Genomic DNA, 57,671 nt, shown 5'->3' on the forward strand with positions numbered 1-57,671 from the left:
GTTGGACGCTATCGACAATTTAAAAAATATGGCGTTTACTATAATTCAAACTGATGAGATAAATATTACACATCGAATTTGTAAATATTTTCATAAGCTAAACGAATTGAATAGATTAGCTTACTCTCTGTTTTATATAATGATTTTCTTATAAACAAAAACGCCGAACATAAGTTCGGCGTTTACAGTATTTCCAAGATAACTTTTAACTCAAGTTAACTTTCGAGCCAGCCTATACGCTAAATGATGCGCCACAACCACATGTTGTTGTTGCATTAGGGTTGTTTACAAAGAAACGTGCGCCTTCTAGGCCTTCAGTGTAATCAACCATGCCGCCCATTAAGTACTGTAGGCTCATAGGGTCAACAACTAGCGTTACACCGCTGTTTACAATCGTAGTGTCGCCATCATTTACTTTTTCATCAAATGTGAAGCCGTATTGGAAGCCACTACAACCACCACCTGTAATGTATACACGTAGTTTTAGTTCTGGGTTTTCTTCTTCAGCAATTAGCGTTTGTACGCGGGTAGCTGCTGCATCAGAAAAAGACAATGGGATATTTACTTCGCTCACGACAACCTCTCTTACCTGTGTCAAAAACAACATGATACAAATCTAATTCGAGACCATAGTTGTTGAGTATTTTCTTATATTCTGATGATTATCTAATACCTGACTGAAACGTTCAAGTATTCACCACCGGATCGGTCCTTTTACTGCTGTAAACTCGCTAATATCTAACAATTAAAACGTGTAACCACACAAAACAACCAGATTCGGGTGATTATCTGGGCGAAAGCATTCCTACTTGGATTGTGGATAGGTACAATGCGTGCCAATTGGTCCGACAGTCAAAAGAGGATATATCAATGACCAAATCAGCAGAGCTATACGAAAAAGCACAGCAAACTATTCCTGGTGGCGTAAACTCTCCAGTTCGTGCATTCAATGGCGTAGGTGGTTCTCCAATCTTCGTTGAACGCGCTGACGGCCCACTTATTTTTGATGCTGATGGTAAAGCGTATATCGACTACGTTGGCTCTTGGGGTCCAATGATCCTTGGTCACAACCACGCTGTTATTCGTGATGCTGTGATTGCAGCAGCTCAACGCGGCCTTAGCTTCGGTGCTCCAACCGAAACTGAAATCAAAATGGCTGAACTTGTATCTGAGATGGTTCCATCGATGGAACAGCTACGTATGGTGAGCTCAGGTACAGAAGCAACAATGAGCGCGATTCGTCTAGCTCGTGGCTTCACTGGTCGTGACAAAATTCTTAAGTTTGAAGGCTGCTACCACGGCCACGCAGACAGCCTACTTGTAAAAGCTGGTTCTGGCGCACTGACTTTAGGTCAACCAAGCTCTCCAGGCGTACCGGCTGATTTTGCGAAACTAACGCTAACAGCAACCTTCAACAATCTAGATTCAGTACGTGAAATCTTCGCAGCAAACAAAGGCGAGATCGCTTGTATCATCGTTGAGCCAGTAGCGGGTAACATGAACTGTATCCCTCCTGTAGAAGGCTTCCACGAAGGTCTACGTGAAATCTGTGATCAAGAAGGTGCATTGCTAATCTTTGATGAAGTAATGACAGGTTTCCGCGTTGCTGAAGGTTGTGCTCAGGCTTACTACAACATCAAGCCAGACCTAACGTGTCTTGGTAAAGTGATTGGCGGCGGCATGCCTGTCGGTGCTTTCGGTGGTCGTAAAGACGTGATGCAATACATCGCACCAACTGGCCCTGTTTACCAAGCGGGTACGCTTTCAGGTAACCCTGTGGCAATGGCTGCTGGCTACGCATGTTTGAACCTTCTACGAGAAGAAGGCAACGAAAAGCGTCTAGCTTCAAAAACTAAGCAGTTGGCAAAAGGCTTCAAGCAACTTGCTGACAAGCACGGCATCCCGATGCTAGTTCATCAAGTTGGCGGTATGTTTGGTTTCTTCTTCACAGATCAAGAAACTGTGACGTGCTACGAAGATGTAACTAAGTGTGATGTAGAACGCTTCAAGCGCTTCTTCCACCTAATGTTAGATCACGGTGTTTACCTTGCACCTTCAGCATTCGAAGCAAGCTTTACTTCTCTTGCTCATGGTTCAAAAGAACTTGATGCAACACTAGAAGCTGCTGACCGCTCTCTTGCGATCATTGCTGCTGAAAGCAAATAATCGAAAGCACTTAATAAGTCGCTAACCGATTGAATTTAGGGCTGCATTAAATGCAGCCCTTTTTTATATATCGCGCTCACCAGCCACAAATATGACAGCTTATTTAGCCGTCGACTAAGGCTAAAGCTGAACCAAAAGCATTAACGTTCCCAGAAAAGGAAAACCAACAACATCAAGGTACCAAGGAACATTCTGAACCAAGGGATCTCTTTTTTTGTTTGCTGTTCTTCGTCTTGGCATTTCTTATCTTTATTACAGCATCCCATTATCAAAACTCCTCATTGCTAACTCTCTGTTTTGCAGCCATTATAAACTCAGAACGCAAATATAGAGACCATTACCGTGTCAGAAAAACTCAAAATCAATTCCAGCCACTGGGTGATCATCATTGCCCTACTCGCGGCGGCTTATGCTTGTTACTTGCTTATCGAGCCATACGTTAACTCTATCGTGATGGCCTTTATCATTTCACTATTGATGTTCCCAATCCATGAGTGGCTTGAAAAAAAGCTCCCGAATAAAGAAAACATCGTCTCTCTGCTGTCTTGTATCATACTGACCTTCATTATTGTTATCCCTTTATTGGCAGTATTCGCAGCAATTGTTCAGCAAGGTTCTCTGTTCTCTCAGAATACTTACCAATGGGTGACCCACGGTGGCATTCAGACTCTGTTTGCTCATCCGTTAGTGGTCAAAGCGCTGTCATTTGTGAATAACTACCTGCCTTTCGACAACATTGAGCCCCAAGCCATCGCACAAAAAGTCGGTGAGTTTGCGACCAGCTTTGGTTCTAAGCTAGTTGGTATCAGTGCCAAAATCTTAGGTGACGCAACCAATTTCTTGATGGATTTCTTCTTGATGCTGTTCGTTTTGTTCTTCTTATTAAGAGATCATGACAAAATCATCAGTGTGGTTCGTCATATTCTGCCGCTGTCTCGTAGCCAAGAAGACAAACTTCTAACAGAGATAGAACAAGTATCTAAATCAGCAGTAATGGGCTCATTCTTAACCGCAATAGCGCAAGGTTTTGCCGGCGGTTTAGGTATGTGGATTGCCGGTTTCCCAGGTCTATTTTGGGGTACTATGATGGGCTTTGCCTCTTTCATCCCAGTTGTGGGTACCGCATTAATCTGGATTCCAGCAGCAACCTACTTGTTCCTAACTGGTGATACCACGTGGGCGATTTTCCTAACGGTTTACTGTGTAGCGATTGTTGGTTCAATTGATAACCTTCTGCGTCCGCTGCTAATGCAAGGCAGTGCAGGCATGAATACCCTGATGATCTTCTTCTCACTATTGGGTGGTATTCAACTGTTTGGCCTAATTGGTCTTATCTACGGACCATTGATTTTTGCGATTACCATTGTCCTATTCAACATCTACGATGAAGAGTTTAAGGACTTTTTAAACCAGCAAGACAAGAGTTAACAAACTTGATGTCAACTTGATTGGCGAACCCGTATTAAACACTTCAAGCTTTGGGCGGATTATGCGAAAATCCGCCCTCATTTTTTGCTAACGATTCAACAGAGTGTCCTATGTCAGCTTATATTGCACCAAGCCAGATTGCTCAACGCCAACTCGCCTACTTTGAAGGCAAACATGTTTTAGTTGCCGGTGAGGCAGAAGACTTGTTCCCTGTTGAGTTAGCGAAGCATTGTGAATCTGTCTCTGTGTTTACTTCTAATTACAGCTACTACCGTCAATTAGAAGGCTACAACACCATCCAACGTTTTTATGGTGCGGAGTTTACCGAAGAGACTAAAGCCGACTTAGTGATGTTGTACTGGCCAAAAGCCAAAGCGGAAGCGGAATTTTTGTTGGCGATGCTATTTGCCAAGCTAGGCAAAGATACCGAGATCGTCGTGGTTGGTGAAAACCGTTCAGGCGTGAAAAGCATCGAGAAGATGTTTGCTCCTTACGGCAAAGTTGTTAAATACGATTCAGCGCGTCGTTGCTCTTTCTACTGGGGTCAATGCTTCGAGCAACCACAAGCGTTCAACCTGCAAGACTGGTTTAAGACCTACACGGTTAACATTGGTGAGCAATCACTTACGGTAAAAAGCCTTCCTGGCGTCTTCAGTCACGGTCAATTCGATGTCGGTAGCCAACTTCTGTTGGATACTCTGCCAAAACTAAAAGGCAAGGTACTGGATTTTGGCTGTGGTGCAGGCGTATTGGGCGCGGTGATGGCATCTCGTAACCCAGATATCGAGCTAGAAATGTGCGACATCAGTGCATTTGCCGTGGCATCAAGCCAAGCAACGCTAGAAGCGAATGGTTTAACGGGTAAAGTCTTCGCATCCGATGTCTATTCTGATACTGCAGAAGACTATCAGTTCATCATCAGTAACCCACCATTCCATTCAGGTTTAGACACTAGCTACAGCGCGACTGAGACCTTACTTTCTCAGGCTCCTAAGCATTTGAAGCGTTCTGGTGAGATGATTATTGTTGCGAATAGTTTCTTAAAATACATTCCAATTATTGAACAAGCGTTTGGAAAATGCGCGACTCTAAATAAGACCACTAAATTCGCGATCTATCACGCAAACAAATAACCTCTCTAGCACAGCGCAGGGTCATTATCTGCGCTGTCTGTTCATATTTTTGTCAAAACTCTATAAAAATGAGCTTTTGCACACGCTTTAAATACCACTTACTTGTCAAAGTAAAAAAACTCGTTAATTTCGTTAAATTGGAACCCGTTAATTCTATTCTCTGTACTTGTTTTCGCCCCTTTTAGCAGTACATCAAAGGAAAGTAGTACCCAATTTATGTTTAGATTCTATCGTAAGCAGAAGTTTAAGCGCCTTCAAAATACCCTAATGCTGGCATTTCTTGTCCTCAGTATTACCCCTGTGACACTTATCGCGATATTTTTCCTCCAATCGCACAGTCAGGATCTCCAGGAACAAAGCACCTCACACCTTGTTTCGGTTCGTGATACTAAGCAGCAGCAAATTGTCGATTACCTACAAGCTCAAGAATCCCAAGTGATGGGCTTTGTTCGCTCAGAATTGGCCAATGCCAGTGGCGGGCGATTTTATGGTTTGATCAATGCATTTCAACGATTGGGGTTAGATATTGACGAGGCACGCAGTAATGCACAGCAGCGCTATATTCAAGGCTCTGGCGATCAAATCAAAACGTCGATCCTCCCTGAATCCAGCAGCTTTATTGGCAGCGAGCGTTATCGCCTGCTCCACAAGCGCTACCATAATGCTTACCTAGAACTGCTTAAACGCTCTGATTTTGACGATATTCTCTTAGTTGATATCAACGGTAACGTCGCTTATTCCGTCTTTAAAAATGACGATTACGGCACCAATCTGCTGACAGGAAAATACAAGGACTCCAACCTAGGTATTACCTTTCAACGACTAGCCAAAGACGTAACCGACCGACGCAAATCTAACGAAGATTACACGCCGGTTATCGTTTCTGACTTTAAAGACGAGAATGGCAAACAGACCGCATGGCTAGGCGCACCTATCGTTCAACAAGGCTACCTACACAGTTACGCGATGTTTAGGCTACCAATCAACGGCATTACTAAGTTGATTGCGGATCTCAACAAGAGTTCGAATATTCAAACGCTGCTTGTAGGTGATGATCACCTGCCGCGTAGCCTTGCTCATTCACAAGAATCTATCAACTTGAGCCTTGATGTTGTCGATAAAGCATTGGCTGGCGAAACAGCGGTTGGCACCTTCGACAACACCCTAGATCAAGCGATCATCGCGGCATATACGCCAATTGAACTGAAATACGCAACATGGGCTCTTGTCGTAGAGCTGCCAGAGAAAGAGGCGTTTGCCCGTATTCATCAGTTAGAAAAGATCTTCGTGATCGTGATGCTAACGGCGATCATTCTGGTAGTCGTTGCATCGCACTATCTGTCTAACTTCATCACATCCCCACTGCTTAAACTGACGTGGGCTGCCGAAAAAGTATCGGCGGGTGATCTCGATGAAACCATGATCAATACCGAGCGCAAAGATGAGATAGGCCGACTCGCGGTGAGCTTCGAAAGAATGCAGCGATCTATTCGTGAAAAAATGCAGCTCATCAAAAGCCAAAACGATGAGCTTGAGGACAACCTTAAGACCATTCAAAAGCAAAACGAAGAGTTACAACTGGCAAATAAACTCAAAGATGAGTTCTTAGCGACTACTTCACATGAATTGAGAACACCACTGCATGGCATGGTGGGTATCGCTGAAGCGTTGATATCTGGAGCTAACGGCCCTATTCCTGCTAATCAGAAATATCAGTTGGATATCATCATCAATAGCGGTCAGAGATTGGCGACCTTGGTTGATGATCTGCTTGATTATCACAAGATGCGCTATGGCAGCTTAGATATTAAGAAATCAGCCGTTGATTTGTCGGCAGCCACCAGCTTGGTCCTAGAGTTGTCTCATCACCTATTGGGCAATAAGCCAATCCGTATTATTAACCAAGTCCCAAGTGATTTAGGTCTGGTTTCATCGGATCCTCAACGACTTGAGCAAGTGATGTATAACTTGGTCGGCAATGCCATCAAGTACACCTCAGAAGGTAAAATTGTTATCTCTGCCAGCGTTATCGATGACAACATTCGTGTACAAGTTGTCGATACTGGCCAAGGTATACCGGCCGAGTACCTTGAGCACATCTTTGAGCCATTGATTCAAGCAGGCCAAGATGCGAGTAACTACCGCCAAGGTGCAGGGCTTGGATTATCAATCAGTCGTCAGTTGATCGAGCTAATGGGCGGTTCACTGTACGTTAGTAGCCAACCAATGCTCGGCACTACGTTTAGCTTTACCCTGCCCCTAGCTACTCAAGATGAGTTAGACAGTTACAACGAATCAGGTCACTACTCGCACTTCCAAGCGCCTGATTTAATTGATAACAGCCAACAAGAAAATAGTGTTATCAGTGAAAACCCAGATGGCCCGTTATTGGTTATCGCCGATGATGAGCCGGTTAACCTGCGAGTATTAGACAGCTTCTTGAAGTTAGAAGGTTATCGAGTACGTACTGCATGTGATGGCCCTGAAACCATTGAACTGATTGAGAAAGAGAAGCCAGAGCTGCTTCTACTCGACATCATGATGCCAGGAATGAGCGGCTATCAGGTTTGTGAAGCACTGCGTAAGCAATACGATCATGCTCAGTTGCCAATCATCATGCTAACGGCACTCAACCAAGCAGAAGACCGTGTTCGAGGTTTCGAAGCTGGCGCCAATGACTACTTGTCTAAACCGTTCAACAAACAAGAACTAGCGGCTCGAATTACAGCACATCTATCAGCAAGCAAAGCTGAACAAAGACGCCTTGAAAACGACCAACTGCAACTCGAGCTCAAACATAGAGCGATGGTTGAGGCTAACTTGTTAGAAACTCAAGGCCGCTTATTAGAGCAACTAGAATCGGCACCTGAAGCCATCATCTGTATTCGTGACGACCAACGTATTCGCTTTGCTAACGAAGCTGCGGCGAAGCTATTCAGACGCGGACAAGAACAACTTAAACGCTCAATGGCCGACGAGATCATTGCACCTAAATACCTTAAGGTAGAACAAGCCCACTACTGCGGTGATATTGATATCTATATAGACGATACACGTCAGCGCATACCAAGTGACATCCTTAAGCTGCCTGAAGGCTCAGGGCTCGACACCATGTATATCTTCAATGTAGGTGGTGGTGTTAACTCAAACCGAATCAATAACCTTGAAACGGCGGTTGAAGCTCTCTCTAGTTATGCCTTTGAAGGCGACAAAGATAAGTTGCAACAGTTGAAGGAGCTTGGCGGAGAATTTACTCGTCTTGCTGACAAGGCAACCGGTGAAGGTAAAAACAAGCAAGAGTTAATGCGCGAGGTACTGGTCGATGCGATGACTAATGCCATCATCTACTGGGAATCGGTGACTGGTGAAACCAAGTTCGCTTTCGCCGAGAAGAGTGGCTTGTGGCGCGTCTACTTAGACCGCAGTACGCTGCAAACTCGAACGCTAGACAAATACCTACGCGTAGAAACCCTACCGAAAACCCCTCGCTGGCGAACGGTACTGAGCTCAATCGAATTCATACTGGAACACTGTAAAGAACAGACGCCAGAAAGAACCCATATTGAGATGCTAAGAGATAAACTTCAGAAACTACTGACCAGTTAATCCCTGAACCAACATCACGATACTTTGAATAATGGAGCCCACCTAGCGTGGGCTTTTTTGTACGCCTAATAATCACAAAAAGTAGAATCCCAACGCTTGCAACGCACTTTTTTTACGCCTTTAAACAAGGGGAAATTCACGCTAATTACTCACAGTGCGTGCTGGTAACCGTCAGTACTTTTCGTTCTATTCTCAATCATATCTGACCGTTATCTGACTCTTTGTTGCAGTTTGAGAAGCGAGTCACAACAGAACGGCAGATTTAATTTTCTAGGGAAATTTAACGTAAAACTGGCAAGTGACCGAGATCTACAATTATACCAACGTAGGGTAAGGCATTATAATAAAAAGCCTTTAAAGTTAGTGGCCACTTACAACCTGCAAGAACCTCAAAACCAAATGCGAGTCACATCACTTTAACAATTGCGTACGAAAAACCACCAAAGCAACCTATTTTGACGTTAATGACGTGGGGTTGTGTGTTTTTAACATTTTTGACGGGAAACGAGTTTGATTAATTCATCGATAAGGTGTTTTCTTACTCCTGCCAAAGGCCTACAGGCCACTCTTACCACTTCTCAGAATCAACGATGAATCTGGAGCAACGAAGAAGAGGTAGGCCTTTAACCAGAGTGTGTATCTACTAAACAATTTAGCGACAGATAACATTCAATCCATTAGTGAAATGAAAGCAAATAGTAAGGAACAGCTATGCTTGCCAATATAAAAAAAACAGCAATAGCAACAGCAATTATTGCAACTGCTACAACAGGTTTTGCATCAGTAGCAACCGCTGCAGAACGCAGTGAACTGACCGTTCACCCGAAAGAGTACACTACATTCGTACGTAACTTTAACCCGTACCTTGGTGCTACTAACCTACATACTACAACTGACTTCATGTATGAGCCGCTAGTAGTATTTAACGAAATGCACGGTAACACTCCAGTGTTCCGTCTAGCTGAAAACTTCAAGATGTCAGATGATCTGATGAGCGTTGTTTTCGACATTCGTAAGGGTGTTAAATGGTCAGACGGAGAAACTTTCTCTGCTGATGATGTTGTTTTTTCTTTCAACCTTGTAAAAGAGAAGCCAGAGCTTGACCAATCTGGTATCAACTCTTGGGTAACTTCTGTAGAAAAACTGAACGACAACCAAGTTAAGTTCACACTAACAGAAGCAAACTCAAACGTACCTTACGAGATTGCTAAAGTACCTGTAGTACCTAAGCACATCTGGAAAGACGTTAAAGATCCATCAACGTTTACCAATGAGAACCCGGTAGGTTCTGGTCCATTTACAGAAATCGATACGTTTACAGCGCAGCTATACATCCAGTGTGCAAACCCGAACTACTGGGATGCAGACAACCTAGATGTTGACTGTCTACGTGTTCCACAAATTGCGAACAACGACCAATTCCTAGGTAAAGTTGTAAACAGTGAAATGGACTGGACGTCTTCTTTCGTTCCAGATATCGATCGTACATACGCAGCAGCTAGCCCTAAACACCACTACTGGTACCCGCCAGCAGGTACACAGGCATTCATCGTTAACTTCAAGCACCCTGATGCTGCGAAGCATGAAGCATTGAGCAACGTTGACTTCCGTCGTGCTTTCTCTATGGCTCTTGACCGTCAAACTATCATCGACATCGCATTCTACGGTGGCGGTACTGTAAACGATTTCGCATCGGGTCTTGGCTACGCGTTTGAAGCTTGGTCTGATGAAAAAACTCATGACAAGTACAAAGGCTTCAACACTTACAACGCTGAAGGCGCGAAGAAGCTTCTTGCTGACGCTGGCTTCAAAGATGTAAACAAAGATGGTTTTGTTGACACTCCATCAGGCAAGTCTTTCGAACTAATGATTCAATCGCCAAACGGCTGGACTGACTTCAACAACACAGTTCAACTAGCGGTAGAACAGCTAAACGAAATCGGTATTAAAGCAAAAGCTCGTACACCTGACTTCTCTGTTTACAACCAAGCAATGCTTGAAGGTACATACGACGTAGCATACACAAACTACTTCCACGGTGCGGATCCATACACGTACTGGAACAGTGCTTACAACTCATCACTACAATCTGGTGATGGTATGCCTCGTTTCGCAATGCACTTCTACAAAAACGACAAGCTAGATGGTCTTCTAAACAGCTTCTACAAAACAGCTGATAAGAACGAGCAGCTAGACATTGCACACGGTATCCAGCAAATCATCGCTGCAGACCAAGTGACAATCCCTGTGATGTCTGGTGCTTACATGTACCAATACAACACAACTCGCTTCACTGGTTGGTGGAACGAAGAAAATCCAAAAGGCCGTCCAAACATTTGGGCTGGTATTCCAGAGCGTCTACTTCATGTACTGGACCTAAAACCAGTTAAATAAGTAATCGTTCAATCCTTGCGGCGTAACCTCTTACGCCGCTTATAAAAATCCCCACACTCTCAATTGAAAGTATGGCGCTAGTCGTCAGGGGATTTTTCGTTCCAAATTTCGCTAGGAGCGACCTGAATCCAGAAACAGGGAAACAATCTGGGTGAGTAAGGTGTGAGTTATGGGTTATTTTTTAAGACGTTTGTCATTTTATTTTGTCGCGCTATTAGTTGCTGCGACGTTAAACTTTATTATTCCAAGAGCAATGCCTGGTGACCCAGTTACCATGATGTTTGCGAACGCTTCTGTACAAGTTACTCCAGAGCGTATTGCTGCAATGAAAGAACTATTAGGCTTCGTTGATGGTGGCTACTTAGTTCAATACGTGGCGTACATGAAGAACATTCTTAGCTGGGAACTTGGTACATCAATTCAATTCTACCCACTTTCTGTAAACACACTGTTGGGTGGAGCATTCGGTTGGTCGCTTTTCTTAGCCGGCACCGCAGTTATTCTTTCTTTCTCGATTGGTTCAATCCTAGGTATTTTCGCAGCGTGGAAACGCGGCAGTAAGTACGATGCCTTCGTAACGCCAGGGATGCTGATTCTACAAGCCGTTCCTCAAGTTGTTATCGCGATGATTGCACTATTTACCTTTGCAATTGGCTTGAAGTGGTTCCCAACAGGGTATGCCTACACCGCTGGTACTATACCTGATTGGACAAGCTGGGCATTCATTAAAGATGTCGCTTACCACGCCTTCTTACCACTGTTCTGTGCTTCTGTTGTTCAAATTGGTGGCTTCCTAGTAAACATGCGTAACAACATGATCAACCTACTAGCCGAAGACTACATCACCATGGCGAAAGGCAAAGGCCTGAGCGAAAACCGAGTGGTATTCAACTACGCAGCTCGTAACGCGATGCTACCTAGTGTGACAGCCCTTTCAATGTCGCTAGGTATGGCAATCGGTGGTCAGTTAATTATCGAAATCATCTTTAACTACCCGGGTCTTGGCAGCGTACTTTTCAACGCAATTAACGCTCGTGACTACCAAGTACTGCAAGGTCAGCTGCTTATCATGACGCTATTCATGCTGTTCTTTAACCTAGTTGCAGACATGCTTTACGTTGTTCTTGACCCTCGTCTTCGTAAGGGTGGTAAATAATCATGAAAGACTTTCTAAAACTCATTTGGCGTAACCCGATGGCCCTAACAGGCGTCATCATCCTAAGTATTTTTATTCTTGGCGCGATTGCAGCTCCATTAATCACCAAACATGTACCAGACAAGCGTACAGGTAACCCACACGAATATCCTGGTTTCGTGGTGAAGTCTGCACAAACTAACCCTGATGGCTGGGTTGCTCAAAATCTAGCAGACGACCGTCGTACATTGATCATGTCTAAAAAGGCAGACCACGTACTAGGTACAACTCGTATGGGTCGTGACGTTTGGTCTCAAGTGGTATACGGCGCACGCGTATCTCTTGCTGTAGGTTTTGGTGCGGGTCTAACCGTATGTTTACTCGCAACTGTTATTGGTGTTTCTGCAGGTTACTTCGGTGGCCGTGTCGATGACGTTCTAACAGCCGCAATGAACATCATGCTGGTAATCCCTCAATACCCATTACTGTTCGTAGTAGCAGCCTTTATCGGTGAGGCAGGGCCACTCACCATAACCTTGGTTATCGGCTTTATGTCCTGGGCTTGGGGCGCCCGTGTTGTTCGCTCCCAGACCTTAGCACTGCGTGAAAAAGAGTTTGTAAAAGCCGCTGAAGTTTTGGGTGAATCTTCATTCCGCATCATCTTCGTAGAGATTCTGCCAAACCTTATCTCTATCGTTGGCGCAAGCTTCATCGGTTCGGTGATGTACGCAATCATGATGGAAGCAACCATCTCGTTCCTAGGTCTTGGTGACCCGAACACAATCAGCTGGGGCATCATGCTTTACAACGTTCAAACCTCTTCATCAATGCTGATTGGCGCTTGGTGGGAACTGCTGGCTCCTTGTATCGCACTGACACTACTTGTAACTGGCCTTGCTCTACTTAACTTCGCGGTCGATGAAATTGCTAACCCGCAACTGCGTTCTCACAAAGGCATGAAGCGTTGGAAGAAACTAGCAGCACAAGACAAAGAAGAACGTGAACCAGAACTACCACCACAAAATGCACTTTGGAGCGGAGATAAATAATCATGTCTGAACCACTAATTTCTATCCGCAACTTATGCGTGGATTACATCACAGAGTCAGGCGATGTTCGTGCGTGTAACAACGTAAGTTTCGACATCGCTCCAGGTGAAGTCTTCGGCCTAGCTGGTGAATCTGGCTGTGGTAAATCAACGGTCGCTTTCTCTCTTATGCGTCTTCATAAGCCGCCCGCTTACATCAGTGGTGGTGAGGTTATCTTCAACGGTGAGAACATCCTTGAATACAGTGATGACCGTATGCAGTCGTTCCGTTGGAGTGAGATGTCGATGGTATTCCAGAGCGCGATGAACGCACTCAACCCAGTACTACCGATGGAAGAGCAGTTCTGTGACGTAATCATGCGTCACACCAACATGACTCGCGAGCAAGCTAAGCAGCGTGCTGAAGGTCTACTTGAAATCGTAGATATTCACCCGAGCCGATTGAGTGATTACCCTCACCAATTCTCTGGCGGCATGCGTCAGCGCTTAGTTATCGCTATCGCGTTAGCACTGAATCCAAAGCTGATCATTATGGATGAGCCGACAACCGCACTTGATGTGGTTGTGCAACGCGAAATCCTACAAAAGATCTATGCACTGAAAGAAGAGTTTGGCTTCTCGATTCTGTTCATCACCCATGACTTGTCATTGATGGTCGAGTTCTCTGACCGCATCGGCATCATGTACTCAGGTGAGCTAATCGAAGTAGCTAACTCTCAAGATATTCTAGAAAACCCTTACCACCCTTACACCAAAGGGTTGGGAAGTTCTTTCCCTCCACTGACAGGGCCAAAGACAAAGTTAGCAGGTATTCCGGGTAACCCTCTGAACCTGTTAGAGATCCCTGAAGGGTGTCGTTTCCAAGCTCGTTGTGACCGTGTACATGAAAAGTGTACCAAGGTGCCAACCAAGCTGCGTTCTATCGACCCGGGACATTTGTCTAACTGCCACCTGTACGGTGACCCAATAGTACAAAGGAAGCTATAGCTTGCGTGAATAACGAACAAGGCGGCTCGACCGCCTAAAAACAAGCAAAGCGAATAAGGATTCTGGAGACAATTATGAGCAAAGATTTCGGTCAATTATTGGTAGAAGGCAAGAATGTCGTAAAAGACTTCCCAATAAGCAGTACCACCATTCAAACCCCAATGATGCGTGCGATTAACGACGTGTCATTCAAGATGTACAAAAGCCGTGGCCTAGCAGTGGTTGGTGAGTCTGGTTCAGGCAAATCAACAACCGCAAAAATGATCGCAAAAATGTACGCACCTTCAGGCGGCACGATCGAATACAAAGGTCGTGATATCCAAGAGATCTCAAGCAGAAAAGATCTTATGCACTACCGTGAAGGCGTGCAGATGGTATGGCAAGACCCGTTTGGTTCATTGAACCCAACACACAATATCTTCCACCACATTGCTCGACCACTGTTGATCCACAAGAAGGTAACCCCGGGCAATAAGAGAGAACTAGAAGAACGTGTTTACGATCTTTTAGAGCAAGTGGGCCTGATCCCACCAAAAGAGACGGCGAAGAAGTACCCTCACCAACTGTCTGGCGGCCAACGTCAACGTGTCAACCTAGCCCGCAACATCGCGGTAGGTGCCGAAGTTGTACTAGCCGATGAGCCAACTTCAATGCTTGATGTATCGATTCGTGCCGGTGTTTTGAACCTGATGGAAGAGATGAAGTTCGAGAAGCAAATGTCTCTGCTTTACATCACTCACGATATCGCAACCGCTCGTTACATCGCTGAAGACCTTTCGGTGATGTACGTGGGACACATGGTGGAATGGGGCGATACCGATGACGTGATTGCTAACCCTCAGCACCCATACACCCAATTGCTTGTTTCGGCCGTTCCAGATCCTAAGAAGTCGATCCACGAGCAACTTGCAGGCAACAAAGGTGAGATTCCTCTGTGGACACCAGTATCAGCAGGCTGCCCATTTGCAGGCCGATGTACTCACGCAATGGATAAGTGCAAAGAGCAGCTACCAGGGGTTACGCAGCTCGCTGATAACCACTTTGTGCGCTGTTACCTACACGAAAGCTAAGCAATAAAACCCAAGTTAGGGTCTTCGGACCCTAACTATTTATATCCAAAACATTCAAGTACCTAGCCAATAGAAACTAGGACTGTCGGAGAATATTGATGCTGTTATTGACCAACCATATTGGCTATGAGTCCACAGGCCCGAAGCAAGCTATCCTACAAACTAAGAAAGCTCGCCTATCAAGCACTACGGCTCTACTCGTCTGTGCTGACAACCATATGACTGTCGGAAATTTTGATGTGGTTAAACAAGGCCGCGTAGCAAATTGGCATCAAGGGCAATTCTTCACTATTGATTTCAGTTCAGTCACTGAATCTGGTCGCTACTACCTACGTTTTGACAACCTGCGTTCAGAAGTATTTGAGATTGGTAGCAACCTATTAATGAACCACACGTTTTCTGATGTGCTTCATTACTTTAAGTCACAACGCTGTGGCGGGATTTTCGACAAAAAAGATCGACAAGCACAAATTCTAGGTACCGACCGATACGTCGATGTCCACGGTGGATGGTATGACGCATCAGGTGATGTCAGTAAATATTTTAGCCACCTGTCTTATGGTAACTACCTAAACCCACAACAAATTCCGATGGTCGTTTGGAACATGCTAAAAAGCGTACGCTTGACTAGCCATAACCCAGACTTCCCGAAATTCTCCATGACTCGTCTAACGGAAGAGGCTCTGTTCGGTGCCGACTTCTTAGTGCGTATGCAAGACGCTGACGGATACTTCTATATGACGGTATTCGACAAATGGAGCAAAGATATCAACCAACGCGATATCTGCGCTTATGCGACTCAAGAAGGTCATAAATCAACGGACTTACAAGCGGGCTACCGACAAGGTGCAGGTGTTGCTATCGCAGCATTAGCCGCAGCTTCTGAGCTTGAAATCTCTGGCAGCTACTCGAGCCACACATACCTTGAAATGGCGGTTAAGGGTTACTGGCATCTAAAAGAGTACAACCTCCAGTATCTAAACGATGGTGAAGAGAACATCATCGATGAGTATTGCGCCCTACTCGCAGCCAATGAGCTGTATCGCGTAACACAAGACCAGCAATACCTATCAGAAGCAAGAACTTGGGCGACTCGTTTAATCTCTCGTCAGCAATCCGATGATTCATTTGAGCACTTCTGGTCGGCAAACTCTGATGGCTCTCGTCCATACTTTCACGCAGCTGAAGCCGGTCTTCCTGTGATTGCACTATGTGAATACATCGACAATGAAACCGATGCTGAATTAAAAGAACAGGCGCGCACAGTTGTTGAACAAGCTTGTCAGTTCGAAATCAACATCACCGACAAAGTCACCAACCCATTTGGCTATCCAAGACAATACGTTAAATCTGTCGATGGTGATAAACGTGATGCCTTCTTCGTCGCTCAACAGAACGAAACCGGTTACTGGTGGCAAGGCGAGAACGCACGCCTTGGCTCACTCGCAACCATGGCTTACCTAGTTCAACCGCACATTAAAGATAGCGAACTTCAAGAGCGCTTAATCCAGCTTTCACAAAATAGCCTTGATTGGATCTTGGGCCTCAACCCATACCACATGTGCATGCTCGATGGTCATGGCCATAACAACCCAGACTACCTACCTCAGCTTGGGTTCTTCAATGCGAAAGGCGGTATCTGTAATGGCATCACAGCTGGTTTTGAAGATGAACAAGACATTGCGTTCAATCCACCAGCACAAAAAGATGACATGCTTCAAAACTGGCGCTGGGGTGAGCAATGGATCCCTCATGGTGCGTGGTTCTTATTAGCAACCGCTGCACAGTTCAACTTCTTAGCTCAGCGTAAGGAGCAATAATAATGACTCTTTACTACGTCGGTATTGATGGTGGTGGTACTTCTTGTCGTGCTCGTATTCGTGACGCTCAAGGCAAACTGATTGGTGAAGCGAAAAGTGGCAGTGGCAACATCCTTTTGGGTGTTGATGTTGCGATGAGCTCAATTATTGATGCCATCACAAAAGCGGCACAACAAGGGCAACTCAACTCAGACCATTTTTCAAATATGCATGTTGGCCTAGCGCTGGCTGGCGCTGAGCAAAAATCAGCATGGTTCGACTTCATGGCTCAACCACACCCTTTCGCAAGCATGACACTAAATACCGACGCTTATGGCGCTTGCATTGGTGCTCACAATGGCCAAGACGGCGCAATCATGATCGGTGGTACGGGTTCTTGCGGTATCTTCCTAAAAGACGGTGAGCAATATGTGGTTGGCGGTCGTGAATTTCCGATTTCAGATCAAGGCGGCGGCGCAGTCATGGGCTTACGTTTGATTCAACAAGTCTTGCTTGCAGAAGACGGTATTCGCAACAAAACCCCGCTGACTCTACATGTGATGAATCACTTTAATAATGATGTGGATGCCATTGTCGAATGGTCAAAAGGTGCTATTCCAAAGGATTACGGTCAATTCTCACCAGTTATTTTTCAACTCGCTAACGAAGGTGACGAACTGGCTATCGATATGCTCAAGCAAACCGCGGCTGATATCGAAATGTTTGTCTTAGCACTGCATCGAAAAGGCGCTGACAAGGTGTGCTTAATGGGAAGTATCGCTGAGCGTATTCTCAACTGGCTATCACCACCAGTACAACAATGGATCGTTAAACCTCAATTCGACGCTATTGAAGGCGCATTGATGTTTGCCGGAAAACCACAACACAACTTGTATCAACAGGCTTAGCAGGGAAGTTATATGAATTATCGCATCGACTTAGCTGTTCTTTCTGAACAAAAAAATAACTGCCGATTTGGCCTTACGGTACATAACTTAAGTGACCTCGACGTAAAAGATTGGTCTCTGCACTTTGCATTTGATCGTTTCATCCTTCCAGAGAGTTTATCGCAAGGAGAGCTGACTCAAGTTGGCAGCTTTTGCTCATTCACACCAAGTTCGTCAGTGTTAAAGGCCAACAACCATTACTACCTTGAATTCAGTATTCAAAGCGCACCATTCCGCTTCTATTCTGATGGCCTTAACGATGCCTTTATCCAGTCACATAATGATGGAGAAACATCGGTACTGCCTGTCGCGATATCACCCATAGTACTGGCTTCGCCATACCGTGAACGCAATCAAATACCTGAAGTTAACGCTGCTGAGATTGCATTGATTCCTCAGCCTAATCAGATCGAATTTCAGCAAGGTAGTTTCGCGCTAAGTAACTTCGCGCTAAATAACGACTGCAGAATTGAGGTTCAATCTCATCTTGCTGATAAGGCAGTCTCTTGGTTCCAGCAAGAGTTGCTCTCGACCTTTGAGCTGTCTCTTTCGACCGCGCTTTCAGCTGAACTTTCAAAAGACGAAAGCGGCAACATTCTATTTCGCAGCAACCCGACGTTAGATGAAGCCGAATACAAACTGACCATCACTGCACAACAGATTATTGCTGAATCAGGCAGCCAGTCGGGCTTTACACACGCTGTGGCAAGCTTGATTCAACTAGTTCAACAACTGGACGCAGAGAACTTCTCTCTACCATGTTGCAAGATAGCCGACCAACCGCGCTTTAAGTACCGCGGCATGATGTTGGACTGCGCTCGTCACTTCCACTCAGTAGAGCAAGTGAAGCGTTTAATCAATCAACTGGCGCACTACAAGTTCAACGTATTTCATTGGCACCTAACTGACGATGAAGGTTGGAGAATTGAGATAAAGAGCCTGCCACAGCTAACAGAAATTGGCGCTTGGCGTGGCCCTGATCATGCACTAGAGCCGCAATATACCCACATTGCGGAAAACTACGGCGGCTTCTACACGCAACAACAAATTCGTGAAGTCATTGAATATGCAGAGCAACGCAGCATCACGGTGATCCCAGAGATCGATATTCCGGGACACTGCCGTGCCGCAATCAAATCACTGCCTGACATGTTGGTAGAGCAAGCTGACACTACTCAATACAAAAGCATTCAGCACTACAACGACAACGTCCTAAACCCAGGTTTACCAGGCACTTACCAATTTCTAGATGCAGTTATTGAAGAAGTCGCAGAGCTGTTCCCGAGCGAATTAATTCACATGGGTGCAGACGAAGTGCCACCGGGAGTGTGGAGCAACAGCCCTGCTGCTCAAGCGTTGATGAAAGAACACCAGTACCAAGACAGCAAAGACCTACAAGGTCACCTATTCCGCTATGCCGAAAACAAGCTTAAGCAACTCGGCAAACGCATGGTCGGCTGGGAAGAAGCACAGCACGGCGACAAAGTGAGTAAAGAGACCATCATCTACTCATGGCTCAGTGAAGAAGCGGCTGTCAATTGCGCTCGCCAAGGCTTTGATGTGGTGTTGCAACCTGCACAGTTTACCTATCTCGACATGACCCAAGATTATGCACCGGAAGAACCGGGCGTAGATTGGGCTGCCGTTATCCCATTAGAACAAGCTTATACCTACGAAGCACTTGCTGAGATATCCGACACCGACCCAATTCGTAAGCGGATCCGCGGAATTCAGTGTGCTCTATGGTGTGAGATCGTCACCAACCAAAAGCGTATGGATTACATGGTATTCCCAAGAATTAGCGCTTTAGCTGAAGGATGTTGGACACATAAAAACAACCGAAACTGGCTAGATTACCTATCTCGCCTAAAGGGGCATCTGCCATTACTCGACAAACTCAATGTTGATTATCGCAACCCTTGGAAAGCTCAATAAAACAAACCAAAGCGACACTCATATCGAGTGGTTGCTGACTCAAATTAAGGTGCTCAGTTAGATACGACTCAGCATCACTATTTAAAAATTAGCTGCATAGATGCAGTTTGTTAAAAAGGAAATGACAATGAAATACGGCTATTTCGATAACGACAATCGCGAATACGTCATCACTCGCCCTGATGTACCAGCACCTTGGACAAACTACCTAGGTACTGAAAAGTTTTGTACCGTGATTTCGCACAATGCGGGCGGTTACTCGTTCTACAATTCTCCGGAATACAACCGTGTTACTAAGTTCCGTCCAAACGGCACCTTTGACCGCCCAGGACACTATGTTTACCTGCGTGATGATGAGACGGGTGATTACTGGTCTATCTCTTGGCAACCAGTGGCAAAGAGCCTAGATGAAGCGAACTACGAAGTTCGTCACGGCCTGTCATACTCAAAATTCAAATGTGAATACAGCGGCATTACCGCAACCAAGACGCTATTCGTACCTAAGGGTGAAGATGCAGAAGTTTGGGACGTTGTATTAAAGAACAACACTGACAAGCCACGTACTATCAGCACTTTCTCGTTTGTTGAGTTCTCTTTCAGCCACATCCAATCTGATAACCAGAACCATCAGATGTCTCTGTACTCTGCAGGCACGTCTTACCAAGAAGGTGTTCTGGAGTACGACCTGTACTACAACACTAACGACTTTGAAGGCTTCTACTACCTAGCTTCAACTTTCTCACCAGACAGCTACGATGGCCAACGTGACAACTTCCTAGGCATGTACCGTGATGAAGCAAATCCAATTGCGGTTGAAAACGGTAAGTGTTCTAACAGCGCTCAAACCTGTTACAACCACTGTGGTTCTCTGCACAAGCAATTTACGATTCAACCGGGTGAAGAAGTTCGCTTTGCTTATGTACTCGGTATCGGTAAAGGCAACGGTGAACGCCTACGTGAGAAATACCAAGATACAACAAACGTAGATGCGGCTTTCCAAGGTATCAAAGATCACTGGGACGAGCGTTGCAACAAATTCCAAGTTAAGTCGCCAAACGAAGGCTTAGACACAATGATCAACACGTGGACGCTATACCAAGCGGAAACCTGTGTGGTTTGGTCTCGCTTTGCTTCATTCATTGAAGTCGGTGGCCGTACTGGCCTTGGCTACCGTGATACTGCACAAGATGCTATTTCAGTACCTCATGCCAACCCACAAATGACCAAGAAACGTATTATCGACCTGCTTCGCGGCCAAGTGAACGCGGGCTACGGTCTACACTTGTTCGATCCTGATTGGTTCGATCCAGAGAAAGCTGACGTTGAACCTTCAAAATCGCCAACGGTTGTTCCAACACCGTCAGATGACGACAAGATCCACGGCATTGACGATACCTGTTCTGATGATCACTTATGGATCGTACCAACCATCATCAAGTACGTAATGGAAACGGGTGAACACGATTTCTTTGATGAAGTGATTCCATACGCAGACGGTGGCGAAGCAACGGTTTACGAGCACATGAAAGCCGCACTGAACTTCTCTGCAGAATACGTAGGTCAAACGGGTATCTGTAAGGGTCTTCGTGCAGACTGGAATGACTGTTTGAACCTAGGTGGTGGTGAATCTTCAATGGTTTCATTCCTACACTTCTGGGCGCTACAAGAATTCCTAGATCTTGCTAAGTTCCGTAATAACGATGCAGACGTTACTAAATACACTGAAATGGCAGCGAACGTTCGTGAAGCGTGTGAAACACACCTTTGGGATGACGAGGGTGGCTGGTACATCCGTGGTCTGACTAAAAATGGCGACAAGATCGGTACTGCTCAACAAGCTGAAGGTCGAGTTCACCTTGAGTCAAACACGCTAGCGGTTCTATCTGGCGCGGTATATCAAGAGCGTGGCGAGAAAGCGATGGACGCTGTCGATGAGAACCTTTTCTCTGAATACGGCCTACATCTAAACTCTCCTTCATTCGCAACACCAAACGACGATATCGGCTTTGTGACTCGTGTTTACCAAGGCGTTAAAGAGAATGGTGCAATCTTCTCTCACCCGAATCCATGGGCTTGGGTAGCAGAAGCGAAACTAGGTCGTGGTGACCGTGCGATGAAATTCTACGACGCACTGAACCCGTACAACCAAAACGACATGATTGAAACGCGTTACGCAGAACCATACTCGTACGTGCAGTTCATCATGGGTAAAGATCACCAAGACCATGGTCGTGCAAACCACCCTTGGTTAACAGGTACCTCTGGTTGGGCTTACTTCGCGGTAACCAACTTCATTCTTGGTGTTCGTACAGGCTTTGAAAGCTTAACAGTTGATCCATGTATCCCGACTGATTGGCCAGAGTTCGAGGTTACTCGTCAATGGCGTGGCGCGACTTACAACATCACAGTGCAGAACCCGAATGCGGTAAGCAAAGGTGTTGCCTCTATCACTATCAACGGTGAACAGGTTGAAGGTGCAATTCCAGTACAAGCGGAAGGCAGCGTGAACGAAGTTATCGTTGTACTCGGCTAATCACTTAATTTGATGAACAGCTCCTATCTCAAGTCTTTACTGGCTTGAGATAGTGAGACTAAAAGGATTTTCTAATGATTAAATTTGGTACTGGCGGCTGGCGCGCGTTTATTGGTGAAGAGTTCACTAGAGAAAACGTCCGCTTAGTGGCACAAGCACTCTCTAACATCATCAATAATGAAGATGCAGCGAAAAACGGCTTCGTTATCGGCTATGACCGCCGCTTCCTTTCAGATAAAGCCGCGTGCTGGTTTGCTGAAGTATTGGCAGCCAACAACATCAAAGTGAGCTTTATCGACAAGTTCGTTCCGACTCCTATCGTGATGTTCCAAGCGAAAGAGATGGGATGTATTTACTCTGCGTGTATTACCGCTTCTCACAACCCAGCGGACTATAACGGCATCAAGATCTTCATTGAAGGTGGCCGTGATGCTGATGAGATCATCACAGAAAAGATCGAACAACAGATTTCGACCCTAACCAGTGAAGATGTCGTCAGAGTCGATTTTGAACAAGCATTAAACGACAAAGAAATTGAGATCATCAATCCGATGAACGCCTTTGTTGACTCGATCATTAACGCTATTGATATCGAATCGATTAAACAAGCCAACCTAAGAGTCCTGATCGACCCAATGTTTGGCGTGGCAAAAAACGCACTGCAAACCGTGTTAATCAGCGCTCGCTGTGATGTCGACGTGATCAACGATGGTAAGAACCCAGATTTCGGTGGTCTCATGCCATCACCTAATGCAGCAACGCTCTACCGCTTGAAGCATTTGGTAGCAGCAGAAGGCTATGACATTGGTATTGGTACCGATGGCGATGCCGACCGTTTAGGCATCATCGATGAGAAAGGTCACTTCATTCACCCTAACGAAGTGTTACTGCTTCTTTACTACTATTTATTGGAATACAAAGGCTGGAAAGGCTCTGTCGTGCGTAACATCGCCACCACACATCTGCTCGACAAAGTAGCGGCAGATCATGGTGAGAAGAGCTTTGAGGTTCCTGTAGGCTTTAAGCATATCAGCTCTCAAATGGAAGCCGATGATTCACTGATTGGTGGTGAAAGCTCGGGCGGTTTAACCATTCGAGGTCACATCAAAGGTAAGGATGGCGTGTTCGCATCGAGCTTACTGGTTGAGATGATCAGTGTGACAGGTAAGAAACTCTCTGAGCTGCTTGATGAAATCTACTCTAAGTATGGCTATGCGTATACGGCAGAAGGCGATTGCAAGTTTAAACCTTCAGAGAAGGAAGCGCTCTACACCAAGATCTACGTCGAAAAACAACTGCCTGAATTTGAATACGAAATTGAAAAAGTCAGCTATGAAGATGGTGCCAAGGTGTACTTCAAGAATGGCGGCTGGGTGATTGCTCGTTTCTCAGGAACTGAGCCATTGCTACGAATCTTCGCTGAAATGGAAGATAAAGACACTGCAGAACATGTTCTTCAAAAAGTGAAAGACTTCCTCTCTCTATAGGCTTATAGAGCGCAGCAGTCTTGTATGGGACTTAACAAATCACTGCCTTGTTAACCCCTATAGATGAAGAGCTTTTGCCCAGTACTTTAGATTAAAGTGCTGGGCTTTTTTATGGTTTATCGAGAATTAGCGGTACTATGAGTTGTACCTAATTAGAACGCCAATACGCCTTTGGTATCCACTTTTACGTTAACCGGCATACCAACTTCAAGCGCTTCTGACGAGGTTGCCAATAACTTTTGACCATGTGCTTCAATAACATAACGACAGTGATCGCCCATAAATTGCTGCTCTAATACTGAAATAGCACTGTCTTGTTCGTAACTAGCTTGGATATGCTGTGGTCTTAAAAGAAGCTCACACGCACTGCCAAATTCAATCTCCGTTTGTGGTTTAGCTTCAACCACACCCAAGCTGGTTTCAAACTCCAGCTCTGAAATACGCTGTGCATCGAGGTAACTGCCGCCGCCCAAAAAGTCTGCAACGAACTTACTCGATGGATGGAAATAAAGCTCCGATGCCGAACCATACTGTTCAATCACACCATGGTTCATTACTGCCATCTTATCTGCAAACGCGAACGCCTCTTCACGACTGTGAGTCACAAAAATAGCTGTCACACCCTGCTTCTTAAATATTTTACGAATCTGAGAAATCAACTCATGGCGAACCTGAGTATCGATATTTGAGAAAGGTTCATCCAATAACAATAAATCTGGCTTGTATGCTAAAGAACGAGCAATCGCTACGCGCTGCTGTTGACCACCAGAAAGTTGATGTGGGTATCGGTCACCGAATTCATCTAAATGAACCAGCTCCAACATCTCTTGGACTTTCTCTTTCTTTTGCTGATCAGAGAGATCTTTAAGGCCAAAACCAACATTCTGGTTTACCGTCAGGTGCGGAAACAGGGCGTAATCTTGGAAAATCATACCGATGTTTCGTTGCTCTGGTGGCAACCAATTATCACCATCATCAATGGTTTGACAGTTCAAGCTCATGATTCCGCTACTTAATGGAAGCAGCCCTGCAACCGCCTTAAGCAAAGTCGTTTTTCCGCAGCCACTGGCACCAAGAAGACAAACAATTTCACCATGCTCAACTTCTAACGAGAGCGATTCCAAGATGGTTTGCGACTCATATTTACAAGTCAGATCTTTAATTGATAATGCACAACTCATTAGTGTTTCTGCTCCAAAGAACGGTTAACGATGATCAGAGGAATTAAACCCACCAACACCAATAATACAGCAGGCATCGCCGCCAATTCTAGGTGCTCATCTGAGGCATAGTTATAAACATAAGTCGCCAATGTCTCGAAGTTGAAAGGACGCAGCAGCAAGGCCGCATTCAACTCTTTCATTGATTCGATAAACACCAATAAGCCAGCGATCAATGCGCCACGTTTAATCAAAGGTAAATGAACACGGCGTAACATCTGATTGGTATTGCAACCCATGGTTTTTGAGGCCATATCCAATGAAGGGGATACTTTACTCAAGCTGCTTTCAATACTGCCAATTGCCACTGCAGAGAAACGTACGACCATGGCAAAAATTAGCGCAAACATGGAACCAGAGAAGATCAAACCAGGTCGTCCCCACTCCATCACTTTAGCGATGTCATTGACCAAGTGATCCATGAACAAAACAGGTACCATCACCCCAATCGCTAACACGGTGCCTGGAACGGCATAGCCCATCGAAGCGAGACGCATATAAGCCTGATTTTTCTTACTCGGACTAACGCGTTGATTAAAGTTAACAATCATCGCGATAATCACGCCAATAATCGCAGCAGCTACCGAAACGTAAAGGCTGTTGATGGCATATTCTCTGAATTCAGGGGTCCAGCTTTGAGCAAAATATTTGTAGGCGTAAATAATGAGCTGGCCAAGAGGGAATAAGAACGCAACGCAAACTAATCCCCAGCACCAGAATAGTGCCAGCCATTTTTTCCAACCAGAAAGGTCGTAACGAAAATCTTCGCGGCTGCTGAACTGATTCTGGAATAGCTTCTGCTTACGGCGACTGTATCGCTCTGAGCTCAACAGTAGGATCACGATAACCAGCATGATTGCCGATATTTTCGCAGCTGCCGTTAAGCTTGAGTAGCCTAGCCAAGTATCATAAACCGCAGTCGTTAAAGTATTTACCGCAAAGTAACTCACGGTACCAAAGTCACCGATGGTCTCCATAGCAACAAGCGATAAACCGACCGCCATTGATGGACGAACAAGTGGTAAGGAGATACGACGGAAGCTTTCCCAAGGCGAGCATTTTAGCAAACGAGCAGATTGTAATAAGGAGACGTTTTGCTCCATAAATGCCGCGCGGCACAGCAAATAAACATAAGGATAGAGAACGAGAGACAGAACAATAATAGCGCCGGATAAGGTTCTAATATCTGGGAACCAATACTCACCGGGTCCCCACCCAGTAAGATCTCGCAGTAGAACCTGAACAGGGCCGGCAAAGTCGAACCAATCGGTAAAGATATAGCCAACAATATAGCCTGGCATTGCTAATGGCAGGACGAGTGCCCACTGCAAAACACGCTCTCCCGGAACACGGCACATTGCCATAACCCAAGCCGACGGAATACCAAAAACTAAAGACAGGAACATGGTTCCTATGACTAAAACCACCGTATTGTAGGCATAGGTAGGCATCACTGTGGACATCAGATGAGAAAATAGCTCATCTGTTTCTCCAACAGCCGTCGTAAAAATCGCTAAGATCGGTAAGACCAGTAATACAGCAATAATGCCGCTACTGGTGTTCCATAAATAATTCTTTTCTTTCATCGCCTAACTACAACGAGGCTTAATGAAACACAAATGCATTTGCAAATACATCTCATATCCTTTTAATGGTGGGGTTATTTATACCCATATACTCTAATGACTTCAAGGTGAGATGCTAATAACTCAAGGGATCAACGGGGTGCTTTGTATCAAAAAGTGATTTTCCAATAACAAACAACCCCAAGTAGCCAAAATGGCGACTTGAGGTTGTCATTTTACTTAGGCCGAAGCCTACCGTAATAAATTATAGATCGAACTTAACTTCGTCTAATAGCTTGATTGCAGCCGCGTGGTGGTTTGCAATTTCGTCTAGAGAAATAGTATCCGCTTTGAACTCGCCCCATGAAGCAACAAGCTCAGAAGGTTTAACGTCTGCTTTCACTGGGTATTCGTAGTTCACTTCTGCGTACATGCTTTGTGCTGTGTCACCAGATAGGAATTCCATCAGCTTAACGGCATTCTCTTCATTTGGAGAGTATTTAGCCATTGCCATACCAGAGATGTTTACGTGAGTACCTGTAGTCTCTTGGTTAGGGAAGTTAATGTAAACAGAGTCAGCCCAAGCTTTTTGCTCTTTATCATTAACCATCTTACCTAGGTAGTAGCTGTTACCAAGAGCAACATCACATAGACCTTCTTTAATCGCTTTAACTTGCGCGCGGTCGTTACCTTGAGGCTTACGTGCTAGGTTTGCTTTTACGCCTTCTAGCCATTCTTTCGTTTCAGCTTCACCTTTGTGAGCAATCATCGAAGATACTAGAGAAACATTGTATGGGTGCTTACCACTACGAGTACAGATTTTGCCTTTAAATTCAGGCTTAGTTAGATCTTCGTAAGTGAACTCTTCACCTAGACGACCAACACGGTCACGTGAAGAATAAACGCTACGTGTACGAGTTGTTAGAGCGAACCACTCGTTATCTGTATCTTGGTATTGAGCTGGGATGTTCTTTTCAAGTACATCGCTTTCTACAGATTGAACCAGACCTTGTTTAGTTAGCTCAGATAGACGGCTGATATCTACAGTTAAGACAACGTCAGCTGGGCTGTATTCACCCTCTTGAGCTAACTTCTCTGCTAAACCTTTTTTAGCAAACTTAACGTTTACTTTAATACCAGTCTCTTTTGTGAACTCTTTGAACATTGGCTCAACAAGGAAAGGTTGACGGTAAGAGTATACGTTTACTTCTTCCGCAGCCATTGCTGTCGGGGCAATTACACCACACGCTAGAGCTGAAAGTGTTAGCAGTTTCTTCATTGTAAAATCCTTTATATCGAAATGATAATGTCTATCAGTTGCGTTATTATATTCATCATTAACATAATTACAATGACGACCAACAAAAAATCCGTCTACTCAGACCATTCAAACTCTCACTTTTGTAACAAACCATTTCAACTTTGTGTCTTGTCGTTCCCCTTAAACAATGAGCCTAACTTCAACGTTCGTGTTTATATATTGTGCAACCGTAAATACAACAAAGCCCCGCAACAAGAGTTGCGGGGCTTTCTTTGTCCAACCTAACCCATTCAGATTAGGCGACGACTGTTGATTATTTTACTGATACAAACTCAGGGTAAGCGCCGACACCACAATCGTGCATGTCCATACCTTCAAGTTCTTCATCTTCCGTTACTCGGATACCGATTGTTGCTTTAAGCACCGCCCATACTGCTAGGCTAGCACCGAATACCCATGCAAAGATGACTGCTGCACCCATTAGCTGAGCACCAAACGTTGCATCAGCGTTGCTTAGTGGCACAGCCATTAGACCGAAGAAACCACATACACCATGTACAGAGATAGCACCTACTGGATCATCAATCTTAGCTTTGTCTAGTGCGATGATGCTGAATACAACCAATGCACCAGATACCGAACCAATCGCTACAGCAAATAGAGGTGATGGTGATAGAGGGTCTGCAGTGATTGCTACTAGGCCAGCTAACGCGCCGTTAAGAATCATTGTTAGGTCTGCTTTACCCCAAGTTGTTTTACATACTAGTAGTGCTGCAATTGCGCCTGCTGCTGCTGCTGCGTTGGTGTTAAGGAAGATTTGACCTACTGCTGTTGCGTTCTCAAAATCCGAAACCATCAGTTGAGAACCGCCGTTGAAACCGAACCAACCGAACCAAAGGATAAATGTACCTAGCGTTGCAAGTGGCATGTTTGAACCAGGAATCGGGTAGATTTCACCGTTCTTACCGTATTTACCTTTACGAGCACCGAGTAGTAGAACACCAGCTAACGCTGCTGCTGCACCAGCCATGTGTACGATACCTGAACCTGCGAAGTCACTGAAACCCGCTTCTGATAGGAAACCACCGCCCCAAGTCCAATAACCTTCAACAGGGTAAATGAACGCTGTTAGTACTACAGAGAAGATTAGGAATGACCAAAGCTTCATACGCTCAGCAACCGCACCAGATACTACAGACATTGCTGTTGCAACGAATACTACCTGGAAGAAGAAGTCTGATTCTAGAGAGTGATCTGCGCCTTCACCTTGTGTACCAATTAGAGTACCAAATGATGGCAACCAACCGCCTTCACCGTTGTCGACATACATGATGTTGTAACCAACCACTAAGAAAGCTGTACAAGCAATTGCGTACAAACAGATGTTCTTAGTTAAAATTTCTGTGGTGTTCTTTGAACGAACTAGGCCAGCTTCTAACATCGCGAAGCCTGCTGCCATCCACATTACCAACGCACCTGAAATGAGGAAGAAAAAAGTGTCTAGTGCGTAACGTAGTTCCGTTACTGTTGTTGTAAGTTCCATATTAAAGTCTCCAGTCCTTGTAATTCTTTAAAGTGCTTCAGCATCCATTTCACCAGTACGAATTCGTACGGCTTGGCTTAGGTCATACACAAAAATTTTGCCGTCGCCGATTTTTCCGGTGTGTGCCGCTTGGCTAATCGCTTCAACAACTCGGTCAACATTCTCAGCTTGGGTAGCAATCTCTAGCTTCACCTTTGGTAGGAAATCCACTTGGTACTCTGCACCACGATACAATTCAGTGTGTCCCTTCTGACGACCAAAGCCTTTCACTTCAGAAACAGTCATACCTTCAATACCCACATCAGAGAGCGCTTCGCGTACATCGTCTAATTTGAATGGCTTAACAATGGCATTTATTAATTTCATATTCGTTCCTTAAATTCTTACTTAATCCGTTAATTCTCTTATTACAATCCAAGTAGCGTGCCAAAAAGTTAAGTGCTTGATTTTAAATAAGATGAAGATAATAAGGTCGTAATAACGAAAAAGGCCGCACCAATATGGTGCAGCCTTTTCACTATCTTAATGCGCGATGCTCTTATTGCTCCAGTTTTGGGCAACGGAGCCTTCAAAGCTCTGAATGACTAACAAATAGGTCTTAGGACTAGTAACCTAAAAAATCCATCCAGCGTTCGATGAGCAGTTCGAAATCGTCGATTCCACAGCTTGCTTGGCTTTCACAGTTATAGAAGTCGAACTCACTGCCCTCTTCCATCTCTTGCTCATGCGCTAACACGTTTTCTTGAATCGTTACTTCGTCTTCATTGATCGCAAGGCTAATCTCTTTGCCAAGCAACGTCACTTCATTGCTCAAGTCCTGTCGAGATTGCTCAATCAACGCCATCACATGATCTAATTTTTGCTTATCTTTACCGATCTCTTCTTGAAGCCAACGGCCAACAATCTCATGGCCCATGCTGCATTTCACATAGTATTCACCCATTAGAGTGTTTCTAGTAAATTCAAACTCCATAACTCAACCTATACTGCATTAATACTCAAGCGATACTATTTCTGAGTATACCATTGTCTTGTCAGAAACGAGCGTATTGACGAATTTATCGTTACGATCCAACCTACACAGTCAATGAAGAGGAGGGCTCTATGCAGTTGAACGAAATGATTGCCAAACAAATTGTCGAACGAACCATGAAGATCATCCCACACTCGATTAATGTGATGGATAATAAAGGTCGCATTATTGGATCCAGTGATCCTACTCGCTTATACCAAAAACATGAAGGAGCGGTACTTGCCATCACCGAATCACGAGTCGTTAATATTGACGAAGCCACTGCCGAACACCTAAAAGGGGTTAAGCCTGGAGTTAATTTACCGATTCTATTTCAGGATAATGTCATTGGGGTGATTGGGGTTTCTGGGACACTGCAGCAAGTTCATCATTTTGGTGAGCTGGTGAAGATGACCGCTGAGCTTATTGTTGAACAAGCTGTACTTATGTCTCAAGTAGAATGGAATAAGAGGCATCGTGAAGAATTGGTATTGCAATTAATCCGAGGTAGCACGCTTAATGACATGCAACTGCAATCCATCGCACAGCGTCTGGATCTCGACCTTGCACAACCGCGGATTGCCGCCATCGTCAAGGTGTTACCGATAGGAGACACTGCGCCTTCATTGGAAAACTTACAGCAATTAGTACATTTACTTGAATATCCCGAGCGCGATAATTTAGTCGGTATCTTGTCTGTTTCACAAAACGAAGTGGTGGTACTCAAGCCTATAACCCTGATAGGGAACAGCTGGTCCAAGGATGCAGAAGCCAAGCGCGTGAAATTGCTACTCAAAAGAATAAAGAAAGAAGCTAAGTTTCAAATCAAGATTGCGCTTGGGGATTACTTTACCGGACTTTCTGGTTTAGCACGCTCATATGATACCGCTGAGCTCACTATGCGCAGTGTCGGTAACCGCCCCGGAGACATGTTTTTCTATCAAGACTATCGACTGCCGGCCATTATGAGTAGCCTGTTACAAGATCCATGGATTCGTGAGCAACTGGAGCAGTCTTACCTACACCTTCAACAACAGGACAGTAAAGGGATACTGATCAAAACTTTGAAGACATATTTAAAGCAGAACTGTGATTCAGCTCTCACCTGTAACGAACTACATATCCATCGCAATACGCTACGCTATCGAACAGACAAGATAAACCAAATAACATCATTAAATATCAACAATATAGACGATCTATTTCAACTCTACATTGCAATAAATCTATTCCACTGGTCGAGCTAAAAAATGTGCAACTGCACAATTTAAAAGGACCGATTTGAGCACTTATTTGTAGAGAATGACAAAGACTTACCAACCCTATATCTTTATATTTGCCGAAAATGACACATCGTTATCTGGGAAATAGAACATGATTGAAGTTTCAACTCTTGGCGCACTTTCAGCATTGATTGTTGCTATCGCGCTCATTCTTAAAAAAGTGCCACCCACCTACGGCATGATCATCGGTGCTTTGGTTGGCGGCGTGGTTGGCGGCGTTTCTCTCATCGAAACCGTTGAGTTAATGATAGGTGGTGCCCAAGGGATCGTCACTTCAGTGATGCGAATTCTCGCCGCTGGTGTGTTGGCCGGCGTACTAATTGAATCAGGGGGCGGCTACCTCGATTGCAGAATCCATCATCAAAAAAGTAGGCGAAACTCGCGCCTTACTTGCTCTTGCCATTGCGACCATGATTTTAACCGCTGTTGGCGTTTTCGTTGATGTGGCCGTTATCACGGTTTCTCCTATTGCACTGGCTATTGCTCGCCGCGCAGACCTTTCTAAAACCGCGATCCTTTTGGCGATGGTGGGCGGCGGTAAAGCAGGTAATGTCATGTCGCCTAACCCAAATGCCATTGCGGCGGCTGATGCGTTCAATGTTCCGTTAACCTCTGTGATGGCTGCAGGCGTGATTCCGGGTCTATTTGGGCTGCTTTTCGCCTACTTCTTGGCAAAGCGCCTCGTCAATAAAGGTTCAAAAGTAGCGGAAAGTGAAGTGGTCAAAGCGGATCAAAGTTCACTGCCAAGCTTTTCTTCTTCAATCGTTGCACCGTTAGTGGCTATTGCCCTACTCGCGCTGCGACCACTCGCTGATATCAATGTTGATCCTCTAATTGCATTACCCTTGGGTGGATTGCTGGGTGCACTGGCTATGGGTCGCTTCAAACAAGCCAATAGCTTTGCGGTTTCAGGCTTGTCACGTATGGCACCGGTTGCTGTAATGCTACTGGGCACAGGAACCATTGCAGGCATCATTGCTAACTCAGGACTAAAAGCTGATCTGATTGAAGTGCTGACGATGTCTGGGCTGCCTTCTTACTTACTTGCTCCGTTTTCTGGCGCACTGATGGCACTATCAACCGCATCGACAACTGCCGGAACAGTAGTGGCATCGAATGTATTTGCCAGCACCATTCTTGAGCTAGGTGTTCCAGCTCTCGCAGGCGCAGCAATGATCCACTCTGGTGCGACAGTACTTGACCATATGCCACATGGTAGCTTCTTCCATGCCACGGGTGGTGCGGTACATATGAGTATTCATGAACGTCTAAAACTCATCCCTTATGAGTCAGCGGTCGGTCTTGTTATCGCCTTCGTCTCAGTAATGATCTTCGGTGTATTTGGTCTGTTTGTTTAAGTTTAAAGGTATCAAAATGAAAATTGTAATTGCTCCTGACTCATATAAAGAAAGCCTATCAGCAATGGGCGTTGCTCAAGCGATTGAAGATGGCTTTAAACAGCTAATACCAAACGCCGAATACGTAAAATTACCAATGGCTGATGGTGGTGAAGGCACAGTACAATCTCTGGTGGATGCGACCAATGGCTCTATCATCCAACATCCAGTGATTGGTCCATTAGGTGAAATTGTCGAAGGCTTCTACGGTATGTTCGGTGACGGTAAAACTGCCATTATTGAAATGGCGGCCGCTTCCGGCCTAGATTTAGTCTCTCCAGAACAACGTAATCCACTAAAAACCACTACCTATGGTACGGGTGAGTTGATCAAAGCCGTATTAGATAAAGGTGTTGAGCATATTATTATTGGCATTGGTGGTAGTGCGACCAATGATGGTGGCTTAGGAATGGCTCAAGCGCTAGGCATTCGTATGCTAGATGCAGAGGGTCACGAGCTGGTGTTTGGTGGTGGTGAACTGTCAAAACTGACAACCATTGATCTCACCAACCTCGACCCACGCCTACAAAACGTACGCTTAGAGATCGCTTGTGATGTCGATAATCCATTATGCGGACCAAAAGGGGCATCACAGGTATTCGGTCCGCAAAAAGGCGCAACACCAGAAATGGTTGAGCTGTTAGATGCTAACCTTGCTCATTATGCCAGTATCATGAAAAACCAGTTAGGCGTCGATGTCATTGGTCTCCCTGGTGCTGGCGCGGCAGGCGGTCTAGGCGCGGCACTTGTTGGCCTGTTAAATGCGGAGCTTCGCCCTGGTATTAACATCGTAATGGACGCCGTCAATTTAGATGAAATAGTCTCAGATGCTGATCTTGTGATTACAGGAGAGGGGCGCATTGATAGCCAAACCATTCATGGCAAAACACCGATTGGTGTCGCTCGCACAGCCAAAAAACATAAACTGCCTGTCATCGGTATTGCCGGCTGTCTAGCCAGTGATTGTGGTGTGGTTCATGAGCATGGTATCGACGCGGTATTTGCGGTAGTGAACCGTTCAGTAGACTTGCCGACAGCTTTGGCTGAAGCGGCTGAAAATATTGAACTTACTGCTCGCAATGTTGCAGCAATGTATACGATTAAGCACTAATCGAGCTCTCTGTAAGCTAAAAGCAATTTTCGCTGTATGCTAAAAGCAATTAAGGCCGCTATTCACAGCGGCCTTAATTATATTTACAACAAAATCAGACGTTACGCAGGCTCTTGGAAGATAACCGTGTCTGCTTTTTCCGTGTACTGACCCATTTTATGGAAGTTCAGGTAACGGTATGTATCAGCAGCGGTTGCATTAATCTTCTCAGCGTACTCTAAGTACTCTTCTTTCGTTGGGATGCGACCTAGAATCGCGCCAACAGCAGAAAGCTCAGCAGAAGCCAGATAAACGTTCGCGCCATTACCTAAGCGGTTCGGGAAATTACGCGTTGACGTCGACATAACCGTCGAAGCATCAGCAACACGAGCTTGGTTACCCATACATAGTGAACAGCCAGGAGTTTCGATACGTACCCCAGCACGACCGAAGATGCCGTAGTAGCCTTCTTCTGTCAGTTGGTCTTTATCCATCTTCGTTGGCGGAGCCACCCATAGGCGAGTATTTAGCGAGCCGTTAAACTCTTCTAGCATCTTACCTGCAGCACGGAAGTGACCGATGTTCGTCATACAAGAACCGATGAACACTTCTTGAATCTCAGTACCTTGAACGTCCGAAAGAAGACGAGCATCATCTGGATCGTTTGGTGCACATAGGATTGGTTGATCGATGTCAGCAAGATCAATCTCGATAACGTGCGCGTATTCCGCATCTGAATCAGCAGATAGCAACTCAGGGTTAGCTAGCCACTCTTCCATTGCTGTAATACGACGCTCAATCGTACGAACATCACCGTAACCTTCAGCGATCATCCACTTCAGCATCACGATGTTCGAGTTCAAGTACTCAGAGATAGACTCTTCAGAAAGCTTAACGGTACAACCTGCAGCAGAACGCTCAGCAGATGCATCAGAAAGCTCAAATGCTTGCTCAACAGATAAGTGCTCAACACCTTCAATTTCTAGTACACGACCAGAGAATTCGTTGATCTTACCGGCTTTCTCTACCGTTAGTAGGCCTTGCTTGATGCCGTAAAGAGGAATGGCATGTACTAGGTCACGTAGCGTGATACCCGGTTGCATTTCACCTTTAAAGCGAACCAAGATAGATTCAGGCATATCAAGAGGCATAACGCCTGTTGCTGCAGCAAATGCTACCAAGCCAGAACCCGCAGGGAATGAAATACCTAGAGGGAAACGAGTATGCGAGTCACCACCTGTACCTACAGTATCAGGAAGAAGCATACGGTTTAGCCATGAGTGGATAACGCCATCACCCGGACGAAGTGAAACACCCGCACGATTCATGATGAAATCAGGTAGCGTATGGTGAGTGTTTACATCGACTGGTTTAGGGTATGCCGATGTGTGACAGAAAGACTGCATTACAAGGTCTGCAGAGAAACCAAGACACGCCAGATCTTTAAGCTCATCACGAGTCATAGGACCGGTCGTATCTTGAGAACCGACTGTCGTCATTTTAGGTTCACAGTACTGACCAGCACGAACACCTTCAACGCCACATGCTTTACCAACCATCTTCTGAGCTAGCGTGTAGCCTTTATCAGATGCAGATGGATCGATTGGTTTAGCAAACAGATCCGTTTCAGCTAGACCTAGAGCGTCACGAGCACGACCCGTTAGACCACGACCGATGATCAGTGGAATACGGCCACCAGCACGCACTTCATCAAGAAGTACTTTGCTTAGCTCAAAGTTTGAAATCACAGAACCGTTCTTGTGAACAACACCTTCGTACGGGTAGATATCAATGATATCGCCCATGTTCATGTCTTGTACGTTCAGTTCAATGGGTAGTGCGCCTGAATCTTCCATTGTGTTGTAGAAGATTGGTGCAATTTTACCACCAAGACAAACACCGCCAGTACGCTTGTTTGGTACGAATGGGATATCTTCACCCATGAACCAAAGTACTGAGTTTGTTGCCGATTTACGTGAAGAACCTGTACCAACAACATCACCAACGTAAGCCAGTGGAATGCCATCTTTTTGCATTTCTTCAATTTGTTTGATTGGACCAACGCTACCCTGTTCATCAGGAGTAATGCCATCACGTTCCATCTTCAGCATCGCTTTCGCGTGTACTGGGATGTCAGGACGTGACCATGCATCAGGCGCTGGAGATAGGTCATCGGTGTTCGTTTCACCAGTGACTTTAAATACTTTTACTGTGATTTTTTCTGCTACTTTATCTTTCGCTGTAAACCATTCAGCATCAGCCCAAGATTGAAGTACTTGTTGTGCAGCAGCATTGCCAGCTTTCGCTTTCTCTTCTACGTCATAGAACGCATCGAACATCAGTAGAGTATGAGATAGCGCTTTAACAGCGATTGGAGCAAGCTCAGCATCGTCTAGTAGAGATACTAGAGATTCGATGTTGTAACCGCCTTGCATGGTACCAAGCAGTTCTGCAGCTTTTGCTTTGCTTACTAGTGGCGAAGCTACTTCACCTTTAGTGATAGCCGTAAGGAAGCCAGCTTTTACGTAAGCAGCTTCATCTACACCCGGTGGAATGCGATTTTCTAGTAGGTCAAGAATGATTTCTTCTTCACCTTGAGGTGGATTCTTCAGAAGTTCAACTAGGCCAGCTACCTGCTCAGCATCTAGTGGTTTTGGAACAACTCCTTCGGCAGCACGTTCTTCGACGTGTTTACGGTAGGCTTCAAGCACGACTTTTTTCCTCTCATTGCGGTTCACTTCTTCCCTTCATAATTGTTAGTAAAATAAAGAAGTGAACATCCTTGGAAACTTGGCTCTCCATTGCCATTTTTGTCATTCAATTTGTATTGATGAGCGGCGTCATAGAGGCCAAACTGTGGGCGGTAGAATAGCAAATTTAACGTTAAATTAAAATCTTATCATTTTGACCAACATAGCAAGTTAAGACGAAAGTCCCACTATTTTTGCCTAATTACGCACTTAAATGGCGACTCTGCGCATGATTATTTGTAGGACGTACCTACAATCAGATACACCGAATCGAAATTATCTTCGGTTCGGCCATAAGCTAAAATGATCGGCCCGATTGGAGAATCAACACCCGCGAAAACAGAACCCGCGGTGTACATTGGCGCTTCATCAATACTCAAATCATTGTTCGACCAAACACCACCATGCTCAATGGATGCGCCCACGTAGAATGGTGATTTAAAAAGGCCGAAGTCATTTTCAAACCACTTATAACGATAAATAAGGCTGGTGTAAGCCAAGTTCTGACCAATCATACTATTCCTTGGAATACCTGACAGGTTTAAGAAGCCACCAAGCTCTTTGGGATCAATAGGGAAAATCGAATTTTTGCTCTCTACAATACCGTAATCCAGCTTTGCGACTAAAGTATGCTTCTCAATACTCTTTGCTGCCATGAAATTGGCCGAAAACTCATAAACCGTATCACTCTCAGACGTTAAATCCGATTCACCAAGAGAGCTGTCATTATCAAAATCATCATGAGAAACGAGGTACTCTAAATCGACAAAGTAACCCTTGGTCGGTAAGCTGAAATTATCCAAAGTATCCAGTCGGTAACCCATGAAGCCACCAATACGCTTGTAGCCACCACTGCCCAATGAAGGTAACGAAGAAACCTCAACATCCCCATCTGTATAACGAACACCAAATGTCAGCTCCTGCCACAAGGTTGGTTGATAGCCTAATGCCAATTCACCGACATATTCACTATACGTCATAGGGAGATAATCTTTCGTTACGTCCAGTGTCGGTTCTTCAATATCATCAATATCTGCGGGTAGGTTTCTGTTCTCTTTGCTGTAAACAACCGATGCCGAAGTAAACAGCTTTTGACTCGAAAAGAATGGCGAGTAAAGTTCCGCTTCAATTCGCTTGTCCGTTCCCATCTCGATATTGGTTCTTAGCTCTGCACCATGCTTATTAATATCAGTAAAGTTGGCTGAGACACCGAGCGAGTATTGGCTTGTAGTAGAGAAATCATCTTCAAGAAAGAATCGAAAGTTGAGGTAGTTTGGCCCCCAAGATTTTTCGTTCACATCGACCAGCAGTTGCTCCTCGCCATCTACCGTGTCAAATTCATAAGTCACCAACTCGAATCTATCTAGCGCATAGAGGTCTTGTACTTTAGATTCAATTTCACTGGTCTTCAGAATCTCACCTGAATCAAGGTTTAAACGGTTTTCGATCAGCTTATCGGAATAGTGGGTATTGTTATTGATAACAACTCGGTCAACGACGGTCTTATCGCCGTGTTTTAGCTGTCTGCGCGCTTTTTGTTTGTCCTCGATATAATGCTGATAATCGGCATTTGAGAGCGATAGCTTAGAAAGTTCATCAGTATGCTGCTTAGCAGCTTCATAGCCCGCGAGGAAAGCCGATGGCATTTTATCAAATTCTGTCGTCTCCATTTCCCCAACATCTGGGCGCAGGAAGACATCATCGTCTGTTAAAGTTTCAGCTTGCTCTTGGGTGCTGCGTTGAACAAGATAATTAGAGAGTTGGTCAGCTGCGGCTAGAAAATTCGTGAAATCATCTTTGCCTTTGTAGTTGGTACTGATATCCACCGCAATGACGATGTCCGCGCCCATCGCTCTAGCAACGTCGACTGGCATATTATTGGTGACACCACCATCAACCAGCATTCGGCCATCTAATTCATAAGGGGGAAGCGCTCCGGGAACTGACATACTGGCCATCATCGCATCAACAAGGTGACCATGGTCGATGACCACTTCTTCAAGCTCAATAATGTCGGTTGCGACTGAACGGTAGGGAATAGCAAGATGGTCAAAAGAGTCGAGTGGAGATAGGTTACCTGTGGTCTCACGCAGAATACGCAACATATTCTGACCTTGAACCACGCCTTTCCTAGCTTTGATTTCGCCCCAACCTAAACCGAGATCGGTGTTCAGTTGGTAACGGTCTTCATATTCTTTGTCACGCACTCGGCGATCACTACGGTTAACGCGATCACGATAGCCGCGATTCCAATCAACCGTATAAATAAAACTTTCAATCTCATCAGCACTCATCCCTGTCGCATAAAGCCCACCAACGTAAGAGCCCATGCTAGTACCGGTAATGTAATCGACCGGAATTTGCATCTCTTCTAGCGCTTTAAGTACACCAATGTGAGCCGCTCCTTTGGCTCCTCCACCAGCAAGCACAACAGCAACGGTTGGTCTTTTATGAGCTTGTCCAGCTTGCTGAGATTGTTCCACCGGTGTCACAGTAGATGCAAACAGCTGAAAACTGATCACAGTACCGACAATGCCTAAGCTGCTCACTATCCAACGAGAAATCATTATTTAAACTATCCTTGTCATTCTTTTCTTTTACGACTTTACCACTGAAAAAGCTTTTTTAGCCACTGTTTTGGTTGACTTTCACAACCCTTTTTAATGTTTCCATTCTCATCCCAAACCGGCAGTTTAACCGTACCGTCACAGTCAAACTCTAAAGCCCCTTGAGAAGTTCGAGTAAAACTTGCCGTCGTAATGCCATTCGGCCAAGGCAACAGTAACTGCTCTGGAGTTCGATGTTTCAGATAATCGGCATAGACACGTAGCGCACCACTAGAGCCCGTGAGTTTAGTCGGCTTATTATCATCGCGCCCTAGCCAGATGGTAGTGACTTCGCGACCATCAACACCCACGAACCAACTGTCTCGGCTGTCATTACTGGTGCCCGTTTTACCGGCTAATCCTGCCCATGCAAACTGACCTTGTAGGAAACGCCCCGTACCTTCAGACACGCCACGTTTCATTGCATAGGTTGTAAGCCAAGCGGCTTGCTGGTCAACGCTTTGTGATACACGAGGGATCGACTGATACAGAACCTCGCCATCGTTATCAACAACTGAGCGAAGCGCAGACAAAGGTGCTATACGCCCAGAATTGGTAATGGTTTGATACATCTGCGCAACTTGGAACGGAGTCAGTGAGAACGAACCCAAAAACATCGACGGCACTGGGCGAATCTCATTTTTATCGACCCCCAGTTTTCCAATCGTATCCGAGACACTATCAATGCCTAATTGCATGCCTAAACGAACAGTAGGTACGTTGTAAGACTTAGAAAGCGCCACATACAAAGGCACATCGCCACGGAACTTACGATCGAAGTTTCTCGGGCTCCACACGCTACCTTTACTGCCTTTCAAGCTCAGTGGCGTGTCTTTCAATGTTGTCGCCAACGTGTACTTCTGAGGCTGCTCTAGTGCGGTTAAGTAAATTGCAGGCTTGACCAAAGAACCAATTGGGCGACTCGCGTTCAAGGCACGGTTAAAGCCATCGTAGCCAGTACGCTTACCACCGACCATCGCCCGGATTTCACCGGTATTTCTATCCACGGCAATAGCTGCTGCTTCCAGCTTATTACCTGCGGTTTTCGATAAATCAGGCACCTTACGAGCAATCGACTTCTCTAACTTGTCTTGAGATACCGGATCCAGAGAGGTAAAGACTCGAATCCCTTTTTTCGCCTCAAATCGATCGCCGACATACTTCTTAAGCTCAATGTTTACTTGTTGGAAATAAGCGGGCTGACGGCTAGCAATGCGTGGGTTGTCTTGAATATCCAAATCACGACTCGCCGCCTCTTCGTATTGTCGCGGAGTTAAGATGTCTTGTTGCATCAATAAGCGAAGAACCAGATCGCGTCGAGTCTTAGCACGCTCAGGATAGCGAACCGGATTGTAATACGACGGTCCTTTCACCATACCCACCAGCAGTGCTAGCTGATCGATGCGCAGCTCTTGAATAGGTTGACCAAAATACAAACGAGACGCTAAACCGAAGCCATGAATCGCTTGCCCACCATTCTGTCCAAGATAAACCTCATTTAAGTAAGCCTCTAGGATACGGTCTTTGCTGTAACGATGGTCTAAGATAAGTGCAATGTAGGCTTCACGAACCTTACGCCACAATGTACGTTCACTGGACAGGAACAGGTTTTTTGCCAACTGTTGTGTCAGCGTACTACCACCTTGTACCGTTCGCCCAGCTTTGACGTTAACGACCATTGCACGAGCGATGGCCAGTGGCGACACACCATCGTGTTGATAGAAGTTTCGGTCTTCGGTTGCCAGTAAGGCATCAACCATCACTTCTGGGAACTGATTGCGTTTTAAGAACAGGCGCTGCTCATCGTTACTTTTCTCAAGCATGCCAAGCATTTTCGGTTCAACACGCAGGTAGCCCATGTCGCCTTTCTTCTCCAGCGACTGAATGCGAGTTAATTCGTTACCATTGAAGTGCAGCATCACATGACGATCCGCTTCCGGTCCATCAACAAACTCGAACGGACGACGAATCATTTCAATCTTGGTCGAAGAAGAAGAGTATTCGCCTGGGTGACGAGGCACGTTCACCTTACGGTAATTAAGTACATCGAGCTCATTCTTAACCTGAACCAAACTCACCGGAGTTCCCGGAGACAGGTCTAGCACTCGCGCATAAACCACGGTTGGCAAATCAAACAGCTGACCTTCAAAGCGCTGTTTGACCACAGAATCAAGATAAATACCGACGAACAACAGCAATGCCGCAAGCGCTAAGCCCGCTTTCCAAGAAATGCCCCATAGGATCTTCAACCAACCTCTTTTGCCAGATTTCTTAGCCTTAGGTTTGGTCTTTTTCGCAGCCGCTCTTGGTTTTCTTGGCTTGGCTTTGGTCGCTGGTGACTTCTTTGCTGGCGCTTTTTTAGGTGGTGCCTTTTTTGGCGTTAACATTTTGGTCATCATCGATTCAACTGTCGTTTAGTTTTAGTGGTTGCTACATGGTTAGCAGGGTCATCCGGCCAAGGATGTTTTGGGTAACGGCCCTTCATCTCTTTTTGTACTTCTTTGTACGCGCCAGCCCAAAAGCCAGCTAAATCTTGAGTAATTTGTAGTGGTCGCTGTGCTGGAGAAAGGAGCTCAAGCACTACTTTTTTACGCCCTTGCGCGATCAATGGCGAGTCTTGTTCGCCAAAGACTTCCTGCATTCGCACTGAGATCACTGGTTCAGATTGATATTGATAACGAATGGCCTTCTTGCTGCCTGTTGGCATCAGATAGTGCGTTGGCAACCATTGGTCGATTTCTTGATTCAAAGGCCAACCAAGATAAGCCGACAATGCTTGCTCAATCGAAACACTAGCCAGCCCTTTTGCCGACTTAATGCCATTCAGATAGGGAGATAACCACTCATCAAGGTGTTCAATCAAACTCGCATCGTCCATCGCTGGCCAATCATGCTCAGGCATCCAAAGTGCTGCACAGCGCACACGCTCAACCAACTGCTTAGCCGAAGCTGTCCAATTTAAGCGATCCAGCCCGCATCGAGCGACATAATTGAGCAGCGCTTGGCTCGCCTGATTCGCATCGGGATCAGGTAAAGCTTTGGTGCTGATAATCAACTTGCCCAGAGACACTCGCTGCTCGGCAACTAAACGGCCACGTTTCTCATCCCAATCGGCATAATCGGAACGCACAAACAGCTTTGGAAATTCAGCTTCTAACTGCGCGATATCAACCGCGGTGGCTAAGAAAATTTGACTGGCTCGCCCTGTACTACGCATCAAATCAATCACTACGATATAGTCATTGTTCGCCAGTGAATCATCATCACGAACCTCAGCGCCGTGACCATTCGCCAAAAGGAAAGCACTGCTGCTCGCGCTTCTCACTTGTGCAATCCGGTCTGGGAAGGCAAAACAAAGCACTAATGGTAGCAATGATTCGTCAGCTTGTGACAAATCTAAGTGATGATTGAGTTTGCTCGCGAGACTTTTCGCACGCTGCATCACAACGCTATTTTTGGAATGTTTTCTTTGCTTAAGTCGATGCAAAGAGTGTTGAATATCCGTCACATTGCGCTCCGGCTCTTCCAGCAAAGCAGCAGCAACAATCGCGACATTCAACAGAGCAGGACTACCTTGCTGCGCTTTAACCAACATGCTGGCAATACGAGGCTCTAGACCTAAACGTTGGACCTGTTTTCCTAATGCCGTAAATTGACCATTATCGTCTAACAATTCAAGAGTCTGTAAGAGTTGCTTGGCTTGCCCGATAGAAGCTTTGGGTGGAACGTCTAACCATTGCAGTTCATCAGCACTCGCAGCGCCCCATTGCGTCAATTCAGACACCAGCGAAGACAAATCAGAATGAAGAATTTCAGGTTCTGGTATAGCTGGTTGCTGCATCAGCTGCGTTTCGCTGTACAAACGAACGCACAAGCCCTCTTCAATTCGTCCCGCACGGCCCGCTCGTTGTTCAGCTGAAGATTGCGAGATTTTCACTTGCTCAAGCTTAGTAATACCGGTTTTCAGATCGAACTTCGCCACACGTTCAAGCCCGGAATCAACCACCAATCGAATACCTTCAATCGTCAAAGAAGTCTCAGCAATATTGGTCGCTAACACCACCTTTCGACGCCCTTTCTCTGATGGCGCGATCGCTTTCTGCTGTTGAGAAAAGCTGAGTTGCCCATACAGAGGACACACATCGATATCATTGGCGAATTGTTCTAGTTGAGATTCCACCTGCTTAATCGCAGAAACGCCCGGCAAAAAGGCCAGAAGTGAGCCTGACTCTTTCTCCATCAGCGAACGAATCACGTTAGCCATTTTAGGGGCTAGATATTCATTTGCACTAAGAGGCTGATAACGGAAATCGACCGGAAAGGTGCGACCTTGTGATTCAACGTATTTGGCATCCGGTAGCAAAGTTTGTAGCGCTTGTTGATCTAAAGTTGCCGACATCACTACCACTTTCAGATCGTCACGCAACGCGTCTTGGATCTCTAAGCTAAACGCCAATGCGGTATCGGCGTGAATACTGCGCTCGTGAAATTCATCAAAGATCACCATATCAACCCCAGTTAATTCAGGGTCGGTTTGGATCATTCTTGTCATGATCCCTTCAGTAACAATCTCTAAGCGAGTCGCACTGCTGCTTTTAGATTCACCACGAACTCTAAAGCCAATGCTCTCTCCCACCTTTTCTCCCAATTGGCTCGCTAAGTAAGTAGCAATATTCCTTGCAGCCAAACGCCTCGGTTCAAGCATGATGATTTTGCCTTGAACGGCGTTGGTCTTAACTAACTGTAAAGGGAAGAATGTTGACTTACCCGCACCGGGAGCGGCCTTTAGAATAAGTTGAGTGTGTGTTTCTACGCCAGCGAGCAGATCTGGCATCACAGCTTCTATGGGCAGTTGTGGCAATGGGAGAACCTTGTGGTGTAATGTTGGCAACATTGTACATAAAAACCTACCTGTCTAAATAAGTAATATGCACTTCAATCCTCCATTAGAGCCAGCGACTCTTATTAAACGCTATAAACGCTTTCTCACTGACATCCAACTTCCAGACGGTAGCGAGCGCACTATCCACTGCGCTAACACTGGAGCGATGACAGGATGTGCGACTCCTGGCAATACGGTGTGGTACTCAACCTCCGATAATGCAAAGAGAAAGTACCCAAACAGCTGGGAGATCTCAGAAACAGACAAAGGTCATCGTATTTGTGTAAATACTGCGCGGGCAAACCAGCTAGCAGTGGAAGCAATTGAAAATGAGACTATAGTTGAACTCTTAGGTTATAACGCGTTACGAACCGAAGTGAAATATGGCAGTGAGAATAGTCGCATTGATATTCTGCTTGAAGATAACGAAAAGCCGCCTTGCTATATCGAAGTGAAAAGCGTCACTTTGCTCGACGAGCTAGAAACGTCAACTAAAGGGCAAGGTTTTTTCCCTGATGCGGTCACAACCAGAGGCCAAAAACATCTGCGTGAACTCACAGAAATGGTCGAATCTGGAAATAGAGCCGTACTTTTATTCACTGTTTTACATTCAGGTATTGAAAAAGTGTCTGCGGCACACCATATAGACGCCAAATATTCGTTATTACTAAAACAAGCACAAGACGCTGGAGTTCAAGTGCTTTGCTATAAAGCAGAGCTCAGCAGTACTCAAATACAACTAAAACAAGCTGTTGAATTTATCAATAGCTAGGCAAAGATGCTGAACTAATCACATTGATTGCAAGTTTGAATAAGAGTATTTGCCACCATTCGTTCTTTCTGCTATAGATACCCGCCTTAAAATTAGCTGCTTTGCAGTTGACTAGGTGTAAATAGGAGATGCTGTATGCCAGAATCTAAGAAAAAAGCGCTAGGCATCCTAGCCATCGCAGGTGTTGAACCGTACCAAGAGAAGCCAGGTGAAGAGTACATGTCACCTGAGCAAACGGAACATTTTACAAAAATTTTATCAGCTTGGCGCAACCAGCTCAGGGAAGAAGTTGATCGTACTGTGCACCACATGCAGGACGAAGCAGCGAATTTCCCAGACCCAGTTGACCGTGCTTCTCAAGAAGAAGAATTCAGCCTAGAGTTACGTAACCGTGACCGTGAGCGTCGTCTTATCAAAAAAATTGAGAAGACATTAGACAAGATCGAAGAAGACGATTTCGGCTTCTGTGATTCTTGCGGTATCGAGATTGGCATTCGTCGCCTTGAAGCTCGTCCAACTGCTGATCTTTGTATTGACTGTAAAACACTTGCAGAGATCAAAGAAAAACAGATGCAAGGTTAATTCTTGCAGATGTAAAGAAAGGGAGCCTTGGCTCCCTTTTTTGTTTGTTATCCAAGCGAAGTATTTCACACGCTTGATAGTAAATAGCAGCTTTAAGCCTTAGTTCTATACATCAAACCTTGTTCTATAGATTGAAGCTTAGTTCTAGGCATTAAAGCTCTTGTCAAACGTCTTAAGAATCGGCTACTGCGGTACCATTTAGATTAGGTTGTTCACTCATGAATTATATCGGGCGCTTTGCACCATCACCGTCAGGTCCTCTTCATTTTGGCTCACTTGTTGCTGCTCTTGGTAGCTACTTTCAAGCGAAATCTAACCAAGGAAAATGGTTAGTTCGTATGGAAGACCTCGACCCGCCAAGAGAAATGGCCGGCGCTGCAGACCTCATTCTTAAGACGCTTGAGGCTTACCATCTATTTTGGGATGGTGAAGTCGTCTATCAAAGCCAACGTCATGACTTGTATCAAGCTCAAATCGATCAATGGGTTGCTGACAATCAAGCCTACTACTGCCAATGCACCCGCAAGCAGATAAAGGCTTTGGGCGGCTTTTACAATGGTCACTGTCGAGATGTAGGCCTAATCGATTCAGGTGAACAGGCGGTGCGCTTGTGCATGGACTTTCCAGTGGAGTCCTTTGATGATGTTCGCCACGGCACCATTCAAATCCCTAAAGCACTAGCTGAAGAAGATTTTATTATTAAACGCAGAGATGGATTGTTTGCCTATAACTTGGCCGTTGTTCTTGATGACATCGACCAAGGAGTAACAGAAGTCGTAAGAGGCGCAGACCTGATAGAACCAACAGGTCGACAAATCAGTTTGTATAAGACGCTCAAGCAAAAAACAGTGAGCTACTTGCACTTACCATTGGCAACCGATGGCTTGGGGAATAAACTGTCAAAACAGAACCATGCCACCGCGATAGATCTAGACAACCCAAAACCAACGTTACTCAACGCGATGCGATTCTTAGGTTTTGATATCCCGACGGCCCTTTATGAGGCTTCAATGGATGAGATTTTATTGTGGGGCTGCCAACAATGGAACGTCAGTCAGTTACCTGATAGTTTACAAAAAGAGCACTGTAATTAGCTCGAAACTCACGGCAAATAGCAAAAACGACACATAAAAATGCCATAACCAACCACTGTGGTTAAGCAGACGATGTTCTCAAATGGCTCGCGCTAAGCTATTATTAGCCGCAATTAAACTCTGCACTACCACTTTGGACTAAGAGAAAAACAAAGTTGGCGATACCTACTTTGTTCTAAACTAATGAATACAAACGACAATACCCCAAGCGAACAACGCGGATTCCACGAATTAGCTCTGAATATTTATACTCGTCAAGAGCACAATATTTCACGCAAGCAGATCAGCGACAACGCACTAAAAGTGCTATATCGCCTGAATGGTGCGGGTTTTGACGCATTTCTAGTCGGTGGTGGTGTGCGCGATATCTTATTAGGCTCTCAGCCAAAAGATTTTGATATTGCGACCAACGCAACGCCAGAGCAAATCAAACACCTCTTCAGAAACTGTCGTCTTATCGGTCGCCGTTTCCGCTTGGCACATATCATGTTTGGTCGCGACATCATTGAAGTGGCAACTTTCCGTGGTCACCACCAAGAACCATCGAAGAACGTTTCTGCACAATCGAAAGAAGGCATGCTACTGCGCGATAACGTGTACGGCAGTGTTGATGAAGATGCAGAGCGTCGTGATTTCACAATCAACGCGATGTACTACAACATTGCAGACTACAGCATCCACGATTACGCGGGTGGTGTAGAAGATTTAGAAGATAAGCTGATCCGCCTGATTGGCGATCCAGAAACGCGTTACCGCGAAGACCCTGTACGTATGCTACGTGCAATGCGCTTCGCCGCTAAACTGGATTTCGACATCGAAGAAGACACGGCTGACCCGATTGAAGAGTTAGCTCACCTTCTAAGAGACATCCCAGCAGCGCGCCTTTACGAAGAGTCTCTAAAATTACTGCAATCAGGTCACGGTTTAGAAACCTACCACCTGATGCGCGAGTACAACCTGTTCCAACAGATGTTCCCAGCAGTAGCTGAGCACTTCACAGAAGATTACGACTCACACACAGAGCAGATGCTTGATTTGGTTCTCGATTCAACCGACCTTCGCATCGAAGATGGTAAGCGAGTAAACCCAGCATTCATGTTCGCAGCGATGCTTTGGTACCCAATGAACAAGCTGGCAGACAAACTTGTCGCTGAACAGGGTATGGCACACTACGATGCGATCATGGAAGCGAGTAACATCATTCTAGATCAGCAAGTAAAGTCTATTGCGATTCCTCGTCGTCACACAGCAACCATTCGCGAAGTTTGGCAACTGCAACTTCGACTGCCTCGTCGCAACGGTAAACGCGCTGTTCGTCTAATGGAATTAAACAAATTCCGTGCAGGCTACGATTTCCTAGAAATGCGTGGTGAGATTGAAGGTGGCGAAACCAAAGAGTTAGCAAAATGGTGGGAGCGTTATCAGACTGCAGGTCGTAACATGCGTCAAGCAATGGCTAACGACGTTGCAGCACCATCAAAGTCAGGCCATCGTCGCCGTAAGACTTACCGAAACAAAAAGAGTAAGCAATCAGAATGATAACTGCTTACATTGCGGTCGGCAGCAACCTTGCCGACCCAGTTAGCCAAGCAAATTTGGCTATCGAAACGCTAAAAAACCTACCGCGATCAACGTTTATTGCGACCTCTCAGCTATATAGTAGCACTCCAATGGGACCGCAAAATCAACCAGACTACATCAACGCGGTAGTCGCTATCCAAACCGAATTAACGCCAATTGAACTGCTTGATTGCACTCAAAAGATCGAACTAGAGCAAGGGCGCGTCCGTAAAGACGAACGTTGGGGACCAAGAACCTTGGATCTCGACATTGTGCTATACGGCAATGAGGTGATCGATTCAGAGCGCTTAATCGTTCCTCATTATGGAATGAAAGAACGAGAGTTTGTACTCTACCCGCTTGCTGAAATCGCACCAAGTTTACAACTCCCTGATGGGACTGAGCTGACAGAACTACTGAAAATAGTAGATAAGAACGGGCTCAATGTTTGGCAACAATAGCCAAGCGCATTAAGGAAAACCAATGAAAAAAGTAACCATTAACGACCTGATCAAATGCAAACGTGAAGGCCGTAAATTTGCGACTTCGACAGCTTATGATGCGAGCTTTGCTCAATTATTCGAAAGCCAAGAAATGCCAGTTCTGCTTGTCGGTGATTCACTGGGTATGGTTTTACAAGGCCATAACGATACATTACCAGTAACCGTTGAAGACATTGCTTACCATACTCGCTCAGTGCGTGCTGGTAGCCCAAATTGTCTTCTTATGGCTGACATGCCTTTCATGAGCTACGCGACGCCAGAACAAGCTTGTGAGAGCGCAGCGACTTTGATGCGTGCTGGTGCGAACATGGTAAAAATCGAAGGCGGAAGCTGGTTGGTTGATACTGTGAAGATGCTAACAGAACGTGCAGTACCAGTATGTGCACACTTAGGCTTGACGCCCCAGTCTGTGAACATTTTTGGTGGTTACAAGATTCAAGGTCGTGACGACGAGCAAGCCGACAAAATGGTTGCTGACGCGTTAGCACTGCAAAACGCAGGCGCTCAAATCGTTCTACTTGAATGTGTGCCAGCTTCATTGGCAAAACGAATTACAGAAGCTTGTGACGTACCGGTTATCGGTATCGGCGCAGGTAATGTTACCGATGGTCAGATCTTGGTTATGCATGACATGTTCGGTATTTCTGCGAACTACATGCCGAAGTTCTCTAAGAACTTCCTAGCAGAAACAGGTGATATGCGTAAGGCAGTAGCTCTATACAAAGAAGAAGTAGAGAGCGCGCGCTTCCCTGATGAAGCTCATACAATCGCTTAGGAGTAAGTATGCAAACTTTTGCTGAAATAGCGGCTCTTCGTGAGCAGATTAAACAGTTTAAGCGTGATGGACGTACGGTTGCTTTTGTACCGACAATGGGAAACCTGCATGAAGGCCACCTGACTCTGGTAAAGAAAGCTCGTGAACTGGCCGACATCGTTGTGGTAAGCATCTTTGTAAACCCAATGCAGTTTGACCGTGCAGACGACCTAAACAACTACCCTCGAACGTTAGAAGCAGATTTAAGCAAACTAACAGGTGAAGGGGTTGAGCTAGTATTTACACCAACGCCAGAGGTGATGTACCCAGATGGATTAGACAAGCAGACGTTTGTTGAGGTCCCTGGCATATCTCACATGCTTGAAGGTGCCTCTCGTCCAGGTCACTTCCGTGGTGTATCAACCATTGTCACTAAACTGTTTAATATCGTTCAGCCAGACTTTGCATGCTTCGGCGAGAAAGACTTTCAGCAACTTGCTGTTATTCGCCAGATGACCACTGATTTAGCATTAGACATTGAAGTTGTCGGCGTTGCGACCGTTCGTGAAATGGATGGTTTGGCAATGAGCTCTCGCAATAGCAACCTAACGATTGACGAGCGCCAACGAGCGCCCGTTTTAGCGCGTACTATGCGCTGGATCAGCAGCGCTATTCGTGGTGGTCGCGATGATTACGCATCAGTGATTGAAGATGCTACTGACCAGCTACGCGCTGCAGATCTTCAACCTGACGAAATCTTCATTTGTGATGCTAAAACTCTGCAAGCGATCACTTCAGAATCAACTCAAGCAGTGATTCTAATGTCGGCTTTCCTAGGTAAGACGCGTCTTATCGATAACCAAGTTCTCGATTTGGTAACGGAAACCAAAGAAGAAGTGAAAGAAGAAACGACTGAATAGTCGGCTTCTGCTCTTAACGCAAAACAAAAAAAAGGTCGATGTTATATCGACCTTTTTCTTTACCTGTTACTTAGATGAACCAAAGGTTAGCTACGTAAGCCAATACCCTTTGTCACTAGGTAGTGTGCAATGCCATACAACAGCACGATAAACACACCTAGTACGCCAAACGACGTCACGATCCCCACATCAGACACACCCAAGAAGCCATATCTGAACGCGTTAACCATGTACACGATAGGGTTCAACTTCGATACACCTTGCCAGAATTCAGGCAATAGACTGATCGAGTAGAACACACCACCAAGGTACGTCAACGGCGTTAAGATAAAGGTTGGGATAATAGAGATATCATCAAACGTGCGTGCGAATACCGCGTTAATCAAGCCACCCAAAGCGAATACTACCGACGTTAAAAATACCGTCGCAATGATCACGCCCCAATGGTCAACTTGTAAGTCGACAAAGAACAACGACACGAAGGTTACTATGGTACCCACTAACAATCCACGAACCACACCACCCATTACGAAGCCGGCGATAATCACGTAGTTAGGAACAGGCGCTACAAGCAGCTCTTCAATGTTCTTCTGGAACTTGGCACTAAAGAACGATGAAGCAACGTTGGAATATGAGTTGGTGATCACCGACATCATGATCAGACCGGGAACAATGTATTCCATGTAGCTAAAGCCGTTCATTTCACCAATACGCGCACCAATCAGGTTACCGAAGATGATGAAGTAAAGCGTCATGGTAATCGCTGGCGGCACCAGAGTCTGCACCCAGATACGAGTAAAGCGATTGATCTCTTTGGTCAACAAACTGCAGAAAGCGGTCCAATATAGGCTGTACATATTATTTACTCCCCTCACGGACGATACTCACAAATAGCTCTTCTAGACGGTTTGCTTTGTTACGCATAGAGAGGACTTTAACCTGTTGCTCGCTCAATTGAGCAAAGATGGTATTCAAACCTAGGTTCTTGTCGATTTCGATTTCTAGCGAGCCATTGACCATCACTTGGCTATTCACGCCTTCAAGCTTAGGTTCAGTCGTGCCCTCTTCCAGATCCAGAATAAAGGTCTCAGCACTCAATTTGCCCAACAGCGCTTTCATTGTTGTGTTCTCAATCAGCTCACCGCGATTGATGATACCAATGTTGCGACACAGCATTTCTGCTTCTTCTAGGTAGTGCGTGGTCAAGATAATGGTAATGCCCTGCTTCTCATTGATCTCTTTTAGGAATTCCCACATTGAACGACGTAGTTCAATATCAACGCCTGCTGTCGGTTCATCAAGGATCAACAAATGAGGTTCATGCATCAATGCACGCGCGATCATCAAACGACGCTTCATACCACCAGACAAGTTACGCGCGCGTTCGCCACGCTTTTCCCACAGATCGAGTTGAGATAGGTACTTTTTCGCTCGCTCTTTCGCTAATGCTTTTGGCACGCCGTAATAACCCGCTTGTTGCAGCACGATCTGTTCAACGGTTTCAAACGGGTTAAAGTTAAACTCTTGAGGCACAAGGCCTAAGTTCTGCTTCGCCAATTCCAGATCGGTATCAATGTCGTAGCCGAACACTTTAACCTTGCCTGACGTTTTATTTACCAGTGAAGAGATAACACCAATGGTGGTTGATTTACCCGCACCATTGGGACCAAGTAGTGCGTAAAAGTCGCCTTTTTCTACTTGTAAACTAACGCCCTTAAGAGCCTCGAAGCCCCCAGCATAAGTTTTTCTTAATTGCTCAATTTCTAATGCATACATAGAGATAGACTGCCATTTGCTATAGATAAGATGTAGACGACCGAGCTTGAGGAAGAGAGTAATGCTTAAAACGAGCTAGCAGAAAACTAACCCAAACTTGTTAACTCGGCCATTTTGCAAACAAGTTTATCGTTGATTGACGATTAATACAAATATCGTGTGAGAGTTTCTTTCGAAAACAAATAAGCGTCTTGGCTCCCTGAAGACTAAATCAATGTTCAATAAATATAAAAATGCCGCTAAGTGATTCACTTAACGGCATTAATGATCAGTCTTGAAGTGAGCGTCTATAGCTTATTTATATCAGGTCATTCATGTCCGCTTATTACTGAAAAATTAAACTGACTCAAATTGATGCTCATCTCTGTCGACATAGCTTGTTGCTGCCGTCAGGGCTTCATATCTAAATCGATAAGTGTTGGATTCCGGCACTAGGTCAATCACGTGAAACTTCTCTAGTTGCTGACGAGTATTCTCATTAGGACACAGCAGATACACCTCACACTGCGCATCCAATGCATCTTTAATCGCATTCTCTAGCGCTAGGCCAACAGTGACATCAATCATAGGCACATCTGTCAGGTCTAGAATCATCGCTTCATAGTCAGAGATACTTGAGTGCTGACGTGAAATCGCCTTTGAAACGCTGAATATCATCGGCCCTGATAGGTAGAAGAATAGCACCTTACCATTGGCACTATCGAGTAACTGACGTTCGCTATCAGTCAATGGGATATCGTCTTCATCATCACCATCACTGATCGCCTTAACTTGTCTGGCTTGCTCTCGGCTTAATCTTTCAATAATCAGAATATTCGAGATAAACACACCCAGTCCAACGGCAATAATCAAGTCAACAAACACAGTCAATAGCATCACGCCGTACATCACGCCCATGCCGGCATAGCTAACCTTGTGCGCGCGCTGGATAAAGCTCCAATCTAGGATATTGAAACCAACATACATCGCGATACCAGCCAGCACTGCCATAGGAATCGGTTCTGTTAAACCACCTGCAACCAATACCACGAGCGCAAGTACTAAAGCTCGAATAACACCTGAAAGCGGAGAACGCGCTCCCACCTGAATATTGGTTACAGTCCCCATAGTGGCACCCGCGCCAGGTAGTGCACCAAACAGGCCAGAGATCATATTGGCAATGCCTTGGCCACGAAGCTCTTTGTCTGAGTCATGCTCTTTACGAGTCAATGAATCTCCGATAACCGCGGTCAAAAGCGTATCAATACAACCTAATGTACCAAGCACCAAGGCATCGATAACCATAGTAGTAAACTGTTCAGCGCTGATCGTAGGGATAACGAGGGAAGGTAAACCAGCTGGGATTTCACCAATACGGCGAATAGAGTCGGTATCAAAAATAATGACGGACAAGAGCGTTACAGCCACTAACGCGACCAGTTGAGCAGGTACATACTTACGATACTTAGCGGGGAAGCCAAAAAGAATACCGAGTGTCAGAGCACCTAGAAATAGCTCACTCACTTTTAAGTTTGCTAGCGTATCAGGTAAAGCAGAGAGCGTGCCCATTACACCACCGGATGGAGCGGCATGCCCTAACAATGGAGACAGCTGCAAGATAATCAGAATAACGCCAATGCCCGACATGAATCCGGAGATCACGCTATATGGCATCAAAGTGACGTATTTTCCTAGCTTTAACGTACCAAGTAATATCTGGAATGCACCGGCCATCATCACGACAGTAAAGGTCATTGCCATACCCGTTTCAGGATATTTAGCAACCATACTCGTCATTACGGCAGTCATGATCACCGTCATAGGGCCGGTAGGTTCAGAAATCAAACTACTCGAACCGCCAAACAATGCTGCAAATAGGCCAACCATAATGGCGCCCCACAAGCCAGCTTCAGCTCCCGCGCCAGAAGCAACACCAAATGCCAATGCTAAAGGTAACGAGATGATGGCTGTAGTTACACCGCCAAACATATCCCCTTTGAGATTGATATCCGTAAAACGACTTCCAAACAAAACACACCTTCCTGATGATGAAATGACAAACCTTATCACTTTAGCAAATGTATCAAGTGTTCAGAAAGTGTTAATTCAATCACATTATTCATGTCTTATAACTGGATTATTGATAGTGGGCTAAGTTTATGATTTTCCGTACTAGAACACGTCAGATGAGTACATTTTGACGCAGTTTTTACGAGATTGAATTTGTAACATTGTGTATAGTTAAGCATCTTAATTGAGGGATGTAAGAAGCAAGATGCCAGAAATAAAACAGCTTTTTGAGAACAATTCCAAATGGTCTGAAGAAATTCGCTCTGAAAGACCTGAGTATTTTACAACGCTTGAAGAGGGTCAAAGCCCTGGTTTTCTATGGATAGGTTGTTCAGATAGCCGAGTTCCAGCCGAGCGCCTGACTGGCTTATATTCTGGAGAACTGTTTGTTCACCGAAACGTGGCCAACCAAGTGGTTCATACAGACCTAAACTGTCTATCTGTTGTTCAGTACGCAGTAGATGTTCTTAAAGTGAAACACATTATTGTCTGTGGTCACTACGGTTGTGGCGGTGTTAACGCGGCGATTGATAACCCGAAACTTGGTCTTATCAACAACTGGTTACTGCACATCCGTGACAATTACCTAAAATACCGCAAGCAAATCGAGGGGCTTCCTCGTGAACAATGGGGTGACAAGTTATGCGAAATTAACGTCGCAGAACAGGTTTATAACCTAGGTAACTCAACCATTATGCAAAATGCGTGGGAGCGTGGCCAAGACGTTGAAATCCATGGTGTGGTTTATGGTATTGGCGATGGCAAGCTACAGGACCTTGGCGTACGTTGCTCAAGTAACGATACTTTAGAGAACAGTCACTTAGATGCATTAAACAAGATCTTAACGACGCCTCTTCTTAGTCAACAAAGCTAACCCATTCCGTCATATATACAAAAAGCCCGCATCAAGCGGGCTTTTTAATGACTTCTAAACCACAAGCGTAATGATTACTCTTGAGGTACTACCTTACCGATGTACGGTAGGTGACGATATTTTTGTGCGTAGTCGATACCAACACCAACAACAAACTCGTCTGGGATCTCGAAACCAATCCATTTTGTATCGACAGTCACTTCACGGCGAGAAGGCTTGTCTAATAGCGTACAAATTTCGATAGACTTAGGACCACGTAGGCTCAGAATCTCTTTTACTTTAGTCAGCGTGTTACCTGTATCGATAATATCCTCTACAAGTAGAACGTCTTTACCTTGGATATCATCATCAAGATCTTTCAAAATACGAACATCACGTGAGCTTTCCATGCCGTTGCCGTAGCTAGACGCGGTCATGAAATCAACTTGGTGAGTTAAATCGATAGCACGAGCAAGATCTGCCATAAAGACAAAAGATCCACGCAATAAGCCAACTAAAACTAGATCTTCACTACCGTTGTAGTGTTCCGTGATCTGTTTGCCTAGTTCGTTCACTCGATCCTGAACTTCTTGCTCAGAGATCATGACTTCAACTGTATGCTTCATACTGCTCTCATTCTATTTGGTGATTGCGACGAATGTTGACAGTTTCGTCAGTTGTGTCGCTCAATTTTGTGCGTAAGTCTAGCACTGCTCAAATACCCACACCACCTTATGGTTCGAATTTACTGTCAGATTCTCCACGAAATGTGCGCTGGTGCCTTATCCAATACTCGTCTCCTTTCACATCAATGCTGATCACGCTTTATGTATCAAGTTTGATGTAACTGTCTATAAAACAAGCTGAAAGGATTGACCATTCGCATATGCACCATTACACTCATCTTGGCTTAAATAATAATAAAATCATTAATATAAAAATTTCGTTGGCAAGGAAAATAAAATGGACTCAATATCTAAGAGACCTAGAACTAGGCTTTCACCTTTAAAAAGAAAACTTCAATTGATGGAAATCGCTCTTGAGGTATTCTCTCGCCGCGGCATCGGTCGTGGTGGACACGCTGATATTGCAGACATCGCTCAGGTGTCTGTCGCAACGGTATTTAACTACTTCCCAACCCGTGAAGATCTGGTTGATGAAGTACTAAATCACGTTGTACGCCAATTCTCTAACTTCCTTTCAGACAATATCGATCTGGATATTCACGCAAAACAAAACCTACATAATATTGCGACTGAAATGGTGACGTTAGTGGCTCAAGATAGCCATTGGTTAAACGTGTGGTTCGAATGGAGCGCTTCGACTCGTGATGAAGTATGGCCGCTATTCGTAACAACTAACCGCACTAACCAAATGTTAGTACAAAACATGTTTAGCAAAGCGATTGAACGCGGCGAAGTCTGTGACGATCACGACCCTAAACATCTAGCGAATCTATTCCACGGCATTTGCTACTCGCTATTCATCCAAGCGAAACGTGTAGAAACGCCAGAAGAGCTTTCAAGCTTAACGGATAGCTACTTGAACATGCTGTGCATTTATAAGTAGATTTGAAATTCGGTCTTCGAAAAAAACTTAGGGATTGGCGTATTGCGTCAATCCTTTTTTGTTTTTAGCACTCGCTCTTCGTATCCCGGAGCGCAGCGTACTCGCATCTCGGAGTGAAACGTTCCTGCTCTTTTCTTCAGACATAAAAAAACCGCTGACGAATCAGCGGCTTTTAAAAACATTAGCGAGTGGCTAAAGAAGGATTACTTCTTCTTTTTCACTGCTTTCTTGTTTGGAAGGTCAGTGATTGAACCTTCGAATACTTCCGCAGCTAGACCAACAGACTCGTGTAGAGTTGGGTGAGCGTGGATAGTAAGTGCGATATCTTCTGCATCACAACCCATTTCGATTGCTAGGCCGATTTCGCCAAGAAGTTCACCACCGTTAGTACCAACAACAGCACCACCGATTACGCGATGAGTATCTTTATCGAAGATCATCTTAGTCACGCCGTCTGCACAGTCAGAAGCGATTGCACGACCAGAAGCAGCCCAAGGGAAAGTAGCAACTTCGTAATTGATGCCTTCAGCTTTCGCTTCTTTCTCAGTCTTACCTACCCAAGCAACTTCTGGCTCAGTGTACGCAATTGATGGGATTACTTTAGGGTCGAAGTAGTGCTTCTTACCAGAGATAACTTCAGCAGCTACGTGACCTTCATGCACACCTTTGTGAGCAAGCATTGGTTGACCAACAACATCACCGATCGCGTGGATGTGAGGAACGTTAGTACGCATTTGCTTATCAACATTGATGAAACCACGCTCATCAACTTCGATACCCGCTTTTTCAGCGTCGATAAGTGCACCATTTGGAACACGACCGATAGCAACAAGAACAGCATCGTAGCGTTCAGCTTCAGCTGGTGCTTTTTTGCCTTCCATTGAAACGTAGATACCGTCTTCTTTTGCTTCAACAGCAGTCACTTTAGTTTCAAGCATTAGCTTGAACTTGTTCTTAATGCG

The 57,671-nt window shown here is 45.3% G+C and carries 42 protein-coding genes and 1 pseudogene (1 of these 43 only partly in view); 26 read left to right on the forward strand and 17 right to left on the reverse strand.

What is annotated here, in order from left to right:
• Positions 1 to 232: 232 nt before the first annotated feature.
• Positions 233 to 574, reverse strand: a complete 342-nt coding sequence (gene erpA, locus AB4503_RS00665) for an iron-sulfur cluster insertion protein ErpA (RefSeq protein ID WP_004734539.1) — start codon at positions 572 to 574, stop codon at positions 233 to 235.
• A 296-nt stretch (positions 575 to 870) separates the two neighbouring features.
• Between erpA and hemL the strand changes: the two genes are divergently transcribed.
• Positions 871 to 2,166 (forward strand): glutamate-1-semialdehyde 2,1-aminomutase, encoded by a 1,296-nt coding sequence (gene hemL / locus AB4503_RS00670; protein ID WP_010436060.1) that lies wholly within the window; start codon positions 871 to 873, stop codon positions 2,164 to 2,166.
• A 140-nt stretch (positions 2,167 to 2,306) separates the two neighbouring features.
• Here hemL and AB4503_RS00675 read toward each other — a convergent pair whose 3' ends face one another.
• On the reverse strand, positions 2,307 to 2,432 hold the full coding sequence (locus tag AB4503_RS00675) for a hypothetical protein (protein ID WP_004734537.1): 126 nt from the start codon (positions 2,430 to 2,432) through the stop codon (positions 2,307 to 2,309).
• A 76-nt stretch (positions 2,433 to 2,508) separates the two neighbouring features.
• Here AB4503_RS00675 and AB4503_RS00680 point away from each other — a divergent pair, with 76 nt between their 5' ends.
• The 13 genes from AB4503_RS00680 (at position 2,509) to AB4503_RS00740 (ending at position 23,668) form a co-directional block, all read left to right on the forward strand.
• Positions 2,509 to 3,594: an AI-2E family transporter gene (locus AB4503_RS00680; RefSeq protein ID WP_017059406.1), complete on the forward strand. Its 1,086-nt coding sequence runs from the start codon at positions 2,509 to 2,511 to the stop codon at positions 3,592 to 3,594.
• A gap of 110 nt (positions 3,595 to 3,704) precedes the next feature.
• Entirely contained in the window at positions 3,705 to 4,727 is a 1,023-nt protein-coding gene (rsmC, locus tag AB4503_RS00685; protein WP_017066801.1) for a 16S rRNA (guanine(1207)-N(2))-methyltransferase RsmC, read from the forward strand.
• Positions 4,728 to 4,943: 216 nt separating this feature from the next.
• Positions 4,944 to 8,333, forward strand: coding sequence for a response regulator (locus AB4503_RS00690; protein WP_017063266.1), 3,390 nt, complete (start codon positions 4,944 to 4,946; stop codon positions 8,331 to 8,333).
• A 711-nt stretch (positions 8,334 to 9,044) separates the two neighbouring features.
• Complete coding sequence (locus tag AB4503_RS00695; RefSeq protein ID WP_017056650.1) at positions 9,045 to 10,727, forward strand: ABC transporter substrate-binding protein; 1,683 nt, start codon at positions 9,045 to 9,047, stop codon at positions 10,725 to 10,727.
• A gap of 169 nt (positions 10,728 to 10,896) precedes the next feature.
• On the forward strand, positions 10,897 to 11,883 hold the full coding sequence (locus tag AB4503_RS00700) for an ABC transporter permease (protein WP_017059409.1): 987 nt from the start codon (positions 10,897 to 10,899) through the stop codon (positions 11,881 to 11,883).
• Between the two features lie 2 nt (positions 11,884 to 11,885).
• Positions 11,886 to 12,911: an ABC transporter permease gene (locus AB4503_RS00705; protein WP_017056648.1), complete on the forward strand. Its 1,026-nt coding sequence runs from the start codon at positions 11,886 to 11,888 to the stop codon at positions 12,909 to 12,911.
• Between the two features lie 2 nt (positions 12,912 to 12,913).
• Positions 12,914 to 13,897, forward strand: coding sequence for an ABC transporter ATP-binding protein (locus AB4503_RS00710; RefSeq protein ID WP_017063265.1), 984 nt, complete (start codon positions 12,914 to 12,916; stop codon positions 13,895 to 13,897).
• A 74-nt stretch (positions 13,898 to 13,971) separates the two neighbouring features.
• Positions 13,972 to 14,967, forward strand: a complete 996-nt coding sequence (locus AB4503_RS00715) for an ABC transporter ATP-binding protein (protein ID WP_017063264.1) — start codon at positions 13,972 to 13,974, stop codon at positions 14,965 to 14,967.
• A 98-nt stretch (positions 14,968 to 15,065) separates the two neighbouring features.
• Positions 15,066 to 16,787 carry a glycoside hydrolase family 9 protein gene (locus AB4503_RS00720; RefSeq protein WP_136973784.1) on the forward strand — a complete coding sequence of 574 codons (1,722 nt, stop codon included), beginning with the start codon at positions 15,066 to 15,068 and terminating at the stop codon, positions 16,785 to 16,787.
• 2 nt (positions 16,788 to 16,789) lie between these two features.
• Positions 16,790 to 17,674 (forward strand): N-acetylglucosamine kinase, encoded by an 885-nt coding sequence (locus AB4503_RS00725; protein ID WP_017066804.1) that lies wholly within the window; start codon positions 16,790 to 16,792, stop codon positions 17,672 to 17,674.
• A 12-nt stretch (positions 17,675 to 17,686) separates the two neighbouring features.
• Positions 17,687 to 19,648 (forward strand): beta-N-acetylhexosaminidase, encoded by a 1,962-nt coding sequence (locus AB4503_RS00730; RefSeq protein WP_102319896.1) that lies wholly within the window; start codon positions 17,687 to 17,689, stop codon positions 19,646 to 19,648.
• Positions 19,649 to 19,775: 127 nt separating this feature from the next.
• Entirely contained in the window at positions 19,776 to 22,181 is a 2,406-nt protein-coding gene (locus AB4503_RS00735; protein ID WP_372113363.1) for a GH36-type glycosyl hydrolase domain-containing protein, read from the forward strand.
• 74 nt (positions 22,182 to 22,255) lie between these two features.
• Positions 22,256 to 23,668: a phosphoglucomutase/phosphomannomutase family protein gene (locus tag AB4503_RS00740; RefSeq protein ID WP_017084264.1), complete on the forward strand. Its 1,413-nt coding sequence runs from the start codon at positions 22,256 to 22,258 to the stop codon at positions 23,666 to 23,668.
• 152 nt (positions 23,669 to 23,820) lie between these two features.
• Here the strand turns inward: AB4503_RS00740 and AB4503_RS00745 are convergent, their stop codons facing one another.
• From AB4503_RS00745 to AB4503_RS00770, 6 genes are all read right to left on the reverse strand, one after another.
• Positions 23,821 to 24,849, reverse strand: coding sequence for an ABC transporter ATP-binding protein (locus AB4503_RS00745; protein WP_372113365.1), 1,029 nt, complete (start codon positions 24,847 to 24,849; stop codon positions 23,821 to 23,823).
• The gene (locus AB4503_RS00750; RefSeq protein WP_017063258.1) at positions 24,849 to 26,474 is read right to left on the reverse strand and encodes an iron ABC transporter permease; all 1,626 of its coding nucleotides are present in this window, start codon (positions 26,472 to 26,474) and stop codon (positions 24,849 to 24,851) included. Before AB4503_RS00750 ends, AB4503_RS00745 begins: the two co-directional genes overlap by 1 nt.
• A gap of 244 nt (positions 26,475 to 26,718) precedes the next feature.
• Positions 26,719 to 27,732 (reverse strand): Fe(3+) ABC transporter substrate-binding protein, encoded by a 1,014-nt coding sequence (locus AB4503_RS00755; protein WP_017059419.1) that lies wholly within the window; start codon positions 27,730 to 27,732, stop codon positions 26,719 to 26,721.
• A gap of 295 nt (positions 27,733 to 28,027) precedes the next feature.
• Positions 28,028 to 29,257: an ammonium transporter gene (locus AB4503_RS00760; RefSeq protein WP_017059420.1), complete on the reverse strand. Its 1,230-nt coding sequence runs from the start codon at positions 29,255 to 29,257 to the stop codon at positions 28,028 to 28,030.
• 27 nt (positions 29,258 to 29,284) lie between these two features.
• On the reverse strand, positions 29,285 to 29,623 hold the full coding sequence (glnK, locus tag AB4503_RS00765; RefSeq protein WP_004738200.1) for a P-II family nitrogen regulator: 339 nt from the start codon (positions 29,621 to 29,623) through the stop codon (positions 29,285 to 29,287).
• A gap of 238 nt (positions 29,624 to 29,861) precedes the next feature.
• Entirely contained in the window at positions 29,862 to 30,230 is a 369-nt protein-coding gene (locus tag AB4503_RS00770; RefSeq protein ID WP_019824378.1) for a YacL family protein, read from the reverse strand.
• Between the two features lie 131 nt (positions 30,231 to 30,361).
• Between AB4503_RS00770 and AB4503_RS00775 the strand changes: the two genes are divergently transcribed.
• The 3 genes and pseudogenes from AB4503_RS00775 (at position 30,362) to AB4503_RS00785 (ending at position 34,060) form a co-directional block, all read left to right on the forward strand.
• Positions 30,362 to 31,516 carry a sugar diacid recognition domain-containing protein gene (locus AB4503_RS00775; RefSeq protein ID WP_017059422.1) on the forward strand — a complete coding sequence of 385 codons (1,155 nt, stop codon included), beginning with the start codon at positions 30,362 to 30,364 and terminating at the stop codon, positions 31,514 to 31,516.
• A 127-nt stretch (positions 31,517 to 31,643) separates the two neighbouring features.
• Positions 31,644 to 32,910, forward strand: a pseudogene (locus AB4503_RS00780) (GntP family permease).
• A gap of 16 nt (positions 32,911 to 32,926) precedes the next feature.
• Positions 32,927 to 34,060, forward strand: a complete 1,134-nt coding sequence (locus AB4503_RS00785; protein ID WP_372113368.1) for a glycerate kinase — start codon at positions 32,927 to 32,929, stop codon at positions 34,058 to 34,060.
• Between the two features lie 101 nt (positions 34,061 to 34,161).
• Here AB4503_RS00785 and acnB read toward each other — a convergent pair whose 3' ends face one another.
• From acnB to hrpB, 4 genes are all read right to left on the reverse strand, one after another.
• Positions 34,162 to 36,750 (reverse strand): bifunctional aconitate hydratase 2/2-methylisocitrate dehydratase, encoded by a 2,589-nt coding sequence (acnB, locus tag AB4503_RS00790; protein WP_017059425.1) that lies wholly within the window; start codon positions 36,748 to 36,750, stop codon positions 34,162 to 34,164.
• Positions 36,751 to 37,022: 272 nt separating this feature from the next.
• Positions 37,023 to 39,356 (reverse strand): patatin-like phospholipase family protein, encoded by a 2,334-nt coding sequence (locus AB4503_RS00795; protein ID WP_372113369.1) that lies wholly within the window; start codon positions 39,354 to 39,356, stop codon positions 37,023 to 37,025.
• Between the two features lie 38 nt (positions 39,357 to 39,394).
• On the reverse strand, positions 39,395 to 41,794 hold the full coding sequence (mrcB, locus tag AB4503_RS00800) for a penicillin-binding protein 1B (protein WP_372113371.1): 2,400 nt from the start codon (positions 41,792 to 41,794) through the stop codon (positions 39,395 to 39,397).
• Positions 41,791 to 44,289 (reverse strand): ATP-dependent helicase HrpB, encoded by a 2,499-nt coding sequence (gene hrpB / locus AB4503_RS00805; RefSeq protein WP_372113373.1) that lies wholly within the window; start codon positions 44,287 to 44,289, stop codon positions 41,791 to 41,793. The genes mrcB and hrpB overlap by 4 nt, the downstream gene beginning before the upstream one ends.
• Positions 44,290 to 44,323: 34 nt before the next feature.
• Here hrpB and sfsA point away from each other — a divergent pair, with 34 nt between their 5' ends.
• The 7 genes from sfsA to panC all read left to right on the forward strand — a co-directional run bounded on the left by sfsA (position 44,324) and on the right by panC (position 50,462).
• Positions 44,324 to 45,049: a DNA/RNA nuclease SfsA gene (sfsA, locus tag AB4503_RS00810; protein WP_372106468.1), complete on the forward strand. Its 726-nt coding sequence runs from the start codon at positions 44,324 to 44,326 to the stop codon at positions 45,047 to 45,049.
• 135 nt (positions 45,050 to 45,184) lie between these two features.
• Positions 45,185 to 45,631 (forward strand): RNA polymerase-binding protein DksA, encoded by a 447-nt coding sequence (gene dksA / locus AB4503_RS00815; protein ID WP_372103175.1) that lies wholly within the window; start codon positions 45,185 to 45,187, stop codon positions 45,629 to 45,631.
• Between the two features lie 218 nt (positions 45,632 to 45,849).
• Entirely contained in the window at positions 45,850 to 46,725 is an 876-nt protein-coding gene (gluQRS, locus tag AB4503_RS00820; protein WP_017059431.1) for a tRNA glutamyl-Q(34) synthetase GluQRS, read from the forward strand.
• Between the two features lie 183 nt (positions 46,726 to 46,908).
• Positions 46,909 to 48,264: a polynucleotide adenylyltransferase PcnB gene (gene pcnB / locus AB4503_RS00825; RefSeq protein WP_017059432.1), complete on the forward strand. Its 1,356-nt coding sequence runs from the start codon at positions 46,909 to 46,911 to the stop codon at positions 48,262 to 48,264.
• A complete protein-coding gene (gene folK, locus AB4503_RS00830; protein ID WP_017088704.1) occupies positions 48,261 to 48,746 on the forward strand; it encodes a 2-amino-4-hydroxy-6-hydroxymethyldihydropteridine diphosphokinase in 486 nt (161 codons plus the stop codon). Before pcnB ends, folK begins: the two co-directional genes overlap by 4 nt.
• Before the next feature lie 22 nt (positions 48,747 to 48,768).
• Positions 48,769 to 49,563 (forward strand): 3-methyl-2-oxobutanoate hydroxymethyltransferase, encoded by a 795-nt coding sequence (gene panB / locus AB4503_RS00835; protein ID WP_017059433.1) that lies wholly within the window; start codon positions 48,769 to 48,771, stop codon positions 49,561 to 49,563.
• 8 nt (positions 49,564 to 49,571) lie between these two features.
• A complete protein-coding gene (gene panC / locus AB4503_RS00840; protein ID WP_017059434.1) occupies positions 49,572 to 50,462 on the forward strand; it encodes a pantoate--beta-alanine ligase in 891 nt (296 codons plus the stop codon).
• 86 nt (positions 50,463 to 50,548) lie between these two features.
• On the opposite strand, the gene AB4503_RS00845 is transcribed toward panC, so the two are convergent.
• From AB4503_RS00845 to AB4503_RS00855, 3 genes are all read right to left on the reverse strand, one after another.
• Positions 50,549 to 51,319, reverse strand: coding sequence for an ABC transporter permease (locus AB4503_RS00845; protein ID WP_010435987.1), 771 nt, complete (start codon positions 51,317 to 51,319; stop codon positions 50,549 to 50,551).
• Between the two features lies 1 nt (position 51,320).
• Positions 51,321 to 52,238: an ABC transporter ATP-binding protein gene (locus tag AB4503_RS00850; protein ID WP_017059435.1), complete on the reverse strand. Its 918-nt coding sequence runs from the start codon at positions 52,236 to 52,238 to the stop codon at positions 51,321 to 51,323.
• Positions 52,239 to 52,574: 336 nt separating this feature from the next.
• A complete protein-coding gene (locus tag AB4503_RS00855) occupies positions 52,575 to 54,206 on the reverse strand; it encodes a SulP family inorganic anion transporter (protein ID WP_017063247.1) in 1,632 nt (543 codons plus the stop codon).
• Positions 54,207 to 54,492: 286 nt separating this feature from the next.
• On the opposite strand from AB4503_RS00855, the gene can reads away from it, so the two are divergent.
• A complete protein-coding gene (can, locus tag AB4503_RS00860; protein WP_017063246.1) occupies positions 54,493 to 55,161 on the forward strand; it encodes a carbonate dehydratase in 669 nt (222 codons plus the stop codon).
• A 74-nt stretch (positions 55,162 to 55,235) separates the two neighbouring features.
• Here can and hpt read toward each other — a convergent pair whose 3' ends face one another.
• Positions 55,236 to 55,766, reverse strand: coding sequence for a hypoxanthine phosphoribosyltransferase (gene hpt, locus AB4503_RS00865; RefSeq protein WP_017059438.1), 531 nt, complete (start codon positions 55,764 to 55,766; stop codon positions 55,236 to 55,238).
• A gap of 337 nt (positions 55,767 to 56,103) precedes the next feature.
• On the opposite strand from hpt, the gene AB4503_RS00870 reads away from it, so the two are divergent.
• Positions 56,104 to 56,709, forward strand: coding sequence for a LuxR/HapR/OpaR family quorum-sensing transcriptional regulator (locus AB4503_RS00870; protein ID WP_019824386.1), 606 nt, complete (start codon positions 56,104 to 56,106; stop codon positions 56,707 to 56,709).
• Between the two features lie 203 nt (positions 56,710 to 56,912).
• Here AB4503_RS00870 and lpdA read toward each other — a convergent pair whose 3' ends face one another.
• Positions 56,913 to 57,671, reverse strand: the 3' portion of a protein-coding gene (lpdA, locus tag AB4503_RS00875; RefSeq protein ID WP_010435969.1) for a dihydrolipoyl dehydrogenase. 672 nt of this gene lie beyond the right edge of the window; only the last 759 of its 1,431 coding nucleotides appear in the window; its start codon lies beyond the right edge, outside the window; its stop codon occupies positions 56,913 to 56,915.

This window comes from Vibrio sp. 10N.222.55.B11, assembly GCF_041473705.1.
GTDB classification, from domain to species: Bacteria; Pseudomonadota; Gammaproteobacteria; order Enterobacterales; family Vibrionaceae; genus Vibrio; species Vibrio crassostreae_C.

Bases quoted from the DNA above. Each gene is read 5' to 3' on its own strand.
- mrcB (WP_372113371.1), bottom strand. From the start codon at position 41,794: ATGATGACCAAAATGTTAACGCCAAAAAAGGCACCACCTAAAAAAGCG.
- AB4503_RS00845 (WP_010435987.1), bottom strand. From the start codon at position 51,319: ATGTACAGCCTATATTGGACCGCTTTCTGCAGTTTGTTGACCAAAGAG.
- hpt (WP_017059438.1), bottom strand. From the start codon at position 55,766: ATGAAGCATACAGTTGAAGTCATGATCTCTGAGCAAGAAGTTCAGGAT.
- AB4503_RS00705 (WP_017056648.1), top strand. From the start codon at position 11,886: ATGAAAGACTTTCTAAAACTCATTTGGCGTAACCCGATGGCCCTAACA.
- hemL (WP_010436060.1), top strand. From the start codon at position 871: ATGACCAAATCAGCAGAGCTATACGAAAAAGCACAGCAAACTATTCCT.
- AB4503_RS00730 (WP_102319896.1), top strand. From the start codon at position 17,687: ATGAATTATCGCATCGACTTAGCTGTTCTTTCTGAACAAAAAAATAAC.
- AB4503_RS00710 (WP_017063265.1), top strand. From the start codon at position 12,914: ATGTCTGAACCACTAATTTCTATCCGCAACTTATGCGTGGATTACATC.
- folK (WP_017088704.1), top strand. From the start codon at position 48,261: ATGATAACTGCTTACATTGCGGTCGGCAGCAACCTTGCCGACCCAGTT.
- sfsA (WP_372106468.1), top strand. From the start codon at position 44,324: ATGCACTTCAATCCTCCATTAGAGCCAGCGACTCTTATTAAACGCTAT.
- panB (WP_017059433.1), top strand. From the start codon at position 48,769: ATGAAAAAAGTAACCATTAACGACCTGATCAAATGCAAACGTGAAGGC.
- AB4503_RS00755 (WP_017059419.1), bottom strand. From the start codon at position 27,732: ATGAAGAAACTGCTAACACTTTCAGCTCTAGCGTGTGGTGTAATTGCC.
- AB4503_RS00785 (WP_372113368.1), top strand. From the start codon at position 32,927: ATGAAAATTGTAATTGCTCCTGACTCATATAAAGAAAGCCTATCAGCA.
- AB4503_RS00735 (WP_372113363.1), top strand. From the start codon at position 19,776: ATGAAATACGGCTATTTCGATAACGACAATCGCGAATACGTCATCACT.
- panC (WP_017059434.1), top strand. From the start codon at position 49,572: ATGCAAACTTTTGCTGAAATAGCGGCTCTTCGTGAGCAGATTAAACAG.
- AB4503_RS00795 (WP_372113369.1), bottom strand. From the start codon at position 39,356: ATGATTTCTCGTTGGATAGTGAGCAGCTTAGGCATTGTCGGTACTGTG.
- hrpB (WP_372113373.1), bottom strand. From the start codon at position 44,289: ATGTTGCCAACATTACACCACAAGGTTCTCCCATTGCCACAACTGCCC.
- AB4503_RS00745 (WP_372113365.1), bottom strand. From the start codon at position 24,849: ATGAGTTGTGCATTATCAATTAAAGATCTGACTTGTAAATATGAGTCG.
- rsmC (WP_017066801.1), top strand. From the start codon at position 3,705: ATGTCAGCTTATATTGCACCAAGCCAGATTGCTCAACGCCAACTCGCC.
- AB4503_RS00775 (WP_017059422.1), top strand. From the start codon at position 30,362: ATGCAGTTGAACGAAATGATTGCCAAACAAATTGTCGAACGAACCATG.
- gluQRS (WP_017059431.1), top strand. From the start codon at position 45,850: ATGAATTATATCGGGCGCTTTGCACCATCACCGTCAGGTCCTCTTCAT.
- glnK (WP_004738200.1), bottom strand. From the start codon at position 29,623: ATGAAATTAATAAATGCCATTGTTAAGCCATTCAAATTAGACGATGTA.
- AB4503_RS00740 (WP_017084264.1), top strand. From the start codon at position 22,256: ATGATTAAATTTGGTACTGGCGGCTGGCGCGCGTTTATTGGTGAAGAG.
- AB4503_RS00850 (WP_017059435.1), bottom strand. From the start codon at position 52,238: ATGTATGCATTAGAAATTGAGCAATTAAGAAAAACTTATGCTGGGGGC.
- AB4503_RS00695 (WP_017056650.1), top strand. From the start codon at position 9,045: ATGCTTGCCAATATAAAAAAAACAGCAATAGCAACAGCAATTATTGCA.
- AB4503_RS00720 (WP_136973784.1), top strand. From the start codon at position 15,066: ATGCTGTTATTGACCAACCATATTGGCTATGAGTCCACAGGCCCGAAG.
- AB4503_RS00870 (WP_019824386.1), top strand. From the start codon at position 56,104: ATGGACTCAATATCTAAGAGACCTAGAACTAGGCTTTCACCTTTAAAA.
- AB4503_RS00690 (WP_017063266.1), top strand. From the start codon at position 4,944: ATGTTTAGATTCTATCGTAAGCAGAAGTTTAAGCGCCTTCAAAATACC.
- AB4503_RS00855 (WP_017063247.1), bottom strand. From the start codon at position 54,206: ATGTTTGGCGGTGTAACTACAGCCATCATCTCGTTACCTTTAGCATTG.
- AB4503_RS00725 (WP_017066804.1), top strand. From the start codon at position 16,790: ATGACTCTTTACTACGTCGGTATTGATGGTGGTGGTACTTCTTGTCGT.
- AB4503_RS00760 (WP_017059420.1), bottom strand. From the start codon at position 29,257: ATGGAACTTACAACAACAGTAACGGAACTACGTTACGCACTAGACACT.
- can (WP_017063246.1), top strand. From the start codon at position 54,493: ATGCCAGAAATAAAACAGCTTTTTGAGAACAATTCCAAATGGTCTGAA.
- AB4503_RS00700 (WP_017059409.1), top strand. From the start codon at position 10,897: ATGGGTTATTTTTTAAGACGTTTGTCATTTTATTTTGTCGCGCTATTA.
- pcnB (WP_017059432.1), top strand. From the start codon at position 46,909: ATGAATACAAACGACAATACCCCAAGCGAACAACGCGGATTCCACGAA.
- AB4503_RS00675 (WP_004734537.1), bottom strand. From the start codon at position 2,432: ATGGGATGCTGTAATAAAGATAAGAAATGCCAAGACGAAGAACAGCAA.
- dksA (WP_372103175.1), top strand. From the start codon at position 45,185: ATGCCAGAATCTAAGAAAAAAGCGCTAGGCATCCTAGCCATCGCAGGT.
- AB4503_RS00715 (WP_017063264.1), top strand. From the start codon at position 13,972: ATGAGCAAAGATTTCGGTCAATTATTGGTAGAAGGCAAGAATGTCGTA.
- AB4503_RS00750 (WP_017063258.1), bottom strand. From the start codon at position 26,474: ATGAAAGAAAAGAATTATTTATGGAACACCAGTAGCGGCATTATTGCT.
- AB4503_RS00770 (WP_019824378.1), bottom strand. From the start codon at position 30,230: ATGGAGTTTGAATTTACTAGAAACACTCTAATGGGTGAATACTATGTG.